The sequence below is a fragment of the Varibaculum vaginae genome (genome assembly GCF_900604285.1).
In the GTDB taxonomy this organism is placed as follows: Bacteria; Actinomycetota; Actinomycetes; order Actinomycetales; family Actinomycetaceae; genus Varibaculum; species Varibaculum vaginae.
In genome coordinates, this window is sequence record NZ_UWNY01000001.1 from 690,891 (window position 1) to 748,561 (window position 57,671).

49 protein-coding genes, 1 tRNA gene, 1 other RNA gene and 2 pseudogenes (2 of these 53 cut by a window edge) are annotated in these 57,671 nt (G+C 50.9%); 34 read left to right on the forward strand and 19 right to left on the reverse strand.

The annotated features are described in order from the left end of the window. The 3 genes in view from EFB02_RS02960 to EFB02_RS02970 are tightly spaced (at most 22 nt apart) and all read right to left on the reverse strand, a layout consistent with a single transcriptional unit that may run on beyond the window. Nucleotides 1-139, reverse strand: the start of a protein-coding gene (locus tag EFB02_RS02960; RefSeq protein ID WP_122820110.1) for an ABC transporter substrate-binding protein. It extends 1,211 nt beyond the left edge of the window; the window shows 139 of its 1,350 coding nt (coding positions 1-139); its start codon is at nt 137-139; its stop codon lies off the left edge, out of view. Nucleotides 140-161: 22 nt separating this feature from the next. Continuing rightward, nucleotides 162-1,061 (reverse strand): carbohydrate ABC transporter permease, encoded by a 900-nt coding sequence (locus tag EFB02_RS02965; protein ID WP_122820111.1) that lies wholly within the window; start codon nt 1,059-1,061, stop codon nt 162-164. Nucleotides 1,062-1,077: 16 nt separating this feature from the next. Further along, nucleotides 1,078-1,866, reverse strand: coding sequence for a carbohydrate ABC transporter permease (locus tag EFB02_RS02970; RefSeq protein ID WP_234992706.1), 789 nt, complete (start codon nt 1,864-1,866; stop codon nt 1,078-1,080). 318 nt (nt 1,867-2,184) lie between these two features. On the opposite strand from EFB02_RS02970, the gene EFB02_RS02975 reads away from it, so the two are divergent. The 3 genes from EFB02_RS02975 (at nt 2,185) to rpsI (ending at nt 4,637) form a co-directional block, all read left to right on the forward strand. Beyond that, nucleotides 2,185-3,309, forward strand: a complete 1,125-nt coding sequence (locus EFB02_RS02975) for an ROK family transcriptional regulator (RefSeq protein WP_122820113.1) — start codon at nt 2,185-2,187, stop codon at nt 3,307-3,309. A 362-nt stretch (nt 3,310-3,671) separates the two neighbouring features. Beyond that, nucleotides 3,672-4,118 carry a 50S ribosomal protein L13 gene (gene rplM / locus EFB02_RS02980; RefSeq protein WP_122820114.1) on the forward strand — a complete coding sequence of 149 codons (447 nt, stop codon included), beginning with the start codon at nt 3,672-3,674 and terminating at the stop codon, nt 4,116-4,118. A 27-nt stretch (nt 4,119-4,145) separates the two neighbouring features. Then, the gene (rpsI, locus tag EFB02_RS02985) at nt 4,146-4,637 is read left to right on the forward strand and encodes a 30S ribosomal protein S9 (protein ID WP_122820115.1); all 492 of its coding nucleotides are present in this window, start codon (nt 4,146-4,148) and stop codon (nt 4,635-4,637) included. A 116-nt stretch (nt 4,638-4,753) separates the two neighbouring features. Here the strand turns inward: rpsI and coaA are convergent, their stop codons facing one another. Both coaA and glmM read right to left on the reverse strand, forming a co-directional pair. Further along, nucleotides 4,754-5,758 (reverse strand): type I pantothenate kinase, encoded by a 1,005-nt coding sequence (gene coaA / locus EFB02_RS02990; protein WP_122820116.1) that lies wholly within the window; start codon nt 5,756-5,758, stop codon nt 4,754-4,756. A 109-nt stretch (nt 5,759-5,867) separates the two neighbouring features. After that, entirely contained in the window at nt 5,868-7,208 is a 1,341-nt protein-coding gene (glmM, locus tag EFB02_RS02995; RefSeq protein ID WP_122820117.1) for a phosphoglucosamine mutase, read from the reverse strand. 158 nt (nt 7,209-7,366) lie between these two features. On the opposite strand from glmM, the gene glmS reads away from it, so the two are divergent. The 10 genes and pseudogenes from glmS to tsaD form a co-directional block, all read left to right on the forward strand. Continuing rightward, on the forward strand, nt 7,367-9,331 hold the full coding sequence (gene glmS / locus EFB02_RS03000; RefSeq protein ID WP_122820118.1) for a glutamine--fructose-6-phosphate transaminase (isomerizing): 1,965 nt from the start codon (nt 7,367-7,369) through the stop codon (nt 9,329-9,331). A 25-nt stretch (nt 9,332-9,356) separates the two neighbouring features. Further along, nucleotides 9,357-10,979, forward strand: a complete 1,623-nt coding sequence (locus tag EFB02_RS03005; RefSeq protein WP_122820119.1) for a bifunctional ADP-dependent NAD(P)H-hydrate dehydratase/NAD(P)H-hydrate epimerase — start codon at nt 9,357-9,359, stop codon at nt 10,977-10,979. Nucleotides 10,980-10,991: 12 nt separating this feature from the next. After that, nucleotides 10,992-12,155, forward strand: coding sequence for an alanine racemase (gene alr / locus EFB02_RS03010; RefSeq protein WP_122820120.1), 1,164 nt, complete (start codon nt 10,992-10,994; stop codon nt 12,153-12,155). A gap of 8 nt (nt 12,156-12,163) precedes the next feature. Continuing rightward, complete coding sequence (gene tsaE / locus EFB02_RS03015) at nt 12,164-12,706, forward strand: tRNA (adenosine(37)-N6)-threonylcarbamoyltransferase complex ATPase subunit type 1 TsaE (protein ID WP_122820121.1); 543 nt, start codon at nt 12,164-12,166, stop codon at nt 12,704-12,706. Between the two features lie 8 nt (nt 12,707-12,714). Further along, a complete protein-coding gene (gene tsaB / locus EFB02_RS03020; protein ID WP_122820122.1) occupies nt 12,715-13,410 on the forward strand; it encodes a tRNA (adenosine(37)-N6)-threonylcarbamoyltransferase complex dimerization subunit type 1 TsaB in 696 nt (231 codons plus the stop codon). A gap of 4 nt (nt 13,411-13,414) precedes the next feature. Then, nucleotides 13,415-13,900: a ribosomal protein S18-alanine N-acetyltransferase gene (gene rimI, locus EFB02_RS03025; protein ID WP_122820123.1), complete on the forward strand. Its 486-nt coding sequence runs from the start codon at nt 13,415-13,417 to the stop codon at nt 13,898-13,900. Between the two features lie 242 nt (nt 13,901-14,142). Next, nucleotides 14,143-14,901 (forward strand): succinate dehydrogenase cytochrome b subunit, encoded by a 759-nt coding sequence (locus tag EFB02_RS03030; protein WP_234992707.1) that lies wholly within the window; start codon nt 14,143-14,145, stop codon nt 14,899-14,901. Between the two features lie 18 nt (nt 14,902-14,919). After that, on the forward strand, nt 14,920-16,905 hold the full coding sequence (locus EFB02_RS03035) for a fumarate reductase/succinate dehydrogenase flavoprotein subunit (RefSeq protein ID WP_122820125.1): 1,986 nt from the start codon (nt 14,920-14,922) through the stop codon (nt 16,903-16,905). Beyond that, nucleotides 16,902-17,663, forward strand: coding sequence for a succinate dehydrogenase/fumarate reductase iron-sulfur subunit (locus EFB02_RS03040; RefSeq protein ID WP_122820126.1), 762 nt, complete (start codon nt 16,902-16,904; stop codon nt 17,661-17,663). Before EFB02_RS03035 ends, EFB02_RS03040 begins: the two co-directional genes overlap by 4 nt. A 218-nt stretch (nt 17,664-17,881) precedes the next feature. Next, nucleotides 17,882-18,928, forward strand: a pseudogene (gene tsaD, locus EFB02_RS03045) (tRNA (adenosine(37)-N6)-threonylcarbamoyltransferase complex transferase subunit TsaD); the annotation flags it as partial. Between the two features lie 573 nt (nt 18,929-19,501). On the opposite strand, the gene EFB02_RS03050 reads toward tsaD, so the two are convergent. Continuing rightward, nucleotides 19,502-20,791, reverse strand: a complete 1,290-nt coding sequence (locus tag EFB02_RS03050) for a class I SAM-dependent methyltransferase (protein ID WP_160115362.1) — start codon at nt 20,789-20,791, stop codon at nt 19,502-19,504. Nucleotides 20,792-21,053: 262 nt separating this feature from the next. On the opposite strand from EFB02_RS03050, the gene groES reads away from it, so the two are divergent. Next, on the forward strand, nt 21,054-21,350 hold the full coding sequence (gene groES / locus EFB02_RS03055; RefSeq protein WP_122820632.1) for a co-chaperone GroES: 297 nt from the start codon (nt 21,054-21,056) through the stop codon (nt 21,348-21,350). 222 nt (nt 21,351-21,572) lie between these two features. Here groES and EFB02_RS03060 read toward each other — a convergent pair whose 3' ends face one another. After that, nucleotides 21,573-22,661 (reverse strand): transaldolase family protein, encoded by a 1,089-nt coding sequence (locus EFB02_RS03060; RefSeq protein WP_122820129.1) that lies wholly within the window; start codon nt 22,659-22,661, stop codon nt 21,573-21,575. A 125-nt stretch (nt 22,662-22,786) separates the two neighbouring features. Next, nucleotides 22,787-23,527 (reverse strand): GntR family transcriptional regulator, encoded by a 741-nt coding sequence (locus EFB02_RS03065; RefSeq protein ID WP_122820130.1) that lies wholly within the window; start codon nt 23,525-23,527, stop codon nt 22,787-22,789. Between the two features lie 314 nt (nt 23,528-23,841). Here EFB02_RS03065 and iolC point away from each other — a divergent pair, with 314 nt between their 5' ends. From iolC to iolD, 4 genes are read left to right on the forward strand one after another with little or no spacing between them, the layout of a single operon-like run. Next, nucleotides 23,842-24,822 (forward strand): 5-dehydro-2-deoxygluconokinase, encoded by a 981-nt coding sequence (gene iolC / locus EFB02_RS03070; RefSeq protein WP_122820633.1) that lies wholly within the window; start codon nt 23,842-23,844, stop codon nt 24,820-24,822. Nucleotides 24,823-24,826: 4 nt separating this feature from the next. Continuing rightward, a complete protein-coding gene (locus EFB02_RS03075; protein ID WP_122820131.1) occupies nt 24,827-25,717 on the forward strand; it encodes a Cgl0159 family (beta/alpha)8-fold protein in 891 nt (296 codons plus the stop codon). Continuing rightward, nucleotides 25,714-26,604 (forward strand): 5-deoxy-glucuronate isomerase, encoded by an 891-nt coding sequence (gene iolB / locus EFB02_RS03080; protein WP_122820132.1) that lies wholly within the window; start codon nt 25,714-25,716, stop codon nt 26,602-26,604. Before EFB02_RS03075 ends, iolB begins: the two co-directional genes overlap by 4 nt. Nucleotides 26,605-26,606: 2 nt before the next feature. Further along, entirely contained in the window at nt 26,607-28,508 is a 1,902-nt protein-coding gene (gene iolD / locus EFB02_RS03085) for a 3D-(3,5/4)-trihydroxycyclohexane-1,2-dione acylhydrolase (decyclizing) (RefSeq protein ID WP_122820133.1), read from the forward strand. Between the two features lie 181 nt (nt 28,509-28,689). On the opposite strand, the gene EFB02_RS03090 is transcribed toward iolD, so the two are convergent. Further along, a complete protein-coding gene (locus tag EFB02_RS03090) occupies nt 28,690-29,667 on the reverse strand; it encodes an aldo/keto reductase (protein WP_234992708.1) in 978 nt (325 codons plus the stop codon). Between the two features lie 246 nt (nt 29,668-29,913). Here EFB02_RS03090 and EFB02_RS03095 point away from each other — a divergent pair, with 246 nt between their 5' ends. The 6 genes from EFB02_RS03095 (at nt 29,914) to rbsK (ending at nt 36,383) form a co-directional block, all read left to right on the forward strand. Continuing rightward, entirely contained in the window at nt 29,914-31,086 is a 1,173-nt protein-coding gene (locus tag EFB02_RS03095) for an SHIRT domain-containing protein (RefSeq protein WP_122820135.1), read from the forward strand. A gap of 229 nt (nt 31,087-31,315) precedes the next feature. Then, nucleotides 31,316-32,293, forward strand: a complete 978-nt coding sequence (locus EFB02_RS03100) for a sugar-binding transcriptional regulator (RefSeq protein WP_234992709.1) — start codon at nt 31,316-31,318, stop codon at nt 32,291-32,293. A 112-nt stretch (nt 32,294-32,405) separates the two neighbouring features. Beyond that, on the forward strand, nt 32,406-33,059 hold the full coding sequence (deoC, locus tag EFB02_RS03105; RefSeq protein WP_122820136.1) for a deoxyribose-phosphate aldolase: 654 nt from the start codon (nt 32,406-32,408) through the stop codon (nt 33,057-33,059). Next, a complete protein-coding gene (gene fucP, locus EFB02_RS03110; protein WP_122820137.1) occupies nt 33,056-34,456 on the forward strand; it encodes an L-fucose:H+ symporter permease in 1,401 nt (466 codons plus the stop codon). Before deoC ends, fucP begins: the two co-directional genes overlap by 4 nt. Before the next feature lie 11 nt (nt 34,457-34,467). Beyond that, nucleotides 34,468-35,478: an aldose 1-epimerase family protein gene (locus EFB02_RS03115; protein ID WP_234992710.1), complete on the forward strand. Its 1,011-nt coding sequence runs from the start codon at nt 34,468-34,470 to the stop codon at nt 35,476-35,478. A gap of 2 nt (nt 35,479-35,480) precedes the next feature. Continuing rightward, the gene (rbsK, locus tag EFB02_RS03120) at nt 35,481-36,383 is read left to right on the forward strand and encodes a ribokinase (RefSeq protein ID WP_122820139.1); all 903 of its coding nucleotides are present in this window, start codon (nt 35,481-35,483) and stop codon (nt 36,381-36,383) included. 387 nt (nt 36,384-36,770) lie between these two features. On the opposite strand, the pseudogene EFB02_RS03125 reads toward rbsK, so the two are convergent. Then, nucleotides 36,771-37,818: pseudogene (locus tag EFB02_RS03125) on the reverse strand (NAD(P)-dependent alcohol dehydrogenase). A 125-nt stretch (nt 37,819-37,943) separates the two neighbouring features. Between EFB02_RS03125 and EFB02_RS08660 the strand changes: the two are divergent. After that, nucleotides 37,944-38,150, forward strand: a complete 207-nt coding sequence (locus EFB02_RS08660) for a hypothetical protein (RefSeq protein ID WP_147471020.1) — start codon at nt 37,944-37,946, stop codon at nt 38,148-38,150. Nucleotides 38,151-38,384: 234 nt separating this feature from the next. Here EFB02_RS08660 and EFB02_RS03130 read toward each other — a convergent pair whose 3' ends face one another. Further along, nucleotides 38,385-39,074, reverse strand: coding sequence for a DUF3800 domain-containing protein (locus tag EFB02_RS03130; protein WP_122820140.1), 690 nt, complete (start codon nt 39,072-39,074; stop codon nt 38,385-38,387). A 329-nt stretch (nt 39,075-39,403) separates the two neighbouring features. Further along, nucleotides 39,404-39,488: transfer RNA gene (locus tag EFB02_RS03135), tRNA-Ser, on the reverse strand. A gap of 337 nt (nt 39,489-39,825) precedes the next feature. Between EFB02_RS03135 and ffs the strand changes: the two genes are divergently transcribed. The 5 genes from ffs to EFB02_RS03160 all read left to right on the forward strand — a co-directional run bounded on the left by ffs (nt 39,826) and on the right by EFB02_RS03160 (nt 45,668). Beyond that, nucleotides 39,826-39,921, forward strand: an RNA gene (ffs, locus tag EFB02_RS03140) — signal recognition particle sRNA small type. Nucleotides 39,922-39,977: 56 nt separating this feature from the next. Further along, entirely contained in the window at nt 39,978-42,518 is a 2,541-nt protein-coding gene (locus EFB02_RS03145) for a DNA polymerase III subunit gamma and tau (protein WP_122820141.1), read from the forward strand. Between the two features lie 21 nt (nt 42,519-42,539). Next, on the forward strand, nt 42,540-43,136 hold the full coding sequence (recR, locus tag EFB02_RS03150) for a recombination mediator RecR (RefSeq protein WP_122820142.1): 597 nt from the start codon (nt 42,540-42,542) through the stop codon (nt 43,134-43,136). 178 nt (nt 43,137-43,314) lie between these two features. Next, nucleotides 43,315-44,622 (forward strand): aspartate kinase, encoded by a 1,308-nt coding sequence (locus tag EFB02_RS03155; protein WP_122820143.1) that lies wholly within the window; start codon nt 43,315-43,317, stop codon nt 44,620-44,622. Continuing rightward, nucleotides 44,619-45,668: an aspartate-semialdehyde dehydrogenase gene (locus EFB02_RS03160; protein ID WP_122820144.1), complete on the forward strand. Its 1,050-nt coding sequence runs from the start codon at nt 44,619-44,621 to the stop codon at nt 45,666-45,668. The genes EFB02_RS03155 and EFB02_RS03160 overlap by 4 nt, the downstream gene beginning before the upstream one ends. Here the strand turns inward: EFB02_RS03160 and EFB02_RS03165 are convergent, their stop codons facing one another. Together EFB02_RS03165 and EFB02_RS03170 are read right to left on the reverse strand one after the other, a co-directional pair. Further along, on the reverse strand, nt 45,669-46,970 hold the full coding sequence (locus EFB02_RS03165) for a variant leucine-rich repeat-containing protein (protein ID WP_122820145.1): 1,302 nt from the start codon (nt 46,968-46,970) through the stop codon (nt 45,669-45,671). It abuts the gene before it with no gap. 168 nt (nt 46,971-47,138) lie between these two features. Continuing rightward, nucleotides 47,139-47,858 (reverse strand): TetR/AcrR family transcriptional regulator, encoded by a 720-nt coding sequence (locus EFB02_RS03170; protein WP_122820146.1) that lies wholly within the window; start codon nt 47,856-47,858, stop codon nt 47,139-47,141. Between the two features lie 387 nt (nt 47,859-48,245). Here EFB02_RS03170 and efeU point away from each other — a divergent pair, with 387 nt between their 5' ends. From efeU to EFB02_RS03190, 4 genes are all read left to right on the forward strand, one after another. Beyond that, nucleotides 48,246-49,235 carry an iron uptake transporter permease EfeU gene (gene efeU / locus EFB02_RS03175; RefSeq protein ID WP_122820147.1) on the forward strand — a complete coding sequence of 330 codons (990 nt, stop codon included), beginning with the start codon at nt 48,246-48,248 and terminating at the stop codon, nt 49,233-49,235. Between the two features lie 63 nt (nt 49,236-49,298). Further along, nucleotides 49,299-50,537, forward strand: coding sequence for an iron uptake system protein EfeO (gene efeO, locus EFB02_RS03180; RefSeq protein ID WP_234992711.1), 1,239 nt, complete (start codon nt 49,299-49,301; stop codon nt 50,535-50,537). Between the two features lie 12 nt (nt 50,538-50,549). Beyond that, nucleotides 50,550-51,914 carry an iron uptake transporter deferrochelatase/peroxidase subunit gene (efeB, locus tag EFB02_RS03185; RefSeq protein WP_200831531.1) on the forward strand — a complete coding sequence of 455 codons (1,365 nt, stop codon included), beginning with the start codon at nt 50,550-50,552 and terminating at the stop codon, nt 51,912-51,914. Nucleotides 51,915-52,206: 292 nt separating this feature from the next. Further along, nucleotides 52,207-53,448 (forward strand): MFS transporter, encoded by a 1,242-nt coding sequence (locus EFB02_RS03190; RefSeq protein ID WP_122820637.1) that lies wholly within the window; start codon nt 52,207-52,209, stop codon nt 53,446-53,448. Between the two features lie 85 nt (nt 53,449-53,533). On the opposite strand, the gene EFB02_RS03195 is transcribed toward EFB02_RS03190, so the two are convergent. The 5 genes from EFB02_RS03195 to EFB02_RS03215 all read right to left on the reverse strand — a co-directional run. After that, nucleotides 53,534-54,502, reverse strand: a complete 969-nt coding sequence (locus EFB02_RS03195) for a carbohydrate kinase family protein (RefSeq protein ID WP_438947130.1) — start codon at nt 54,500-54,502, stop codon at nt 53,534-53,536. Between the two features lie 228 nt (nt 54,503-54,730). Further along, a complete protein-coding gene (locus tag EFB02_RS03200) occupies nt 54,731-55,369 on the reverse strand; it encodes a hypothetical protein (RefSeq protein WP_122820148.1) in 639 nt (212 codons plus the stop codon). 229 nt (nt 55,370-55,598) lie between these two features. Next, nucleotides 55,599-56,462, reverse strand: a complete 864-nt coding sequence (locus EFB02_RS03205; protein WP_122820149.1) for a metal ABC transporter permease — start codon at nt 56,460-56,462, stop codon at nt 55,599-55,601. Further along, nucleotides 56,459-57,625, reverse strand: coding sequence for a metal ABC transporter permease (locus EFB02_RS03210; RefSeq protein WP_122820150.1), 1,167 nt, complete (start codon nt 57,623-57,625; stop codon nt 56,459-56,461). Before EFB02_RS03210 ends, EFB02_RS03205 begins: the two co-directional genes overlap by 4 nt. Beyond that, nucleotides 57,622-57,671: the 3' portion of a metal ABC transporter ATP-binding protein gene (locus tag EFB02_RS03215; protein ID WP_122820151.1), read on the reverse strand. Its footprint extends 739 nt past the window's final position; the window shows 50 of its 789 coding nt (coding positions 740-789); the start codon falls outside the window, past its right edge; its stop codon occupies nt 57,622-57,624. Before EFB02_RS03215 ends, EFB02_RS03210 begins: the two co-directional genes overlap by 4 nt.

Genomic DNA, 57,671 nt, shown 5'->3' on the forward strand with positions numbered 1-57,671 from the left:
TTTGGTTAGGATCCCACAAACTGTAGGTAACCGTATTGCTACTTGTGCCGCTTCCCTTCGTTTCCTGGGGGGCGCACCCAGCCAGTCCTGCTGCGGCAAATATAGCTACACCGCAGGTCAATGCGATTGTTTTTTTCATTTCATTCTCCTTAGGGACGGCTCTACTTCGCCGAAGTAAGACCGATTGAATTTACTAGTTTCTTCCCGACTACCAACAGTAAGATCAGCATAGGGATAGTCTGCAGGGTTGCAGCTGCCATGAGACCTGCCCAGTCTGGTTTAGTAGAGGGGGAAGCTTGTTGAAAGGTAGCCAGAGCGACATTAAGGAGTCGAACGGCGTGTTCTTTGCCCACCAGCTGTGGCCATAAGTATTCGTTCCATGCGAAAACAGCCTGAATAATTGCAATCGTGGTGATGGGCGATTTACAGATAGGTACTACTACTCTGCTAAATATGGTCCATTGATTAGCCCCATCTAAAAGAGCGGCTTCTTCTACTTCTCGGGGAACAGATAGGAAGAATTGCCGCAAAAAGAAAATAGCGAAAGGAGAAACCAAAACGTATGGCGCTAATAAACCGCTGAAAGTATTTAGTAACCCTAGGTTTTTTACCAATACAAAGTTTGGTAGCACTATGAAGATGGGGGGAATCATCATTCCCGTGAGCAGGATTGCAAAGATTTTATCTCTTCCGGGGAAATGGAGACGTGCAAAGGCATAGGCAGCCATCGTGGAAGTCACTACTTGACCGATTACCAATATGGCGGTGAATATTAGAGAGTTTCGCAGGTAAAGCCAGAAATATATCTTTGCGCCCGATCCTCCTGCGGCTAAATCTTCTTCAGTAGTTGCAAACCCGAGGACGCGCTTGAAATTTATCCAGCTAGCGTCGGTGGGAATCAAGGAATAGTCCCCGTTAAAAATTTGGGAGTTAGGAGTTAGAGCCGTCCGGATTGCCCAGACAAAGGGAAGTAGAGTGACTATCAAAATTAATATTAAGGTAGCCCAGCCGAATATTTTTTCCGTGCTCACCTTGCGTAAGCTGCTGCTATTTTTCCTCATTTTTTATCCCCTTGGGTTATCCCAGATCCGATTCGGTAGCTTTCGTTAAACGTAGTTGGGTGAGGGTCATTACGAGGATAATGAGTAACAATATGACCGCCATTGCCGCGGCATACCCCATTTGACCTTGTTGGAAAGCTTTTTCATAGATATAGAAATAGATAACTCGCGTAGAATCTAGAGGGCCGCCTTTGGTGGCTACCGCTACAGTGTCAAAAATCTGGAAGGAACCGATCATGGACACTACTACCACCATCACCAGGATGGGACGTATCAGCGGGAGGGTTATAGAGAAAAAACTTCTGGTTGTACCAGCCCCATCTATCTCGGCGGCATCGTAAATCATTTTTGGAACTATTTGCATTCCCGCAAAAATCAGTAACGCCGTATATCCCATATTTCGCCAGGAGTTAACCAGAGCGACTGTAAAGATGGCGATATCGGGATTGCCGTAGAAAGCGATTGGTTCACTGTGGACTAAAGTTAGCAGATGGTTTACGAGACCAACATTGGGGTCGAGTAAAAACAAGGTGATGACTGCGATTGTAACGTTTGGTACTAGCCAGGGGATGAGTAAGAGTGAGCGCACCAAGCTGGATTGACTGATGCGTTGCATTAGTACAGCTATTCCCAAACCGGCTATGGTCTGAGTGGCGATGTTGACGAGGACGTAAATTACGGTAACCACTAGCGCATGGCTGAAATGCTGATCGCTCAGGAGCTTTTGGTAATTGGCAAACCCCACGAATTTCGCGGGGGAGATTAAATCCCAATCTGTAAAACTTATGGCTAGACCTCGTACCATGGGAACTAGATAAAAAATCAAAAATCCGATTACGGCAGGGGCAATGAAAAGGTATCCCGCTCTTATTTCCGCTAGGTGTAGGTGGCTGCTTTTGCCGACAGAAGCGTCAGGTCTGTTGGTAGTGTTTTTTATGCAGGGGAGTGAGTTTGAACTCACTGTAGTTCCTTGGTGTTTAGCGGCAGTCATCTTCGACCCCTTAACTAGTAAGAGTTGCGTCACAGTAATTATTACGTTAGTTTCTTTAGTAAGTCAAGCATTTTCAGTAAATGGGGGTTTACCATTGTGAATGCTCAGCGAAGAATTCAACGGCGGACCAATATGGAAGCGGCAATACGCTACCTGACTGGCTGCGTTGATACGGTAGCAAATGTTGCAAAACAGATAGGGGTAACTCGCCCGGCTGCCGAATCAATTATGGCTGACCTGGCTAAACTGGGTTGGGTAGAGAGTGCTTCGGCTCCCGAAGGAATAATTGTGATAGGTAGACCAGCTACCTATTATAAAATCTCCTCTCAAGCCGGACATGTCCTCTCTCTAGATATAGGCGCTCATCATGTTAGCGCGCTCACCGCGGATCTAAGCGGGAATATACTCGCTGAGAACACCGAAGATTTAGCGGAAAATACGCCCGCGAAAGCACGTCTAGAAGCCGCTTTATCGGTTAGTAAAAAAACGTTACAGGAAACCGAGTGCGGTAAGACTTGGATTTGCGTAACCGGGAGTCCCGGCATTCAATATCAGGGACAAGTTGCATATTTTGGTGGTAAAGGCATGCCGGGATGGCAGGGATTGCAACTAGATCGCCTGATCAGTAAGGAATTAAAAGTAAAAGTAACCACTGTGGGGGATTGTGCGTTAGGTGCCCGCGGAGAATCGTGGGTAGGGGCAGCGTCTAAATATAATGAGGTGGTTTTTATTCTGGCCGGAATTCGCACCGGCGCGGCTAGCGTGCTTGACGGAAGAGTGCGGACTGGGAGTCGCGGCGCCGCGGGACTAATTGGAGAAATTCCGCAATTGCGTTGGAAAGAACTAGAAGCTGAAAGCTTTGCTAGTGGAGTATATAGCCCAGCTAAGCCGCCCGATCGCGAAAGTCTGTTTCAACAGGCGAGAGAAGGGAATGAACTCGCACTTTCCGGAGCAAAAAAGTACGGAGAAATTCTGGGATTGGGAACTGCTAGTATGATCGCGGTTATTGACCCCGAATGCGTGGTTTTGGGGGGACAATTTTGCAAATATGCTGATCTATTTTTGCCGCAGATGAAACAAACTATCAAAGAACTATGTCCATTTGCGCCCCCGATAGCGGTGTCGACTTTGGGGCGGCGTTCCGTTGCCCTCGGAGGGATTCGTTACGCCCTAGACGGGGTGTTTGATCAAATCAATATGCACACATTAAACTCGGACTATTTTCCTGCCACCGATTTGGAAAAATTTTGGCTCTGATGAAAAGCGCTGTCTGACAATAGTTGATAAGGGTACCATCTGTGCGCTGAGGTGAGGAAAGGAGGAAACTTCGGCCAGCAGTTAATGCGTGGTTAGCGTTAAGTATGTGTGTAGTTCAACAAATGGCAGCTTTGACCCAGGTGGTGTTACTCCCGTACACTAAAGAGCGTTGTGTGTCCTGGAACAATCCAGGTGTGGGCTTGTAGCTGGCATTTTGGCAAAAACGGGACGCTAGACGGAAAGAAATAAAAAGTCGGGTGGAAAACACTACGGCGGCGTCCGCAACATTTTAGGCATTTTGCCATTGTGTTGCCGTGCCCTCGCAGAATTCACCCCCAAGGAAGAAACGAAGGCTTAAGCCCGTGCGAACTTATAATCCGAAAGCCGGTGACACCCAAGACAAGAAGTGGTATGTCATCGACGCTGAAGACGTCGTTCTCGGACGACTGGCGGCCGTTGCTGCCAAGCTGCTGCGTGGCAAGCATAAGCCGACCTATACTCCCAACGAGGATATGGGTGATCACGTGATTATCGTGAACGCCGCCAAGGTCGGACTTACCGGCAATAAACGTGAGCAGAAACGTGTCTACCGTCACTCCGGTTACCCCGGTGGCTTGAAATCTCTAACCTATGGTGACTTGCTAAGCAAGAAACCAGAGGTGGCGGTGCAAAAAGCGGTGCGTGGCATGGTTCCCCACACTCGGTTGGGACGTGTCCAAATGAAGAAGCTGCATGTATTCGCAGGTCCCGAACATGACCATGCGGCACAGCAGCCGGAACCTTACGAAATTAAGAAAATCGCCCAGTAGCCCTGAGCCAAGACCCTGAGGAGAATTGTGGCTGATACCACCGAAAATGAAGAGCTGTTGGAGGAGAACGCCCCCAGCTCTTACACCACGGAAACCAAGTCGGAGCCGACCGGCTCCGGTCAATCCGTGACCGCTCCCGGCATCGGGCTGGGACGTCGTAAAAGTGCAGTCGCGCGTGTCCGGTTGATTCCGGGAAGCGGCGAATGGAAGATCAACGGTCGTGCTTTGGAAAATTATTTCCCGAATAAGTTGCATCAGCAGCTCGTGCGATCGCCGTTTACCCTGCTAGATCTCGAGGGACGCTTTGACGTTATTGCTCGGGTATCCGGTGGCGGGATCTCCGGACAGGCCGGGGCAGTACGCTTAGGCGTGGCTCGGGCGCTGAACGAAATCGATCGGGAAGCTAACCGTCCTGCCCTAAAGAAGGCAGGATTCCTAACCCGCGATTCACGCGCTGTTGAGCGTAAGAAGCCGGGTCTTAAGAAAGCTCGTAAAGCTTCGCAGTACTCTAAGCGCTAAGCTTTCACGCTTATACGTTTGCCTGGTAAAGACAACTAAATGTTGTCTTTACCAGGCAAAACTGTATTGCGCAGACCAGGCAGATGAAATCACGTACCGGGAATACGGCAGCTAATTTAAATTTTGCGGAGGTAGACGTTTTCTAGGCGATGATGCGCATCTTTACGTAAAATTAATGTCGCCCGTCCCCTGGTTGGGCGAATCTGTTGCTCCAGGTTGGGTAGGTTTATCGAGGTCCAAATATCGAGGGCAATTTGGCGCGCCACGGAATCAGAAATTCCGGCATAAACCTGGAAATAAGAATCCGGGTTGCGGAACGCTGACTCTTTTAGGGATAAGAAACGCTCCACGAACCATTGCTCAATATCGCGTGTTTTGGCATCAACATAAATCGAAAAATCAAAGAAATCGCTTACTGCCAGGGACTTGTGATCATATAATCCGCTGCGCCCGTCATCTTGATCCAACAGTTTTTCAAGGTTGGGGAGGTCTTGATGCCCTCGATAAAACCAGGCTGGTTGCAGCACGTTGATGCCCTCAAGAATCAAAATATCAGGGCTAGCTACAGTCACATATTTATCCGGTACTACGTCATAGGTGACGTGGGAATATACCGGAGCTTTTACTTCCGGCACCCCAGCTTTTACCTGGGTAACAAAGTTAAGCAGAGCGCGGCGGTTATAGGACTCTGGGAAACCTTTCCGTGCTACCAGCCCCCGTCGTTCTAGTTCTGCATTCGGATACAAAAACCCGTCGGTAGTTACTAGCGCGACTCGGGATGTCTCTGGCCAGCGGCTAAGCAGATTTTGTAGGATGCGAGAAGTGGTTGATTTTCCGACCGCTACCGAACCAGCAACTCCAATAATGAAGGGGATTTTCCTTTTTTGGGGACGCCCAAAAAAATCCTGTTGATCTTGGGCGAGGGCGCGCGAATGCAAAACCCGGTAGCGCAACAAAGCCGAGAGGGGACGATAAACCGCATCGGCTTCCTCCAAATCAATAGGATCCCCTAAAGCAGCTAGGGAACGCAGATCAGCTTCGGTCAGGGGCATCGGCGTTTTGGCAGCCAAGGCGCGCCAGGCATCCCGATCGAACTGTTCATAAATGGATCTTGCCGACATATTGATAAGCTCCGCTGTATTAGGCTCTGCGCAAAAGCCTTGCTTGATGACGGTTTCTTCCTCGCTTCAGTGCTTCGGTTAAAAACACTGACGGAAATAGGAAATCACCCTACAAAGATAGGCGGTTCTTAACTTCTCGCGCCAGACGCTCACAAACCTCATCAGCTTGTTCCTGGGTGGCCGCCTCTACCATTACCCGCACCAGTGGTTCGGTTCCGGAGGCGCGCAGTACTACCCGTCCAGTGTCGCCCAGTTCTTCCTCGGCCTTCGTGATTTCTTCACGTAGTCCGGTATCGTCGGTACGCGTCTTGTCTACGTTGGGTACGTTAATCAGGGTTTGCGGTAAGCGTTTTACGAATTCGCAAATTTTCTCTAGAGGCTGACCAGCATCTTTAACTGCGCGGGCTATGCATAGGGCAGTGAGAATTCCATCCCCAGTGGTGGCGTGATTGGCGTTAATTACGTGACCTGACTGTTCGCCGCCCAACACGAATCCTTGTTCACGCATCTTTTCTAGGACGTAGCGGTCGCCCACCGCAGTCTGGACGGTGTTAATCCCTTTTTCCTTCATCGCCAAAATTAAACCCAGGTTAGACATGATGGTGATCACCAGGGTGTTTCCAGTTAGCTCGCCCTTTTCTTTGAAATAGGCAGCCAGCATTCCCATAATCTTGTCGCCGTCCACCAGGTTTCCTTGAGAATCTACTGCCAGACAGCGGTCGGCGTCTCCATCGAAAGCTACTCCGAAGTCACAGCCTGCGGCTACTACTTGGCTTTGTAGTTGTTGGGGGTGAGTGGAACCGCAATTGTCGTTGATATTGCGCCCATCGGGGGAAGCATTAATCACTACGGTATCTATTCCCGCCTCTTGCAGTGCCTCCGGCCCTAAATGGCTGGCTGCTCCATTTGCACAATCAACTGCAACTCGCAGCCCGGAAAGATCGCCGGCTGCTCGCACCAGGTGTTTAATGTAGAGCTTTTCGGCGCTTTCTCGTTCTTCTTCAATCTCGCCAACGCCTTCTCCGATGGGGCGGTCAGTTTCATCCCCTAGGAGTTGTTCAATCTGGTCTTCGATTGCATCAGGTAACTTATAGCCACCGTGAGCGAAAAACTTAATCCCGTTATCGGGCATAGGGTTATGTGAAGCGGAAATCATCACTCCCAGGTCAACATCGGATTTCGCGGTGAGGTAGGCCACGCAAGGAGTGGTGACCACTCCGATACGGTTTACGTCTACTCCTTCAGAGGCCAGGCCGGCGGAAATCGCATGATCTAGGAAATCACCGGACATGCGGGTGTCACGGCCGACAATTGCCCGTAGTTTCCGTCCTTTCGGCGCATCTTTGCGTACCTGTTTTGCGGCGGCCCGTCCCAGTTCTAAAGCCAATTCCGGGGTTAATTCTTTATTTGCTAGACCGCGCACTCCGTCGGTTCCAAAAAGTCTGCCCATTTTACCTGTCTTTCAACTAGCAGAATCTGACTTTCTCAGCCTACCGCACCTAGATGGTTGAGTTTTCCTCTGCGAGCCACTGTCGGCAATATTCTCCATTTGTGCTGCGTAGGCGCGCGAGATAGCAATGCGGCGGAACTCGTGAAAAAATCTATTTCATGTGTGGGATCTTAGGAATGGTCGGGCTGGCGCCCACTAAAGATGCAGAAGCAGTGATTATGGGGGGTCTGGCTCGTCTAGAGTATCGCGGCTATGATTCCGCGGGGATTGGACTTTCAACCCCGGGCGGGATAGAAATCCGCAAAAAAAGCGGCAAGCTTGCGAATTTAAGAACAAATTTGCAAGAAAATCCCCTGCCGGAGGCAATCGCGGGAATCGGACATACTCGTTGGGCCACTCACGGGGGGCCGACGGATGTCAATGCTCATCCCCATGCCTCTTCCGATGGGCAACTCGCGGTAGTACATAACGGGATTATCGAGAACGCCGATAACTTGCGTCGTATCCTTGAACAGCAGGGCTTCAGTTTTATCTCCGAAACTGATACTGAAGTAATCGCAAATTTGCTGGCAGCGTCCTATTTAGCTGACGAGGGTACGGATACCTCTCTTGGTAAGGATGCAGCTGAGGTGCCTGCTCCGGTTCTGGATAAAGCCCAAGTTTCCCCGGAGGTTGCGAGTGGGGCTCACCTGGCGGCGGCACGGCTTGCCCGGGCACTGCTGAAAACTATGGCGCAGCTAAAAGGGACATTCACTATTTTGGCGATTCATCGGGATGCCCCCGGGATTGTAGTAGCTGCGCGACGATCCTCCCCACTAGTTATTGGGGTGGGCAAAGATTGCAACTACCTAGGTTCTGATGTTTTAGCTTTCGCCGATCACACTAAGGATTGTCTGGAAATCGGGCAAGACGAATTAGTAATGGTTACTGCCAAGCAGGTACAAGTGGCAGACAGTCAAGGTCGAGCGGTTACTCCTAAGCAGTTCACCGTGGATTTTTCGGTAGACCGCACCTCTAAAGGAGGGTGGGGGACCTTTATGGAAAAAGAAATCCATGAACAACCCCAGGCAGTTACGGCCACTCTGCAGGATCGTACCGATTCGCAAGGCTATCTGACTCTAGATGAGCTGCGCATCAGTCAAGACGTACTGCGACAAGTCAACAAAATGGTGATTATCGCCTGTGGTACTTCCGCCTATGCCGGGCAGATTGCTCGTTACGCGATTGAGCATTGGTGCCGAATTCCGGTAGAAGTAGAGCTAGCCAGCGAGTTCCGTTACCGTGATCCGGTAGTTGACCAGAGTACCCTGGTGGTGGCAATCAGCCAATCCGGGGAAACTATGGACACCATTATGGCGGTGCGGCACGCCCGGGAACAGGGCGCGAAAGTGCTGGCGATTGTGAACACTCCTGGCTCTACCATTCCCCGTGAATCCGATGCGGTGCTGCTAACCCATGCTGGACCCGAAATTGCCGTGGCCTCCACCAAGGCATTCACGGCCCAGATCACTGCTTGCTACCTGTTGGGACTATATTTAGCGCAGGTGCGGGGAAATAAATTCATTGATGAAATTGCTGATTACCTGGAAAAACTAGCGGCAGTTCCCCACAAAATGCAAACCCTGCTTAATGAAATGCAGCCGGTAGTCGAGGTAGCTAAACGCTACGGGAAAGACCTGAAATCCACGATTTTCTTAGGTCGGCACGTAGGGTACCCGGTAGCGATGGAAGGGGCACTGAAACTTAAAGAAATCGCCTATGTGCACGCGGAAGGTTTTGCGGCGGGCGAGCTCAAACACGGTCCGATTGCGTTGATCGAGCCGGGGCAGTTCGTGTTTATCGTGGTGCCTACCCCGCGCCGCCCCGAGCTGCACCAAAAGGTGATTTCGAACCTGCAGGAGGTGCGGGCTCGTGGCGCGATTACCCTGGTAGTAGCGGAAGAGGGCGACGATAAAGTCGATAAATATGCCGACCATATTTTCCGGGTTCCTAGCACCCCCACCCTCTACATGCCTCTGCTGACGGTGATTCCGCTGCAGGTATTCGCGTGTGAGGTAGCTAAGAGCAAGGGGTATGACGTAGATCAGCCGCGGAACCTGGCAAAATCAGTGACGGTTGAGTAGTCAGTAGAAAGGGAAAACTGGCGGCATGATTGAGGCGTTCGAGAAACGGACAGTCCGGCAAGCTGAAGCCAAAGTGGTTGCTGAGCACCCACAAGGTTCGCTGATGAAAAAGGCAGCTGGCGAAGTCAGCGACACGACTGTTGAGTTTCTGCTTGCCAGAGGAGCCAAAGTTGAGGAAACCCGAATTTTGGGTTTAGTTGGCGGAGGCGATAACGGGGGAGACTGCCTCTATGCTCTGTCTTACCTTGCGAAACTAGGGTATTCTTGCCTCGCATTAATTCTTTCTGATAAGCCCCATAAGAAAGCATTGGCAGCGGCGGAAAAAGCAGAGGTAACTATTGAGCGGGTGGATTTATCTGGCAGTGCCCGTCAAATAGCGCGCCTGGCTGCTCGGCGCGCTCGGGCTGCTCAGGTTTGGATTGATGGCTTAGTAGGAACGGGAGTTAACGGCAAACTTCGTGAGCCATTGGCGCAAGTAGCAAAGGAAATTAGTCGCCTATATGAATCTCGGCGATTAAAGGTATTGCGGGTGGCGATCGATATCCCTTCCGGTATTTTCACCGACGATGGTCGTCTGCCCGGTCCTTTCTTTGGCGCTGACGTGACCGTAACTATGGGAGGACGCAAATCTTCCTCCTTCCTGCCTCCTGCCGCCTATCATTTTGGAAAAGTGCGGCTAGTAGACCTGGGTTTGCAGATGAAAGAGCCGCGGCTAGCCCGTTTGGAAGCAACAGATGTGGGCGCTCTTTGGCCAGTACCTGGCGTTGAAGACCATAAATATACCCGAGGGGTAGTGCAGGTAGTGGCTGGTTCCTCCTCTTTCCCCCTAACTGGAGTGATGTGCGTAGAGGGTGCAGGTCGTGCCGGAGCCGGGATGGTGCGTTATGTGGGTCCCGAGGACGCGGCTTTCGCAATTCTTTCACGCTTCCCGGAGGCGGTTTCGGGTGTCGGCAAGCATCAATGTCTGCTGGTCGGTCCTGGCATTGATCCGCAAGATAATTCGCGAGTACATGAAGTGGTAAACCAGGCCGTGCAGGCAGCTACCACCGGGATTCCTTTGGTACTAGATGCGGGTGCTATTGATCTTTATCCCCAAATCATCTCGCAGATTCCTGGTGGAAATCTTACTCATCGCGCGGTACTTACGCCGCATGCAGGCGAGGCCGCCCGTCTGCTTTCTGCTTTAGGAGCCGGAGGAGGACGTGGCGGGGTTAGCCGGGCAGAAGTGGAAGCTTCGCCAGCGGCATGGGGGCAGTATTTAGCAGATAAAACTGGGGCAACGGTGCTGCTAAAAGGAGCTGTAACCCTAATAGCGAGTGCCGAGGGAGCTATGTTTAGTCAGACGGGGGCACCTTTCTGGACGGGCACTGCTGGCTCGGGTGATGTATTGGCGGGAATAGTAGGGGCGGTGATGGCGCAACACCAGGCGCGGGCGGAGCAAACCGGGCATCAGCTGTCTCCCTCTCAGGTATCAGCAGCGGTTGCCTCCGCTGTTTGGGTTCATGCCATGGCCGCCCGGAAAGCTGCGGGACTACCGTTTACCACAGACGATCCGTCCAGGGGGGTATCTTTGGGGGCCCCGATAGTAGCTACCGATATTGCCCGCCAGATTCCGCAGGCTATTGCCTATGCTTTGGAGCAAGCATAGAGCGGTATAGTCATGAGCATGAATACTGATTTTCCGGCTCGCGCGATTATCGACCGCTCCGCACTCGGGAAAAACCTGCAAGAACTGCGAAAATGTAATCCAAATATTCAGGTGATGGCGGTTGTAAAAGCTAACGCCTACGGGCATGGGGGAGCACAGATCGCTCGCGCCGCCCTCGAGTTCGGAGTGAAATGGTTCGGGGTGGCACAGCTAGCAGAAGCCCTGCAGCTACGGCAGGCACTTAAAGATTTTCCCGCAGCACGTATTTTTACCTGGATTTTCAGTCCCGACGCAGATCTAGAAACTGCGATTAAAGCTAATCTCGATATTGCGGTTTCTAATGCTGAAACTCTTTTGCGCGTCGCCAGTGCTGCCCGAGCAGCGGGTAAAAAAGCCCGGGTTCACCTGGCGGTGGATACCGGAATGGGACGCGAGGGCGCATTGCCTAAAAACTTAGCTCCTTTGTTGTCGGCGGCGGAGATGGCAGCCGACGAGGGAACAGTGGAAGTTAGCGGGATCTGGTCACATTTGGCGCGCGGAGATGAAAATGGGGTGGGGGAACAGGCGACTGTAAAACAGCTTGCAGACTTCCAAATGGCATGTGAAGCCGCTGAACGGCGGGGATTTACTGGGCTCGTTCGCCACCTTTCGGCTTCTTCGGGACTACTTTGGCATCCCCCGGCGCATTTCGATCTGGCTCGTTATGGAATCGCCATGTACGGCCTCACCCCGAATCCATCTCGAGCCACGACCGCCAGCTTACAGCTAACGCCAATTATGAGGTTGGAAGCTGATTTGATTAGCGTAAAGAAACTTCCCGCGGGGCATCCAGTTTCCTATGGCGGTACCTGGGTTGCGCCTCACGATACCTATATCGGGATTGTGCCTCTTGGATACGCAGACGGGATTGACCGGCATGCTTCCGGAAAAATCTGGGTAGCTGCCAATGGGGAAAGATACCCACAGGTGGGGCGGATATGTATGGATCAGTTTATGGTGGATTTAGGGTGCGGCAAGGATGGGAACCCGCCGTTACCGGTGGGGGCTACCGTGCGCTTATGGGGAGATGGTTCTCAAGGTGAACCTACTGCTGATGATTGGGCTAAGGCAGCCGAAACCATAAACTATACAATTGTTACTGACCTTAATCCTCGGGTGCCGCGGGTCTATATTTAGGAGGAAACGTGCCGATTACTATTACCGTTAACTCACCTGACCAGACACGTCTAGTCGGGCAGGAATTAGCCGTTCAGCTGCGTCCCGGCGATTTAGTGATGCTTTCCGGGGGACTAGGAGCCGGGAAAACTACTTTTACTCAGGGAATTGGGATTGGCCTACAGGTCAAGGGGCGGGTGTCTTCTCCGACTTTTATTGTTGCCCGGGTACATCCTTCCCTGGTGGGGGGCGCAGATCTGATTCATGCCGATGCCTATCGGATTAAAGATTTATCGGATTTGGAAACCCTAGATCTGGATTCCACTTTAGATGAGGCGATTACAGTCGTCGAATGGGGTGAGGGTAAAACCGAGCAGTTGTCGGCTGATCGCCTGGAAATTGAGATTCACCGGGAACACGGAGGGGTAGCTACCAATATTAATGGGGTAGTAGACCTGGCGGAAATGGATGATGGTGAACGTACGATTACTATCCGTCCCCTCGGAGAGCGTTGGGAAGGAACGGAATGGGGGTCGGTGTTTTCCGCGTTTGAGGAAAAAGAAGAAAAGTAGGTAAAAACATGCGGATTCTATGTATTGATACTTCTTTGGGAGCTTCTGTTGCCCTTTGGGATAGTGAAGCCAAGACACAGGTTTTGGCTAGCCACTCCAACCAGGACTCGCGTTCTCATGCCGAACACCTCTCGGAACTGGTAAGTGAGGTCGTACAGGAGGCTTGCGGGTGCGCCCTCGCGAAAGCTGGTATCGAAGCGGTAGCGGTTGGGCGCGGCCCGGCTCCCTTTACTGGTTTACGGGCCGGGCTGGTAACTGCCCGTACTATCGGTTTTGCGCTCCAAGTTCCAGTGATTGGGATTAGTTCCTTAGACGCCCTGGCGCGAGCAGTGTTAGATCTGGTGCCACCTACTCAGGAAGTATTCGTGGCCACCGATGCACGTCGCAAAGAGGTTTACTGTGCCGAGTATCGTGCGGACGGTCCGGATGATGTTTGCTGCCTGTGGGGGCCGGAGGTGGGCCGACCGGCAGTATTTGCGAATCGGGCGGCTAAACCGGGATTGATTGTAGCCGGGGCAGGAGCAGCTCTGTATCCCCAGGAATTTGCGTTAAATCCCGGTTTCCCCACCGAAGTGGAGGCAGCGGTGTTAGGCCGGATTGCGCAGACACGTCTGGCCAGGAAATCAGTTGATGAGCTGCCAGACACAATTTCTCCTCTGTATTTACGGCGCCCAGACGTGCAGCCTCCGAGCCAAGTAAAATAGTGTTGTGAGTGGTTGCGTTCCTTTAGGGGTTGAGGACGTACCCGCCTTGCTTTCCCTGGAACAATCCTGTTTTGGGACAGAAAGTTTTAATGCCACCCAGCTGCAACAAATTTTGACTGCCCGTTACGGCCTGGCTTTAGGTATCTGGGAGGAAAAGGAGTTGGTGGGTGCGGCTCTACTGGAGGTCTTAGTCCCAGAATCCGAGTTGCACTCTTTGGCAGTGTTGCCTGCTAAACGTCGTCTAGGACTGGGATCCGTTCTCTTAAAATCTGGGTTTGCCGAGGCAAGACAGCGGGGAGCAACCGAAATGTTTCTAGAGGTGCGCAATTCCAACCAGGCGGCGATTAACCTTTACCTGCAATTCGGCTTTACGTCATTAAGTGTGCGGCGCGGCTATTATTCCCACCCCCGCGAAGATGCTTTAATCATGCGCAAGCGTTTAGCGGCTCCCTCTCCTGGCCCGGTTGGGACAGAAATAATATCCTCGTGACCACCGTAAACGGTATTTTGAAACTTTAACCTTTCCCAATTGCTGAAAAAATCCTGGGATATTTCCGCTGTCAATAAAAAATAGTTACTTTGTTGTCTTCCTTTACGGTTTCAGAGAATTCGCGCATTTCTGCAGGTAAACATAGCTTAAAAGTTAAAAATATTTTTTATATTTTCCCTTTTTATACCCGTATAGACCTAAAATCCTAACTCTGTAAAAACCTGTGGGTTAGCCTGAGAAACGTGGCCAATACAAAAGAAATTCAGAAGAGGCGAAGCTGGAACACCCTGGTCTTCGCGAAACAGTGCATGGCCGTTACCGGCATGTTCTTTGTACTGTTTGTGTTAATGCATTCCTACGGCAACCTGAAGATTCTGGCGGGGGCGGATGCCTATAATGGTTATGCCCACCACTTGCGGGTCTTTGGTGCCCCTATCCTGCCTTATGAAGGTCTGCTTTGGATCTTGCGCGTAGCGCTGCTCGCATGCGTCCTAATCCATATGATCTGCGCCTTTTATCTCTGGTATCGCGCCAGTATGGGACGAGGCAGTGAAAAGTACGTAGTCAAACAGAACGTGGTTAACAACTATGCGACCCGAACCGTACGTGTCGGATCGGTGCTGCTAGTGCTGTTTATCTTGTTCCATATTTTCCACTTCACCACTAAGTGGGTGCAGATTGGTGCAGCTGATGCCTATAGCTCTGCTACCTGTGAGGTAGATGGGGAGATGATTCCGGTTGCCCCCTGGAACATGATGGTAACCACGTTCTCACCAGCTAACTGGTGGACGCTGATAATTTACCTGGGTGCGGTGGCGATTGTGGCTCTGCACGTGGGGCACGGCGTATGGTCCGCCCTGCAAACTATGGGTTGGATTCGGGAAAACACGCATAAGGCGACCGTTTATGTCTCCGGGATTGTGGGGCTACTACTGTTCGCCATGTTCGCCATCCCCCCGCTTTATTTGGTAATCACCAACCCCGCTCCGGTGGCGTGTTAGTTAGGGAAGGATGCGAAAATGACTGAACAAGAAAAACTGGTTGATGGTCTTTACACCATTGGCGAACCGATTGCTGACCAGAAGGCACCCTTAGACGTGCCGATTGAGAAATGTTGGAAACAGCGCCAGTTCAATGCGGCGCTGGTTAACCCGGCTAACCGTCGTAAAATTAAAATTATCGTAGTTGGTACTGGTTTGGCTGGCGGCGCCGCTGCCGCTTCGCTGGGCGAAATGGGCTACCACGTTGATGCTTTCTTCTACCAAGACTCTGCTCGCCGCGCTCACTCGATTGCGGCGCAGGGCGGTATTAACGCGGCTAAGAACTATCGCAATGACAATGACTCTGACTACCGTCTGTTCTATGACACGGTCAAGGGTGGGGACTACCGGGCAAGGGAAACTAACGTTTATCGGCTCGCGGAAGTATCTGCCAATATTATTGACCAATGTGTGGCTCAGGGAGTTCCCTTTGCCCGCGAATATGGCGGTCTACTTGATAACCGTTCTTTCGGTGGGGTGCAGGTTTCCCGTACCTTCTATGCACGCGGGCAGACGGGGCAGCAGCTCCTGATTGGTGCCTACCAGGCACTTGAACGCCAGGTTAATGCGGGAACAGTAGTTTCTCACTCCCGTCATGAAATGGTGGAACTCATCGTTTCGGACGGTAGGGCACGCGGGATTGTGGCTCGCGATATGGAAACTGGAGAACTAGAAACATTCACTGCCTCGATTGTTATTTTAGCTACCGGGGGTTATGGGAACGTTTTCTTCTTGTCCACTAACGCCATGGGATGTAACGGTACTGCTGCTTGGCGTGCTCATCGTAAGGGCGCTTATTTTGCTAATCCTTGCTACACCCAGATTCACCCTACTTGTATTCCGCAGCATGGTGATCAGCAGTCAAAACTCACTTTGATGAGTGAATCCTTGCGTAATGATGGGCGTATTTGGGTTCCCAAGAAGAAAGAGGATTGCAAGAAAGACCCGCGGGAAATCCCGGAGGAAGATCGTGACTATTACTTAGAACGCATCTACCCCTCTTTCGGTAACCTGGTTCCGCGCGATATTGCTTCCCGGCAAGCCAAGAACATGTGTGACGAGGGGCGTGGGGTAGGTCCCGAGATTGACGGAGTTGCTCGCGGAGTTTACTTGGATTTCGCGGATGCTATTGAACGTATGGGCAAGGATGCGGTATCTGCTAAGTACGGCAACCTGTTTGATATGTACAAGCGGATTACCGATGACGATCCCTATGAGGTTCCGATGCGGATTTACCCGGCAGTGCACTACACCATGGGTGGGGTTTGGGTTGACTATGACCTAGAGACCACTATCCCTGGTCTCTATGTGGGCGGGGAAGCTAACTTCTCTGATCACGGTGCTAACCGCTTGGGCGCCTCCGCTTTGATGCAGGGGTTATCTGATGGTTATTTCGTTCTCCCGAACACGGTAAATGATTATCTGGCACATACTTTGGCTTGGAAAGATTTACCGCAGGATCATCCGGATGTCTTGGCTGCGAAACAGCAGGCGCAAGAGCGTATCGATCGGATTATGGCGATTGAGGGCACTCGTTCGGTGGACTCTATCCACAAAGAACTCGGTCATATTATGTGGGAGTACTGCGGGATGTCCCGTACCCGTGAAGGGCTGAAGAAAGCTATCGGCTTGATTCGGGAACTACGTAAGGAGTTCTGGACTAATGTGCGGATCCCGGGCAAGAAGACTGGCGAGATGAACCAGTCGCTAGAGCGCGCTGGTCGTTTGGCTGACTTCCTAGAGTTGGGTGAGCTGATGTGTATAGATGCGCTGCATCGGGAAGAATCCTGTGGCGGTCACTTCCGGGCAGAACACCAAACTCCGGAGGGCGAGGCAATGCGTGACGATGAAAACTTCATGTATGTAGCCGCTTGGGAATGGAAAGGCGAAGATCAGCCTCCTGTCCTGCACAAGGAGGATTTGATTTACAACAATATCGAGGTCAAGACAAGGAGCTACAAGTGAACATCACTTTGCGAATCTGGCGTCAGGCTGGCCCAGACGCCGAGGGAGCTATCCACGAATATCAGCTCCACGGAGTTAGCGAGGATTCCTCTTTCCTGGAAATGCTGGACATCCTCAACGAGGATTTATTTGCTCGCGGGGAAGAGCCGGTCGCCTTTGACTCGGACTGCCGCGAGGGAATCTGTGGTATGTGCGGCCTGGTAATTAACGGGGTTCCACATGGCAATCATTCGCCGGATCCTAAAGATAACGCCACCACGTGCCAACTGCATATGCGTTCTTTCAAAGACGGGGACACTATTACCATCGAGCCTTGGCGCTCAAAGGCGTTCCCGATCATTAAAGATCTAGTGGTTAACCGGAACGCTTTGGATCGCATTATTCAGGCGGGCGGATACATTTCGGTTAATACCGGTGCAGCTCCGGATGCCCATGCCACTCCAGTTCCCAAGAAGGATGCGGATCGGGCTTTCGAGGCCGCAGCCTGCATCGGGTGTGGGGCTTGCGTGGCAGCCTGCCCGAACGGTTCGGCGATGCTATTTACTTCTGCGAAAGTGACTCATTTGGGTCTCTTGCCGCAAGGTAAACCCGAGAACCTACGACGGGTTACTCAGATGCTTAACCGGATGGGGGCTGAAGGGTTTGGCGGATGCACCAACTTTGGGGAATGCGCAGCAGTCTGCCCCAAGCAGGTTCCGCTGGACTTTATCGCAGTATTGAACCGGCAGCTCGGCAAAGCTGTCCTCGCTGGAGTTTAAATCTGCAGCGAAAAGTGAATTAGCCGTTCTTTTGCATGGCCAAGGCGGGTTCGGAGATTATTCTCCGAGCCCGCCTTCCATATGTTTATCTAAATATTGTGATTTTGAGAGTAACACCCCAGTTTAAAGCGAGGATGTGTAGTTTTATCGAGAGGTATCATTCCAGTTCAGGAAAATATCGTTAGGTTGAGAATCCGGGGTGTGAGTAAAATAAGACTATGAGTGAACCGCTAATCATGGGAATCGAATCTACCTGCGATGAAACCGGCGTTGCGTTGGTGCGTGGGGGGAAATTACTCGCAGATCGTACTGCCACCTCCATGGATGAACATGCCCGTTACGGGGGAATTATTCCCGAGATAGCTTCCCGGGCACATCTGGAATCCTTCCTCCCTACTTTGCAGGCTGCCTGCGAAGAGGCGGGAGTGTCTATAAACGAGGTGGATGCGATTGCATGTGCGGCTGGTCCAGGATTGGTGGGCTCGCTTACGGTGGGGATATCTGCCGCGAAAGCCTTAGCGCTAGCGCTGGATAAACCGCTTTATGGGGTTAACCACGTAATCGGACACCTTGCGGTGGATGCCCTCGTAGAAGGGGAGTTTCACCCTCCCTTTATCGGCCTGATTTGTTCAGGTGGGCATTCGAACCTAGTACTGGTGCGCGATCTCGCTAGTGAAGTCACAGAGTTGGGTGGCACCTTGGATGATGCCGCCGGGGAAGCCTTCGATAAGGTAGGGCGCTTGTTGGGCACTCCCTATCCGGGAGGGCCTCACGTTGACCGGTTGGCACAGGCAGGGGACAAGCAAGCCATTCGCTTCCCTCGGGGGCTGGCGGCAGGTAAAGACAAGGAACGACACCGTTACGACTTCTCATTTTCTGGATTAAAAACTGCGGTTGCTCGTTATATTGAGGGGTTAGAGGCTGCGGGGGAAACCGTTAATCGGGAAAATATTTGTGCCGGTTTTTCCGAGGCTGTCAACGATTCTTTGACTAAGAAAGCGGTGCAGGCCGCTCAGGATTTTGAGTGTCGAGAGATTGTAGTAGGCGGCGGTTTTTCTGCGAACTCGCGTTTACGTGAGCTGCTCGCCCAGCGCGCAGAATCGGCGGGGATTACCGTGCGGATCCCTCCGATTCGTTTTTGCACGGACAATGGTGCCCAGATTGCTGCTATTGGGGAAGTACTGGTGAAGGCGGGGATGCCGCCTTCTCCTAAAGATTTTGGACCCGATTCCCAGATGGCGCTCACCCAGATTTATATGGCTCCCAGCCTGACAGATACCGGGAAAGCACAGGCTAAAAGCGCTACGATCCCAGAGAAACCGGTAGATGAGGAAAGTATTTACCAGAAGGTGAAAGAAAATATGGCGAAATCATTTGACCAGATGCGTCCGGGATTTGAAAAGGCCGCTGAGCGGATTAAACCTTTAGTTGAGCAGGGACGCGAATACGCGGAAGAGACCATGGAGAAGGCTCGTCCTTACGTTGAACAGGCAGTAGAGAAGTCACGCCCCTATGTAGAGCAGGCCGCGGAAAAAAGCCGCGAATATGCGGAAGAGACCATGGAGAAGGCTCGTCCTTACGTTGAACAGGCAGTAGAGAAGTCTCGCCCCTATGTAGAGCAGGCCGCGGAAAAAAGCCGGGAATACGCTGGACAGGCGGTGGAAAAAGGGATTGAATACGCCAAGCAGGCGCAGCAGCGATTACAGGAACGAGCGCAGGCGCAAAAGAATGCTTCTAATGAGCCCTCGGTGACAGTGGAACCACCCGATGATGTGGAGCCCCGTAGGTAGTAGCGCTAGCGGAATCATATTTTAGAGATATTCCTCGGAGCGTAAAGATTATTGAACTGCTTTGAGCACCAGGCAGCGGTGTGCGTCACCTACTCGAGTTAGTGCCACGGTTAGGGTGTGTGGTTGCCAGTCGCGATTTCGCTTGGGCATTATCTTTTTTCGCCAAGTTGCAATATCGAGGGCGACTCCACGCTTTATGACGTCCAGCCGCGTAGCCTGCTGGGATCGCAGGTAAGAGGTAAGGACTTTGGCCTTCAAGGGTAGGTTATCCACGATCTGATAGCAGTTGAGTGCGAAAGAATCTGACTTGCTGGGAAGAGAGTTTCCGGTCAGGTAGGCAATCCCGGTTGCTACTGGTGCTGCTCCTATGCGTTCGCATAGTTGTGAAAGAATTCCGGCGCGGATAATTGCAGGATCTAGCTCAAAAAAGAAATTCCCCAAGGTGGTTGCGGGGGGAACCTGCAGATGCTTTTCTCCCGGATTATGGGCAGCGGCGCAGCGGTATGTTTCTACTTGGTTGCCATGGATAATCAGCGCAGAACGCCCTGTGCCCTCGGGGGCTAATCCCGCCGAATACAAGGTGCACTCCACTAGGTCACCGTCAATGCTAACCCATTGGGCGTGATAGCCATCAGGCAAGTAGGACAAATCAATTCCCGGTGCCATTTTCACAGCTAAATTCGGTGCTTGCTTGCCCCACTCCAAAACCTTTCGCAAAGATGGAGACCAAGAATTAGGGGAGAGGACGCGTCCTTTGGCGGTGCGGCGGGCAGGATCGACGAATAGTGCAGGCAGAGTTTTGTATGAGGTGATATTTTCAGCACTTTCGCATAAAACTTTGGCGCTCGGCACTTCGCAGAGATTTATTGCTGCGCAGGTGGCAGCAGCTGGACTAATATCGACGGCTACAAAATCTTGGCAGAGGGAAGCCAGTTCCATCGAATCGGAGCCGATTCCACACCCGAGATCCATTATTCTGGTGACCCCGGCGGTCGCAAACCGTCTAGCGCGCGCCCTGGCCACTGTTTGTCGGGTTGCTTGTTCGAGTCCGTCACGAGTAAAAAGTTTAGTTAGCGCGACTTCCCCTAGTTTTTCTTGGGCTTTTTCCCGTAGTTTCCATTGGGTTTGTAGCGAGGAAACCAGGCTTACCGGGTAGTGCTTGCGAAGGTGTTTAACAATATCTGGGGATTCAACGGATGGCGGGCATGGGTATTCTCCTAGTAGCTGCCAACCTTCCTGGGTGGTAAGAGCCGCAATCATCAGGTCTTCCGCAGGGGGGAAGGAGGAGGTTAGCTGCTTTAACTGTTTAAAGCTAAGCTGCGTATTCCCTGCTATCATCAAATTTCTCCCCTTGTTTATTTTTAGTGTAACCGAGGATGTGTCAGCTAGTAGATTTCCAGTTAAGGTTACCCGCGTAGGTATTCGCGGAGGGCGTAAGCGAAAACTGGCACTCAGCTTGATTGAGTGCCAGAATACACCTAAGCTAAATAGTGCATTTGGAGTTGCAAGACTCCAGACTGAACCGGAAATCTGGCAACCCGCGACGTCAAAGATCCGGTACAAAAACCGAAAATTTTGGAAAAAGAAAGGGAGGTCTGCAGTGTCAGTCTCCATTAAGCCGTTAGAAGATCGCGTCGTGATTCAGCAGGCAGAGGCGGAGCAAAAGACCGCTTCCGGTCTGGTTATCCCCGACGCTGCCAAGGAAAAGCCGCAGGAAGGCAAAGTAATCGCAGTGGGACCGGGTCGCATTGATGATCAAGGTAACCGGGTACCGATGGATGTCGCTGAGGGCGATAGCGTGATTTATTCCAAGTACGGTGGCACCGAGGTAAAGTATGGCGGAGAAGAATACTTGATTCTATCCGCGCGTGATATTTTGGCAAAGGTCGAGCGCTAGGTACTAGAGCGCTGCTCAGGTGGGTTAAATCGCCTGGGAAAATAGCCGTAAAGTGATTGGCGGGGTCAGAAAGTCTGACCCCGCCTTTTTTATCCCTAGCATCTTTGGAGTATGCCAAACTGTTTAGCTATGGAAGCGATAAGTTGGTACAAAAAGCCGGGGGCGAAATCATTTCGCCCCCGGCTTTTAAAAACTATCTAGTTGTCATTTAGCAACGCTGAACTATTTTTCTTTCGGCGCCGGCAAAATAACGTCGCGTACTAGTTCCTGCAGATCCGTGTTGGACTTGAGGAATCCGCGGAGAGTACGTACCGTCGGACCGAAGGTGTCAAACTCTTCTTCAGTCATGCCGTCGACTTCATAGGCACGACGGAAGTCTTCCACCTTCATCAGGGTCTCCATGACTTCCTCGGATACCGGATTGTCAAAGCGCGGTTCAAACTGGTAGTCGGACTCTTGGATTCGCTTTGACCAAGCAAACGGCGGAGAAATCACTACGTCGCCACCAACCAGTTCGGTGTACTGCATGGTGTTACGGAAGGCGGCAGCTAGCATCCGGGAGCGTAGACCCCGTTTCTCGAATTCAGCAGCAGCTTTCTTGAAAGCAGCGATTCCGCCCCATTCGAGGTGACCGGGGTTGAGAACCAGTTTGTCGCGGTTAGCGCAAATCTTCAGCCAGTCATCTAGGCGGCCTACCATCAAGGTTACAACCGGTCCCATGGTGGAAACGTCTTTTCCTTCGGCTTCGCGGCGCTTGAGGCCACGTTCAATGGCTTCACCGGAGCGAACCGCTTGGGGAACCGAGAAAGACACGGTCACGTTCATGGATACGCCGCGGTAGGTTGCGTCTTCAATCGCTTCCAGGCCGGTCTTGGTGGCCGGTACCTTTACTACGATGTTAGGAGCCATTTCGGAGAATTCCACCGCCTGGTCGGCCAGGGCTTTGGCGTTGCGGTAGTTAGCCGGATCGGTCTGCACCGAGAGACGGCCATTGCGGCCATTTGAGGCTTCAAATGCCGGCACTAGCAGCTTAGCTGCCTCAACCGACATGTCTTTGACAGCTTGCCAACCGATTTCCGACTCGGTAGCGGTGGGCATATTTTCGGCAATTTTCTTAATGCGAGGAGCCCAAATGTCCAGGTGCTTGGAAATGGTGGTGTAAGCGATGGTTGGATTGCAGGTCGCGCCCACTGTGCCCCAAGAGATCGCCTGACGAAGTTCCTCTAAATCAGAGGAATCGTTCCACAGGGCGGTCTTGGAATTCTTGGCTGCATCTAGCAGGGGACCGGGGGTCATTTTAATCTCGGTCATTGAATCTCCTTAGTTATTCTTTAATTACCGTCTTCGACGCCGGTTCTCCTCCAGGATAAGGGCTAATGTCGCTGGCGTCAAGACTTTGACAGGACAATAGGGCAAAGTGTGTGTGAGCTACAGCACTAAAGGCTAATGGTGAATTTGTAGCGGGAGGCGCGGTAAACGTGGTCTCCGATTTCGATGGGGGTTCCAGATTGGTTGTAGGAAATACGGCGCATGTTCAAAATGGCTGTTCCCCGCGGTTCCTGCAGGGTTTTGGCCTCCTCGGCAGAGGCTTTACGGGCGGAAATAGTTTGTTGTGCGCTAAAAACCTCATCCCCGCGGCGTCGCATCATGTCGTAGAGCCCTCCGGAACGCAGTTCCTTGTCGCTGGGGGCTACTTCAAGCGGCAGGTAGTTAGTTAAAAGTGCTAAGGGTTCTCCGTTGGCTAGTCGTAGGCGCACCACCTTGATTATTCTTGCGTTTTTCTCGAGGCTCAATTCCTCGGCTACATCCTCGTCGGCGAGGACTTCCTCGTAGGAAATTACTTTAGTAGTAGGCTTTTGTCCGGTTTGCTTGAGGTCATCATAAAGGGAAGAAAGTTTTACTTGCCGATGAATTTCTTTAGGAGCAACAATGGTGCCGACTGCGCGTTTGCGCACTACTAAACGGAGTTCAACCAAGGATTGGAGGGCGCGGCGGGCGGTGGGGCGGGATACCCCTAGGCGTGATGCCATTGATAGTTCGTCCTCGAGTTTGGTGCCAGCCGGAATGGTTCCGTCCAGGATTAGCTTCTTAATGGGTTCGGAAATTTGGTGATATAGGGGGATTGGGGAGTCGTGGTCCAGGTCGATATCTGTTACGTAAGTTTTGGGGGTTGCCATCGTTAGCTCCTTCCAAACAGGGTGTTCAAATAATTATAGCGCTCAATGTCATATAAGCATGACAATATGTGGAATCTTTCTAAAGTTATCAAAATTCTGGAAGAGCAACGAGTGAAGCTGAATTTTGGTAGATGAAACGTTGGGTTTGTTGGCTGTCTAGGGTGCTTTTATTATTTTATGCTTCCCCCCAACTCAAATCTTTGCTAAAATGTAAGCACAAAGTGCCAAAGGTGGGCGGTGATGTCTGCGGCTGGTGCTGACAATGTAGTCACCAACAAACAAAAAGGGGGAACTCTGCTGTGAATAGTTTTAAAATGCCCGCGGTGGATGTGCTCACTATCGGGCGTTCGGGAGTGGATATCTACCCACTGCAAACCGGAGTAGGGCTAGAAAAGGTAGAACAATTCGGAAAATTCCTGGGGGGAAGCCCGATGAATGTGGCGGTAGCGGCGGCGAAGCTACGCCATTCTTCTGCGATTATTACCGGAGTGGGTACCGATCCTTTTGGTAAATTTGTACGTTCAGAGATGCGTTCTCTAGGTGTTTACGACAGCTATGTTGTTGATAATCCAAACTTTGCTACCCCGGTGACTTTCTGTGAGATTTTCCCGCCGGATGATTTTCCCCTCTACTTTTACCGCGAGCCATCTGCTCCTGATCTGCAGTTACGTAAAGAAGATATTCCTGTGGATGCGGTTAGGGATGCGAGAATATTTTGGATTTCCGTGACCGGCCTATCCGAAGAGCCCTCGCGTAGTGCTCACCACTATGCTTTAGATCAGCGCAATCTGGGAGATAAAGGCAAATGGACAATCGCTGACTTGGATTACCGGGCTACGTTCTGGAGTGACGAGGAGACGGCTCACCGGGAAGTGGAACGGATGCTAGAAAAAGTCACAGTGGCAGTCGGCAATAAAGAAGAGTGTCGTATTGCAGTCGGGGAAACCGAGCCGGATCGTGCGGCCGACGCCCTATTAGAACGGGGAGTGGAAATTGCGGTGGTAAAGCAGGGGCCACTGGGTACTCTCTGTAAGACCAAGGAGGAACGGATAGAGGTTCCAGTGACTCCGGTGAAAGTTACTAACGGTTTGGGCGCGGGTGATTCCTTCGGGGGATCCCTTTGCCATGGGTTACTCTCGGGTTGGGATTTACCGCAGGTAATTTCCGCGGCTTCCACTGCGGGGGCAATCGTGAGTTCCCGGCTGGAATGCTCCACGGCTATGCCCTCTGAACCAGAAATCTTAGATATGATTTCCCGGAATCCTCAGTCCGCCCCAATCGTCACAAAGAGGTAGCATCATGGGTAAACTAATCGCAAAATTGTCTGAGATACGTACTTTTGAACCTGAAAAGATTGCAGAAACTCTGCATAATCGGCCGCGCCCTACTTTAAAAGAAGCGTTGCAAAGCAAAGATGGCGCCCCCGGCAAATTAATGGTTATTGCCTGTGATCACCCCGCACGAGGGGCGTTAGCGGCAGGAGATGATCCTAGCGCGATGGCAGACCGGGAAGAACTGCTGGCGCGCTGTGTTGAGGCACTGTCTAGGCCAGGAGTAAACGGTTTCTTGGGAACCGCCGATATGATTGAGGATCTGGCATTGCTGGGTGCCCTCGATAATAAAGTAGTTTTCGGGTCGATGAACCGTGCCGGGCTAGCGGGGGCTACCTTCGGAATGGATGACCGTTTCAACTGCTATGATGCCCAGGGCGTAGAAGACGCCGGTTTAGCCGGGGGTAAAATGTTGACCCGGATTAACTATGAAGATGCGGGAACTGTCGCTACTTTGCAGGCCACTGCGCAAGCGATAGACGAGCTGGCCGAGCGGAAACTAATGGCAATGGTTGAGCCGTTTATTTCTCAGGGGCCTGCCGAAAAGGTCAGTAACATCCTTACTGCTGACGCCGTCATAAAGTCAATGGCGATTGCAGCCGGGTTGGGACGTACTAGCGCCTACACCTGGCTGAAACTTCCCTGTGTATCCGAGATGGAGCGCGTTATGGAAGCCGCCACCCTTCCCTCTTTGATCCTAGGGGGAGAAGTATCTAAGGATCCCGATGCCGCCATGGAGTCATGGGGTAAAGCTTTACAGCTGCCCAATGTCTTGGGGTTAGTCATCGGTCGTTCACTATTATTCCCGGCCTGCGGTGACGTGGCGCAGGCCGTAGATGAGACGGTAGGTTTGCTATGAGTGATAACGAAAATTATTTATTCCGCGATGGACAGCTAAAGAACGGCCAGTTCGAGTTGGATTTGACCCCGGAAAAAGCCGGATGGGAATTCTCGGGACTGAAAGTCTTGAATCTGCCAGCCGGAGCCAGTCAAGAGGTTAAAACCGGGAATAACGAACTGTTGGTTTTACCCTTGGAGGGTGGCTGCACGGTTACGGTAAACGGTGAAGAATTCGATATTAAAGGTCGTAAGGATATCTGGAGTGAAATCACCGATTACCTGTACGTGCCGATTGACACCACTTTTACTGTGAGCAGTGAAAAAGGTGGACGCTTTGCTTTGCCCAGCTCGCTGGCTAAGAATGCGAAACCGCTGCGGTACTGCCCCAAAGACGAAGTTATTTCCATGATTCGCGGTAAGGGAGACTGTACTCGGGAAGTCCATAACTACACCATGGGCAATCCAGTAGAGGTAGACCATATGCTGGTCACCGAGGTAATCACTCCTGGTGGTAACTGGTCTTCGTATCCTCCCCATAAACATGATGAGCATTCTGAAACCGAACGAATTCTGGAAGAGATCTATTACTACCAGGTAAAACCGGCCGCAAACGGCACTACTGGGATGGCGTTGCAACGCATTTACCCCTCTAAGGGACACACTATTGATGTATGTGCTGAGGTGCACAGCGGGGACGTAGTAGTAATGCCGCACGGTTGGCATGGCCCGTCGGTAGCTGCTCCCGGATACCACCTGTATTATTTGAATGTAATGGCTGGTCCGGCCGAGGACGCGACTTGGCTAGTGACTGTCGACCCGGACTATGTCTGGCTCACCGAAGATTGGGGTGGCGGCGACGCTGACCCCCGCCTACCCATGACCAATGCCACCATCAAGGAGGACTAAGGATGGCAAAATTTGAGACTGTTCGTCTAACTACTGCTCAGGCGACAATCCGCTTCTTAATCAACCAGTATTCTGAGCGTGACGGTAAAGAATACCGCCTCATTCCGGGTACTTTCGGGATTTTCGGACACGGAAACGTGTGTGGCATCGGGCAGGCGTTGCTGCAAAACGAACTAGATTCCACCCCCGACGGGGGCGTGATGGAATACTACATGCCTCGCAACGAGCAAGGTGCGGTACACGCGGCTGCAGCTTACGCTAAAGCCAAGAATCGTTTGCAGACACTAGCGGTTACCACCTCGATTGGGCCGGGCGCCTTGAATATGGTTACCGGTGCGGCGTTGGCTACCACTAACCGGGTGCCAGTATTACTGCTGCCCTCCGACCAGTTTGCTACCCGGTACCCCGATCCGGTGCTTCAGCAGTTGGAAGATCCGCGTTCATTGGACGTGACGGTTAATGACGCGTTCCGCTGTGTGTCGCGTTTCTTCGATCGGATTAACCGTCCGGAACAGCTAATGCCCTCCCTAATGAACGCGATGCGTGTTCTGACTGACCCGGCAGAAACCGGGGCAGTGGTATTGGCGATGCCGCAGGACGTACAGGCTGAAGCCTTCGACTGGCCCGTAGAAATGTTTGCTAAACGGGTTTGGCACGTGCGTCGTCCGGCAGTCTCGGAAACCGAGATGGCACGGGCAGCTGCGATTATTAAGTCCGCGAAGCGTCCATTGATTGTCTCTGGTGGCGGAACGATATATGCGGAAGCCTCCCAGGAGCTACGTGATTTGGCCAGCGCCACCGGGATTCCCGTTTCCGACACTCAGGCGGGTAAGGGTGCCATTAACTTCGACCATGAATGCGCTGTGGGTGGCGTGGGTTCTACCGGTGCTAATAGTGCGAACCATTTGGCGGATAAAGCTGATGTGGTTATCGGGGTGGGTACTCGTTACTCCGACTTCACTACTGCTTCCCATACCCAGTTCAAGAACCCGGACGTGCGTTTTGTGAACATTAATGTGAAGGCCTTTGATGCGGCTAAACACGCGGGTGAGATGGTGGTGGCTGATGCCAAATTGGCGCTGTCTGCTTTGAAAGAAGCACTTGCCGATTATCGAGTTGACGAGGCTTATAGCCAGGAAATCGCTAAGGAACGTCAGGATTGGTTCGAAAAGACCGCCGAGTGCTACGGCTCGCATGACCAAAAGCTACCCGCGCAAACCGAGGTTTTCGGGGCGCTTAATGACATGATGGGCGATAACGATGTGGTGATTAATGCCGCTGGGTCGATGCCAGGTGACTTGCAGTGCCTATGGCAGGCAAAGACTCCAGTGCAATACCACGTAGAGTACGCCTTTAGCTGCATGGGATACGAGATCCCAGCAGCTATGGGAGTCAAGATGGCATTACCGGATTCGGAAGTGGTTGCGATTGTCGGCGATGGTACCTACCAGATGTTGCCGATGGAATTGGCCACCGTGGTGCAGGAAAATATCAAAGTCATTTATGTTTTACTGCAAAACTATGGGTTCTCTTCGATTGGAGCGCTTTCGGAGTCGCGCGGATCTCAGCGTTTCGGTACTCGCTACCGGATGGGTGCCGGCAACCCCCATAACCAGGATGGGCAGCTATTGCCAGTAGATATCGCTAAAAATGCGGAATCTTGGGGTTTGAAAGTGTTGAAGGTACACACTATTGAAGAGTTCCGCGATGCCTACCGTCAGGCGGAGAAATCTGAGCGGGCCGTGATGATTCACATTGAAACTGACCTGTTTGGACCGAACCCGCCGAATTGTTCTTACTGGGACGTAGCTGTGGCAGAAGTTTCTCGCATCGAATCTACACAGCAGGCTCGTAAAGAATACGAGGAAGCGGTGAAGGATCAGCGTCACTACTGGAAACAGTAATTGAAGGCTCTCTTGAAAATTTGATAGTGAATGAGTTGGGTTAGCGCCCAAAACTTTCGGGGCGGGGATTTATTTCCCCGCCCCGAAAGTTTTTTGTTATTGTCCGCAATAATGCCGCTTAAAAACTCCTAGATTTTGGTTCTGTGCGCCGCTGGCGGTGCCTATAGTTCTAGGAAATTCTCTAGGCGAAAGGTTGTGATTTTTCGTCTAGAGTCGCAATCGCTGCCGTCGGAAGGCTCAAACTAGCGGAAGCCACTAGATCCTTTAGCTGCTGGGGATTACGTGCAGAGGCAATCGGAGCAGCTACACCCTTGGAGCGCAGCCAGGCGAGGGAAACTGTGGTGGGGGTAGATCCAATCTCCTCAGCCACCTTCACCAAGGCATCTACCAGTGCAAAAGATTCTGGACGGTTGTATTCAGATAAGAAATCACTGCGTTCTTTACCCGCAAGGTCTTCTGCTTTACGGTATTTCCCGGTTAAGAATCCGGAAGCCAGTGAGAAGTAACTGAACTCGGCAACTCCGAAATCCGCACAAATTGGAGAATAGTCCTTCTCGAACTGTTTACGATATAGCAGGTTGTATTGATTTTGAATCGCTACTGGTTTTGCCAAATTCGCGTCTGTGGCCACCTGGAACCATTCCCGCATCCGTTCGGGGGAAAAGTTAGACATGGCCACGTAGCGAATCTTCCCTTCTTTTACCAGGGAATCAAACGCGGCAGCCATCTCAGCTATTGGGGTTTTATTATCATCGAAATGTGCATAGTAGAGATCGATGTAATCGGTTTTTAGCCGTTTTAAGGAAGCCTCGCAAGCGGCCTTAATATTTGCCGGAGCTAGACCGGGAAAATCCGGATGCTGGCTGACCTTAGTTGCGATTACTACCTGATCACGGTGTTTGCGTTCGGTTAACCAATTTCCGATTACCCCCTCGGATTCGCCACCTTTAAGCCCTTCACCCCAGGCAGAATAAACATCGGCAGTGTCGATAAAGTTTCCGCCCGCTTCACAGTAAGCATCCATTACCGCGAAAGAATCAGCTTTATCGCTGGTCCAACCGAAAGTATTGGCTCCTAAAACCAACTCAAAAACGGAAAGCTCCGTGCCTTTTACCTGATACATTCTTCCTCCTAAAGCAATTGCGCTGTCAATTGGCATGATACTAGATGATCGCTGGTTAGGGGCGGTGGGGATAATAGGATGCGCTATAGGTGTTTTCGCGCTCAAACTAAATGAGGCACCACACCGCCCTCGCGCTCAATATATGTAAGGTACGCCGCGGGTTTGAATCCCCCAAGCAATGGCATTAGAGTTTCTAATGGTTTTTGTTTTCTGATGTTGGAGAGTTGTTTATTATGACCTCCCTCAAAAAATAATCGGTAAATCTATCAAATCTGCTTTGCTATGGCCGCTAGTTGCGTTTGCGGTTATTTTGGCGATGTTGGGGGGGATGCGGTTCCCGCGCATGCAGCTCCCACGAATGTTCCGATTACAGTTGGTAGCGACGCCTATTCTACCGATGGTTCCGGGTTGGTTACCAGTGAGAATGAGCTGCTATATGATGTGGCAAAAGGTGATGAGGAGAGTAACGCTTATCAGATTGCCTATCGCGGCACCCTGGATATGAAGGGCGTCTGGAACAGCTTCAGAGTTTTCAAGCTTGGGTGGATGCTCAGGAACGGCTTTAGTGCTACGCGTTGGAAAGCAAAGACTTTCAGCGGCGAGTGGGATATTTCTTTTACTATTTACACCGATGTGGTCAGCTCAAATCCGGACTTAGTAAATTGTGCGGTGGTGCAAGCGGAGATGGCAAAACAGAACCCTGACACCAAGTTCGGCGATATTAGGCGTTGCCAAACCGCCTCCTATGACCCGGCTACCGGGAAATTCACCGCTCATTTCGCGTTGACACATGAGGACGGAAGTAAAGTTACCGGTGCAGACCTGGACAAGGCTGATAACCAGCCGACGGAGCTGAAACTCACCACCCCTCCGCAGGCGTTTTATGTCAAGCAATCTAACTTGGTGCCGGGTAAAACCTTTTCGATGACTGACCCCACGGTTACCGGCAAGATGGCTATGGATTATTTCTACGCGGGGATGCCGCTACAGTTCAACGATATTGGTGATTCGGTGACCTTGACCATGGTAAAGAAAGAGCCGAAAAAGTTCGCGGCTGCTGACGGATTCAGCCTCCCCGCTAGCGTGATGAAGTTGCTGCCCAGCGTCGTAACTGCCGCTGAAGGTGACACCGTAACCCCGGCTGATCTCAAACAGAAGGTGGTTAAAGAATCGGTAGAGGCTAACGGAACCGAGACCGAAACCACCTGGACCTTCAAAGGCTGGTCACCTCAGCAAGCCATGATTGTCGACGCTGATGTTACCTTTACTGGTACCTGGGAGAAATTGGTTACCACCAGTAAGGTTAAACCTGCTGATTCGGAAAAAACTCCCACGCCGAAAGCTAGCCCTAGAGAAGAAATGGGAAATACCGGCGCCTCGCCCCTACTGCTGCTGTTGATTGCAGGAACCAGCAGTATTCTAGGTGCGCTGGTGCTGCTACGGCGCCGGGCGTAACGCGAGTATGAGGTTTTGGCTGTAGGGCGGGTGTATGTGGTACCGCTGCGAAGCGTTTAATGCGGCTTGTGTTGGAGCTGCTGCAGCATTTCTGATTAGCTTAACGCCTGACGATAGCTTCACCCCGAGGAGTGTAACGTTTATTTCTTGAAAACTTTGTAACTGTATTTTCTGAAAGGCCGATTTTCAGATTTCCTCAGACTAGACTCCAGACTGATTAGATAGTCTCATGGTGAAAAAAGATCGCTTGGGAATGACCCGCAGGGATCATCAATCCCTGGATGTGGCAAAGCTCTACTATAGCGGCCTATCTCAGAGTGAAATCGCTAATGTACTGCATGTTTCACGACCAAATGTTTCCAAATTGCTCACTCATGCGAAGGCGCGCGGGTTCGTGAAAATTCGAATAGATGATCCACGAGAGCAAGACAGAGAGCTCATCGATTCTTTACGGTCTGCTTTTTCACTTGACGAGGTACGTTTAGTGTCTCCACCTAGAAGACGCGACATTGATATTCGCAAGGCTCTGGGACAGGCGGGGGCAGAGCTTTTTATGGGGATGGTGCGTGATGGAGACGCCGTTGGAGTTTACTGGTCTCGAACCATTCAGGCATTGACTGCGAGCTTACAGCGGCAATCTTTACAGCGGGTCGATGTAGTCCAGGTCGGTGGCAATCTAAGGATGCCGTCCATGGATTTATCCACTCTAACCAGTTTCCGGGAGTTACGAGAATCTCTGCAGGCCAAGGTGTACATGATAGGGCATCCAATCGTGTTGGAATCGGCAGGTGCGAAGCTAGCAATTGAACGAGAAGAGAGTGTCAGTAGGGTTATGGAACTTGCGCGCCGAGCACGTATCGTGCTTTATTCGGTCGGCTCAGTTAGTTCCGTGGCAACTCTGTTGCATAGTCCGCTCATTAACGAGGACGAAAGAGAATTCTTGATCGAGCATTCGGTGGGGGAAGTATGTGCGCACTTCATCGATGAAGACGGCAGGGTCTGTCTGCCGGATCTTAACAACCGCACTTTGGGAATTTCTTTGCCGGATTTACGGCATAACGAGCAAAAGATCCTGGTAGCAGGAGGATCCGATAAGTTGCAAGCAGTCTATGCGGCATTGCTACGTGGTTATGCTAACCGGTTAGTTATAGACACGGTAACGGCACGAAAGCTACACGCCTTGACGAAAAAGAAACAAGGCAAATAGGCAAAATGGCACATATGTGCCAAAAATTCGTTCTATAGGCTGGGGCAGCAAAGTAGCGTGAGACCAGTGACAAGTCAGCCAAGACTTGCATGAAGTCGAAGGAGACGTAGACATGACCAATAAAGCAAAACTAATTGATCACACCCTGCTTGCGCCAGATGCAACAGCTGAAGCGGTAAAGAAGCTGTGCGAAGAGGCTAAAACTGCAGGATTCTGGTCGGTGTGTGTAAGCCCCAATAGGGTTTCGCTGGCGAAGCGTGAGCTTTCCGGTAGTGATATTAAAGTCTGTACAGTAATCGGATTTCCTTCTGGTGCGCATTGCACAGAGGTAAAAAAATTTGAGACTGCCCATGCCGTTGCAGACGGAGCGCAAGAGGTCGACATGGTAATAGACCTGGGGGCAGTCAAAGATGGAAATTGGCACGCAGTTCAGCTGGACATTGCTGGTGTTGTCCAAGCAGCTGGTACTGGGGTTCTAGTGAAGGTCATCTTGGAAACCTGCCTGCTCACGGATGAAGAAATCGTGAATGCATGCGAATGCGCACAAAAGGCTGGCGCAGATTTTGTAAAAACTTCTACAGGTTTTTCACAATCAGGTGCAAGTGAGCATGCAGTGGAGCTTATGCGTAAAACTGTTGGCTCGAATATGGGAGTTAAAGCATCTGGCGGGATTCGAACCGCTGCCGTCATGGACGAAATGATCGCCGCAGGAGCTAACCGTATTGGTGCCTCTGCCGGAATGAAACTGTTGGGGGGGAACGAATGAGTATAGATGTGGAAACTTTGCCAAAGCAATCATTGCCTGGGCAAAAAACACCCGAAGGACAAGTAAATAACAGCCGAGGGTTGATAAAGGATAATACGCTGCAGTTAGCCGACGGTTACCTTTCGCGAACCCCTATTTTTCAGTATCTCTTACTGTCGATTTGCTTCCCCATGTGGGGGATAGCTGCCAGCCTCAACGACATCTTGATTACACAGTTCAAGTCAATTTTTACTCTTTCTGACTTTGCTTCCGCGTTTGTGCAGTCGGCATTCTACGGTGGGTATTTTATTATTGCTATTCCTGCTTCCCAAGTAATCCGCTCCACCTCCTACAAAGTTGGAATCATGGTTGGTCTGAGTGTGTATATCATCGGCTGCTCACTGTTTTTCCCGGCTTCCCACATGGCAACGTATTCAGTATTCCTGTTTTCACTTTTTGCGATTGCAATTGGATTATCGTTCCTTGAGACGTCCTGTAACACTTACTCGTCGATGATTGGACCGAAAAAATATTCCACCCTACGACTAAATATCTCCCAAACTTTCTATCCTCTCGGATCTATCGGAGGAATTTTACTGGGCAAGTACTTGATTTTTTCCGAAGGTGCCGCGCTGCATGAGCAGATGGCAAATCTTACTGCTGCAGAGTCGCAACAGTTTGCTCGGGAAATGCTACAACGCACTCTGCATCCCTACCGGGTAATCATTCTAATCTTGTTGGTAATCCTGATTCTGGTGATGATTACGCAGTTCCCAAAGTGTAAGCCTGTGGTAAATAACGCGAAAGAGACCACGAAGGCAACCATATTCCAGACCCTAAAATACTTGGCCGGAAACCGTAGATTTAAAGCTGGTATTCTGACTCAGTTCCTTTACGTTGGCATGCAGACAGCGGTTTGGTCCTTTACGATTAGGCTCGCGCTAAATCTGGATCACTCTCTCAATGAGCGAACAGCCTCTAACTTCATGATCTTTGCGTTTATTGGGTTCTTTTTAGGAAAGTTCCTAGCAAATCTTTTGATGACCCGGTTTAATCAAGATTTAGTTCTCGTCGGCTACTCTCTTTGTGGATTGGGCGCGTTAGCGTATGTGATCTTGGTTCCTAATATGACAGCAGTTTATGCTGCGGTGTTGGTTTCGTTTTTGTTCGGGCCGTGTTGGGCAACCATCTACTCGCGCACGCTAGATTCAATCGAAGATAAACGCTATACCGAAACCGGCGGAGCGATAATCGTCATGTCGATTATTGGTGGGGCGGTTATTCCTGCAGTACAGGGGCTGGTCTCTGATCTGACTGGCTCGATGCAGATTTCTTTTGCCGTTAATCTCTTTTGTTTCGGTGCCGTATTGATGTACTTCTATTCCTCTTATAAAACTTCTCCAAAGGGTGAAATCTAATGCAATATGAAATGAATTTACCAAGATCCCTGTTTACGCAGTTAGAGACGGAAATACTGCATTCAGAGCAGTGGTCGGTAACCACGAAAACTTACTCATCCGGAGTTGCTTCACTAACTATCCGCAACTCGCTCGGATATGTTGAGGTTCTACCCTTCATGGGACAAATTATCTGGGATGCAGAGTTTTGCGGTCACAGCCTGCGCATGGAAAACATGTTTTCAGAGCCTAAACCGGCGACCTTGATTGAGGACACCTACGGCTGCTTTGCTTTCCATTCGGGGCTGCTTGCCGCTGGTTGCCCCGGCGAGGGGGATAACCATCCGTTGCATGGTGAATTTGCATGCGCTCCCATGGACTCGGCGAAATTGATTATTTCAAACAATGCCATTCGCGTAGTTTCTTGCCGCGAATACTTGAAGGGTTTTGGTGATCACTACGTAGCCAATCCCTCGGTGACTTTGCATCAGAATTCATCCATGTTCGATATTGAGCTACGGGTGCAAAACATGTCTAAGTACGCCTCTATGCCTCTGCAATATATGTGCCATATTAACTACGCGTTCGTACCAAGCGGAAAAATTACCCAAAACTTGCCTGCAGATGCGTTCAAATTACGGGAATCTGTGCCGGCGCATGTTAAACCAACTGAAAAATGGTTGAAGTTGAACGCAGATATAAAAGCCGGTAATCGGGACGCGAATTCCTTGGAAAAGGCTGAAGAGTTCGATCCGGAGATTGTGTATTTCGCTGATGGAGTAGACAAACTGACCGAAGAAGCAATTTTAGAAATGACCTGCCGGGACGGGACGGTATTTGAAACCCGTTTTAGTACCGAGAGTTTCCCAGTGATAACGCGGTGGATATTGCATAACGAAGATCAAAAAGTTGCTGCGTTTGCGCTTCCCGGGACATCACGTCCAGAAGGGCGCGAAGCGGCTCGTAAAGCTGGAACGTTAATTGAACTTGCCCCTGGGGAAGCTCGCACTTTCCAAGTAACTACCGGCATCAAGGAGAACTAGAAATGGATATTGCAGTAGTTGGCTCGAATATGGTCGATTTAATCTCCTATATCAATCGAATGCCCCATGAAGGCGAGACCGTAGAGGCTCCAGATTTTCGAATGGGTTGTGGTGGTAAGGGTGCGAACCAGGCCATAGCAGCTTCTCGGATGGGCTCGGAAGTTTTGATGGTCACCAGAGTAGGCAACGATATGTTTGCAGACAACACCATAAGAAACTTTGCTGAGAACGGTATCGACACCGAATTTGTTATGCGTACGGATGCTACCTCGGGGGTCGCCCCAATTTTTGTTGACCCCCAATCCCGTAACTCAATCATAATTGTCAAGGGAGCAAACGCATTGTTAACTCCCGAGGATGTGGAACGTGCCAAGGCACAAATTGCCGAATGTAAACTAATCGTGATGCAGCTGGAAATTCCGTTAGAAACGGTATATGCGACTATACGATTAGGCAATGAATTGGGTATTCCGATTCTGTTGAACCCAGCTCCAGCCGATCCCTCACTATCGTTAGAGCAGGTAAAAAACGTAGAGTTCATCGTGCCAAATGAGAGTGAACTATCTTTACTAACTGGGATGCCGGTAGAATCCGAAGAAGATATACGTGCCGCAGGGCAAGTGCTTACTCACTCGGGAATTCCGAATGTGATTGTCACTTTGGGTTCACGGGGCGCCTTGTGGATTAGTGAAGCCGGAGAACAGCTAATTGAAGGAACCTCTGACAGGGCAGTTGACACTACCGGGGCAGGTGACGCTTTCATTGGTTGCTTTAGTCATTGTTGGACGCAGACTGGTGACATTGCTGAGTCGATTCGCAAGGCTAATATCTATGCGGGCGATGCAGTAACTAAGCGGGGTACGCAAACTTCCTATGCTACGGCTGAAGAGCTAAACCTCCGTTAGTCCACCGTTTTCCTAGGCTCAGTGTGGTTGGCATGAACAGTGTACATGCGCAGTCGCATTAGATTAGCGCACGCAGCATCAAAGCTACGAGGGCATATTATTCGGTTCTTTGCCAGCCAGCTTGATAATGCCGTTACCCTTTCTCCACGGGGTAGGAAGGGTAACGGCATTATCGCCATCACGGTGAGTGAAAGCTGAGAGTAAGAATTCTGGGTTAAGCTGAGCGTTCCTTAGGGTGTACTGTTTATTATCCTGGTGGTTTGCACTGATTAGACTTCATATTCTGAAAAGTTTATCGCTGAGCGTCTTTGTCGTCATCAGGCAGTTTCGCACGACAATCAAGTAGTACTGAGGTATCGGTATCGAAACCAACGCGGCTGGGCACCTCTAGAAAGTAGCGGTGTCGATTACGTAGCGGTAGCGCACCTTAGCGGCTACCACGTTATCCCAGGCCTGATTGATTTGCTCGCCGGAAATAATCTCTACCTGCGGCGCGATATTTTTTTTCGGCACAAAAGTCCAGTACTTCCTGGGTGAGGGCGATACCGCCGATATTGGAGCCGGTCAGCGTTTTTTGCCTGCCCACTAAGTTACCTATGGCGAAGGACTGGCGGTTCTCCGGTAACCCCACAATCCCCACGACGCCTTCGGGTTTTACACAATCTAGCAGCTGATCGATTTCCACTCCGTCCGAAAGGGTCGATACCACCAGGTCAAACTGGGAGTGCATACTTTCCCAAGTCCCGTCCTCGGAAGTGGGGTGTAGCGCAACTGCCCCAAAGCGTTTCGCGTCCTCTTCTTTGGCGCGAGTGCGGGAAATGACGTGGGTTTCGGCTCCCAGGGCGGCGGCAATCTGTACCCCTATATGACCGAGCCCTCCCATGCCTACAATCGCAACTTTTTTGCCCGGGCCGGCTCCTAACCGTTTCAGCGGGGAATATAGGGTCACCCCGGCACACATAATCGGGGCGGCTTTTTCCAGAGGAATCGCGTCCGGTATCCGGCACACATAGTCTTGCTCCACGGTGATCCCGGTGGAATAGCCGCCGGCAGTGGGGATCCCGTCGCGCCCGATGCAGTTATAAGTCCAGATAGTCCCGCCTTCGCCATTACAGAATTGTTCGGTTCCTGCCTGGCAGGCCTCGCATTTGCCGCAGGAATCCACGAAGCAACCGACCCCTACCCGATCCCCGACAGCAAACTTATTTACTTCGGAGCCGATTTTGGTGACGATACCGGCGATTTCATGACCGGGGGTGAGGGGGTAGATGACCGCTCCCCATTCCCCGCGCCCAGTATGAATATCGGAGTGGCAGACCCCGGCGTATTTGATCTCGAAGTAGATTTCCGTGGGCCCCGGCTCGCGTCGCTCGAGGGTGACGGGGTGGAAGGGCGAGGTGGCCGAGTCCATTGCGTAGGCTTTTACCTGGGTCATTGCTGCTCCTTAAAAGAAAAAGTTATCGCTTTCAACCATAGCCCGCTGTCTCGCCTAGTGCAGGAGTGCTACCGTAAAGATTTTGTTACCGCAAAGGCACTCAAGGCTACGGAAGTGCTGTATGAGTGAGGTCATACCTCCGAAAAACATTGCTCAGCTTGGGCTATGACTGTAAGAAGTGTCCGCCGCTCGGGGGGATTACGGTCGTTCGCTCCCGGTTGCTGCTGACTACTTTGGTTGCATCTCAGATGCTTCCCGAGTTCACAGTAATAAAAGATGGTATGGGCAAGGAACTGCGCGCGGTCATGGTTCGCCGCCGTAAACAGCAGTAACTGGTAGGAACAACTAAATAGCAGTTTGGGTCGCCCCTCAAAAAGGGGCGACCCAACTTCTTGATGTCCGCTTTACTCTGCTCCATGTTTTTTGGAGGGGCTAATGCCCATTTTGGGGTGTGGACAGAATATTGGAGAGTGTTTTATAAATGTTTCGTATTCCCGAGAGCAGCGTCGTGAGGTGTTGAGGGCGTATAGACGTACGGGCTCGGTATCTACAATGGATACCGCCGTCTAAGGTAACTCCTTGATAATAACTTTATTGCGCAGTTCCGGTAGTTTCTCCAGGGTAGCGTAATGGAAAACTCTATTTGCCACGATATCGGCAGCTCTAATCAAAGGATCCTTAGCAGAGTCGCGCAAGCAAAAGTTCACCCCACTCAATAAAGGTAGAATCGGGGGATAATACTTATTCCACTGCGCATTATATGTACCGATTCTATACTCAGCCTCTAATGCCTCTCTGAGCTCATAACGACCATCGGTAGCTGTTGTGTGCTCATCCATTCGCACATCAATAACTTCTGAATAGTCCTGGGGAATAACACCTTCGCTTATTTGCGTGACAATAACGTGTTTGAGACCGATTTTAAAAGCATAGTCTAAGTAACGTTGTTTACTCTTCGGATGAGAAAAAATAGATTCAAGAATGCTTTGCTGCCTCACTACAACCGCAAACTTGCACACCTGGTTAAGGGAACGAAAAAGCCTACCTTTATGAGCGTTACTAAGCGTAGATGCTTTTAACTCACCATTTTTTGAGCGGCGAGCATTTTTACCTAAATCTCGTTCAGCTTTTAAATATTTTCTCCCCATGATGTCCCGCTGATCCTTAGAGTAAAGAAGAATACCGCCAAAAACGAAATAGTCATTATGTAAATAATCAAATACGCCCGACTCGTCAGCGTAGACAAAAATACTCACAGTTATATTCTAATAGAGCCACCCCGCTGTGGGGTGGCTCCCCCAAGGCCGGCGACCTTACAGACCGCTTAAACGTAAATTCGGTTCCTTGAGTATACAGCGCACTCTAATGCCTGCATTCATAAATTTAACACCATAACCCCGCTACGCCAAGTAGTAATCTACTCTGTCTTAATTTTGGATAATAATCTGGTATTCATCCGCAGGTACGTCTTAGTAGCTTCCACCTTAATGGGAACAATGTGCAGTTTGCCCGGAGTTGATGCGAGCTAGTCCAAACCTAAAGCACTAAACCCCTCGCCAGAGAAAACTATCGGCGAGGGCATCGGCGGAGGTAGGGGGATTCGAACCCCCGAGGGCTTGCACCCAACCCGCTTTCCAAGCGAGCGCCATAGGCCGCTAGGCGATACCTCCAAGCACAAGTTTGAGTCTACCGAAATGCCCTAGCTAATGTCGATTTAGGAAATGAGTAGTCGAACACAGCCCGCCACGAGTAGGCAACTTTGTGACTATAAAAACCTTATATTTGCCTTAAGGGGAAAGAAGGAATTGTCGTCACCACGGCCTTTAAAGCTGTTTTTCTATTTGCTTCCTAAACCGCACCTGTATTTCCTGCGGGAGAATACTAGCGTCCTCATTTTTTAATCAGTGCTTTCGTCTAATGTCTGCAGCTTTTCCTCTCGCTGTCAGGAAAATGCTGGCTGCATTTGACCTTCCGTTTCCAGATCGTGCCCTCCTAAGTTAAACTAGGGGAGATCCTTCACGCGGCGATATCATTCGAACCTCCCCAGGGCCGGAAGGCAGCAAGGATAAGGGTGCGCTATCGGGTGCGTGAAGGGTCTTTTTTATCCCAATCACTCCGCAGGTACCCCGCCATTGGCCGGGCTTTAGTACAGTAGAGCCGTGAGCATCGCACTTTATCGCCGCTATCGGCCAGACACTTTCCAAGACGTGATTGGGCAAGATCATGTGGTCAAGCCATTGATGGCGGCGCTGCGTTCGGGGCGGATAAGTCATGCATATCTTTTTTCTGGACCACGCGGGTGCGGGAAAACCACCTCAGCGCGAATTATGGCTCGCTGCTTGAACTGCGCTGAAGGCCCCACTGACACTCCTTGTGGCAAATGTGAATCCTGTAAAGATTTAGCGACCGGAGGATCCGGTTCTCTTGATGTAGTAGAAATCGATGCGGCCAGTCACAATGGGGTTGATGATGCTCGGGAGCTGCGGGAGCGGGCAGGCTTTGCGCCGGTCCGTGACCGTTTCAAGATTTTTATATTGGATGAAGCCCATATGGTTACCCAACAGGGATTTAATGCTCTGCTAAAAATCGTGGAAGAACCCCCTGAACACGTTAAGTTCATTTTTGCTACCACCGAACCTGATAAGGTAATCGGCACTATTCGTTCCCGCACCCACCACTATCCTTTCCGTCTGGTTCCGCCAGAGATTATGGAAAAATATATGGCGAAACTCTGCGAGGTGGAAAATATTGATCCAGCTCCCGGGGTGCTGCAACTGGTGATGAGGGCGGGAGCGGGCTCGGTACGTGACTCGCTTTCGGTACTAGACCAGCTAATGGCGGGTGCTGAGGACGGGAAACTGGCCTACGGAACTGCTTCTGCACTGTTGGGATACACCGACAGTTCCATTTTGGAACGCTCGGTCGATGCAGTTATTGACCGCGATGGCGCAGCGTTATTTGAGGTAATCGCGAAAATGATTGAAGGGGGACATGATCCTCGCCGCTACTTGGAAGATTTATTGCTTCGCTTGCGTGACCTGCTGGTACTCTCGGTTTCTTCTCCTGAGGATGCACAGGCAGCCCTGGCAGGTACTCCCGCAGATCAACTAGCAGTTATGCAAACCCAAGCCGCGCGATGGGGAACTGCAGGAATCTCTCGCGCGAGCGACCTTACTAATACCGCCTTGACAGAACTAACCGGAGCAACTGCCCCGCGTCTGCAAGTAGAGTTACTGGCGGCGCGGCTATTACTGCCTCCCGAAAGCCCGGTGGCAGGAGCAGACGGAGGGGGAGCTTCCTCCTCTGGTTCTCTTAGTGGGGCAGAAGCCGCCATGGCCGCCTTACATCGGCCAGCGCGTTCCAATTCTCAAAACCACGTTAGCTCTCCGGGTGCTCAGCACGTTACGCAAAGTGTTAGCGCTCCGCGACCTCCTGCTAATAAAAATTCGGGTATGAGTGCAGCTACAGTAGTGTCTTCGACGAGCGTACCTGCAGCTCCGCGAAATGGCGTGTCGGAACTTGCTGCTCCTCGTCCAAAGGTAACTTCAGATAAGCAAACCACCCCCGCGGTAGCTGCTCCTCTAGCACAGAGCCCGATGAAAAGCAGCCTGCCAAAGGAAGAACAGACATCGGCTGTATCCGCTCCAGAAAACCCGCAGACTGGCGGGGTGGAGCCGGTTGAAAAAGGGGAACAATACTGGCAGATGCTGCAGGCTTGGGGGAAGGTGAGTTTGCGGCTGCAAGAGGTCGATCCACGGCTGTGGTCAACTTGTAATCGCCACTTACAGATTGGTGGGGCACAAGATAATCGACTTACCTTGTTAACCGATAGTCCTCAAACCGTTGACTATTTAAAAAATAAACTGGCGCCCTTAGAAAAATGTCTAGCCGAGGAACTTTCAGAAAGTTGGGAGGTGCAGTTGCTTTCCGGAAGTAATGACGGTTTCGCCCCGGCTCTTAGCGAAGTGCTGTCGCAGGTAAAATTATTGTTGCCATCAGAAAAAGCATCCGAAATTGAAGATGAAGCCCCGCCAGAAGAAGAATTCTATCCTCCGGAACCAGAAGATCTGGGCGATAGCAGCGGGACGGAAAATCCTCCCTTTCCTACTGTGAATGGTGAGTTTCCAGTACCCACAGAAACTGTTGAGGATGTAGCTACTGTAAAAGCTGAAAGCATAGGTGAATCTGGAAAAACAGTTAACCAGTTAGAGGGGCGGGATAGCTCCGTGGCTGGGGATAGCTGGATTATCGACCATGCTGCACCGACTTCAGAGGAAGGAACTCCACAAAATCTTGATGCATTCAGTTCTCGGCTCCGGGAGGCACCCGAAGTCTTGGCGACCCAGCCCAAGGAAGAAATCGCAGCCCCGCGCGGCGGTGAGGACCTGGTTGCTCCGCGTGCAGCAAGTCCGCAAACACCAGTCTCGCTTCCGGTAACGCAGGGAGAGGAAACGCCGGGGGCTTCTCGCGCGGGAAATGAGTCTTTTGCTGCCCCACGTCCTCAAGAAAAGGCTCTTCCAGGGGATGAGATCGCCGTAGAATCCCCTATAGAGCCTCCATTTGAGGAAGACCTGCCGGACTTGTCCGATCCGGATGTTGAGCTCGACGACAGTGGCGGGCGCTGGGGAGTCGAGGTCGCGAAATCTTTGCTTGGTGGCAAGATAGTCGAGACGGTAGCTAACGATTCTGCCAACAACTAGAAAGAGAGCAGCGAAAAACCTATGTATGACGGTGCCCTGCAAGATTTAATTGACGCCCTGGGGCGACTGCCGGGGATTGGTCCAAAATCAGCGCAACGAATTGCTTTTTATGTGCTTTCGCGCCCTAAAGATGAAGCAAAACTTTTGGCACAAGCCTTAGTGGATGCTAAAGAAAAAATTCGATTTTGCAGCCAGTGTGGCAACATTTCCCAAGAGGAACTCTGCGCGATTTGTCGTAATCCTCAGCGAGATCAGGCGGTGATCTGTGTAGTTGAAGAGGCCAAGGATGTGGGAGCAATTGAACGTACCCGTGCTTATCGCGGTTTATATCACGTGTTGGGTGGGGCGATTGATCCAATAAATGGGATTGGTCCGGAACAGTTGCGCTTGCGTGAACTACTAAAACGTCTCAGTGGTGCTACTGTACAAGAAATTATTATTGCTACGAATCCCAATATTGAGGGCGAGGCTACGGCTACCTACCTAACCCGTACGATTTCCTCCCTAGGAGTTAAAGTGACTCGCCTGGCTTCAGGGTTGCCGGTGGGAGGCGACCTGGAATATGCGGATGAAGTTACTTTAGGGCGCGCGCTGGAGGGGCGGCGCCGCGCCAACTAACCGCTAGTTTCTGTAAATAACACCCTGGCATAGGTCCCAGATAGGTGGGTATAAGTAAAACTAAACATGTGTGTTTGCTTACTGACCAGCAAATTTGAGACGCTAAGACTTCAGTGTAGCTATCTGCCTACAATTGTTGAAGATAGTTAGACGAATAGTAGCTTTACAAGGGGAACAAATGGCGCTGATTGTACAAAAGTACGGCGGATCCTCAGTTGCCGATACCCAGTCGTTACAGCGGGTAGCGCGGCGAATTGTGCAAACCCGTCAAGCAGGGCACCAAGTGGTGGTAGTGGTTTCCGCGATGGGGGATACTACCGATGATTTGATTGATATGGCAGCCGAGCTTAATGCTAATGCCCCTGCTCGGGAAATGGATATCTTGCTCTCTGCCGGAGAGCGTATATCTATGTCTTTGCTTTCTATGGCGATATCTGCCCAGGGCGTACCGGCGATGGCGTTTACCGGGGCACAAGCCGGTATTCGTACCGATGCGAAATATGGTAAAGCTCAGATTGTGGGGATGGTTCCGGAAAGAATTGCTCGGGCAATCCGCAAGAATAACGTGGCTATCGTAGCTGGGTTCCAAGGGGTAAATGACGCCGAGGATGTTACAACCCTAGGACGCGGCGGCTCTGACACTACTGCGGTGGCTTTAGCGGCCGCACTGCATGCGGATGTTTGCGAAATCTATACTGATGTAGATGGCTTATTTACAGCGGATCCCCGGCTGGTGCCTACCGCTCGTCGTCTGCACTCTCTTGACTATGAAGAAACTTTAGAACTGGCGGCTAATGGTGCCAAGATTTTACATCTGCGGGCGGTAGAGTTTGCCCGCCGCTACCGGGTGCCGCTGCATGTACGTTCTAGCTTTTCTGATAAAAACGGCACCTGGATTGCCCGGGGTCCAGCTCCGAAATCGTTGCGGGGGGTAGTCCCTGCGGAAGCTCTCGAGGAGGAAAAAGTGGAAGCTCCAATTATTTCTGGTATCGCTCATGACCGTTCCCAGGAAAAGCTGACCGTGGTGGGACTGCCTAACCGTCCTGGCGTGGCTGCGGATCTGTTCACGGCGGTAGCCAAGGCAGGCGCCAATATTGACATGATCGTACAGAACATTTCCGAGGCGCGACCTGGACGGGCGAATATTTCCATCACTATGCCTGCCGAAGATGTTTCGGCGGTACTGGAAGAGCTCCAGCAGGAAAAGAAGGCTTTGGATTTCATTCGTGTTGACCATGACACCAATGTGGGGAAGGTTTCTCTGGTGGGGGCAGGCATGCGTAATAACCCCGGGATTTCCGCGCGTTTCTTCCAAGCGTTATCCGACGAGGGAATCAATGTGGATATCATTTCCACCTCCGAGGTGCGCATCTCCGTACTAATTAATCTGGATCACCTGGATGATGCGGTGCTGGCAATTCATAAAGCCTTTGATTTAGATTCCGAAGAAACTGAAGCTGTGGTCTATGGAGGTACTGGACGATGAATAAACAACTAACTGTAGCCCTAGTAGGCGCCACCGGTCAGGTAGGGCGGGTGATGCGTACCCTGCTAGAGGAAAGAAATTTTCCAGCAGTCAATATTCGCCTGTTTGCAACCGCGCGAAGTGCGGGTACACAGCTTTCTTTTCGTGGACAGCAAATAACCGTCGAGGATGTAGAAGGTGCCAATCTTAACGGTATTGATATTGCCATCTTTTCGGCGGGAGGCGCGGCTTCGCGCACTTACGCTCCTCGTTTCGCCGCTGCCGGGGCAGTAGTAGTAGATAATTCTTCTGCTTGGCGCAAAGACCCCGAGGTTCCCCTGGTGGTTTCGGAAGTAAATCCTGAAGATATTAAGGATCGTCCTAGGGGGATTATCGCCAACCCAAATTGCACCACCATGGCGGCAATGCCCACGGTGAAGGTACTCCATGACCTGTTTGGACTGGAAACTTTGGTGGCCTCCTCTTATCAGGCTGTCTCCGGTTCCGGCAGAGCCGGGGTTAAAGAGCTTTCTTCCCAGCTAGAAGCGAGCGTAGATCGCTGCGAAGAACTCGCTCTCGATGGGGCAGCTATCGATTTTCCGCAGCCTAAAACCTATGTGCGTCCGATTGCGTTTAACGCGGTTCCAGTGGCTGGAAACTTTGTTGATGACGGATCTCATGAAACCGATGAGGAGCAAAAGCTGCGTAATGAGTCACGGCGGATTTTGCATCTTCCCGAGCTTGCAGCCTCTTGTACTTGTGTACGGATCCCGGTGATGACCGCCCACTTGCTTTCGCTAAATGCTCGTTTTACTCGTCCGGTTGATTTAGAGCAGGCGAAAGCGGCATTAGAGCAGGCTGAGGGAGTAGAACTGGTCGACGTTCCGAATCCTTTGGATGCTGCTGGCCGCGATGGTACTTTTACCGGGCGACTGCGCATCGATCAATCAGTTCCTGGTGGGAAAGGACTAGCCTTTATATGTTGCGCTGATAATCTGCGCAAGGGGGCAGCGCTGAACGCCATCCAGATTGCGGAGCTAGTTGCCAGCGAGCTGCTGGCTGGCTAGTTAATTTGCTCTGGTTTTTGGCTGGTAGGCTTCGGCGCTGTTAATTGTAAGTTTCAGCCCGTATCCGGTTTGTAAGTTCCAACAGTCAACTCCGGATCCGGAGGATTGACAGGCATAGGCTCCAGAGGCAGCCGCGGCACCGCTAGCCAGCACTGTTTGCGAGGTTTCCCGATCCTTTACCCCTAGATCTTCAGGAGTTTTGGCACCTGCTGCCCCCAGAGTGAACCTGACGGTTGCCCCCGGATCTTGTCCAATATTTCCGGTAAAGCTAAAGGCAGTACATACCACTTCACTACCGATAGTGCATTTTATGGGGGCGTCAGGCAAAGAGAACTCACTGACTTGGTAGGCGCCGTCAGGTATCCCTTTTGCCTCTCCGGTAGCTCTGGTGGGTGCAGGAGCAATCTGGCGTCCCTCAGTTTTAACATCTAGCTGTGCTCCCGCGTTATTTTTGCCATCTTTTCCGTCTTTGGCAGTTGAGTTTCCGTTTTTGTTGTTTATTCCCCCGTTTTCTTGGGCATCGGGAATCCCGTTATTGTTGCGATCCTTATTTAGGTCAGAATCCCCGAAAATACGCGCAATTACCCCGCTCTTCCCATACCAACTCTTGGAACCGTCACCTCCGGTAAGACGGTCAGCTAGGTTTCCCCCAATCGAAAGTACCAGTCCAATAAGTATCGCTAAAATAATCACGAAAAGTTTGCTTTTCTTGGAAGCGGTTTTTTCTTCTTGGGGGGAGAACTCATCCAAATCTGCTTCATCAGCTAGCTTGAGTTTTTCCGCGTTGGTTTTTTGAGCAGCAGTGGATTCTGGAGAGAAGTAAGTGTTTCCCGAGGTTACTGCGGGTGATTTCATTTGTGGGGAGGAATCCGTAGGCTCGGGACTAGCTTTGTCCCCGGCTACGTTGATTTGCTGATTTGAATTTACAGCCGCTAATTCCTGAGTCTGTCCGGTTGTCGGTATGCGACGCGAGGGGGCGGCCAGGTTAGGAGGTAAAGCTATTTCAGGTGCTGTCTGCGCAGTTTGGGGACTTTTGGGGAGAGAAGGGGCTGTCTCCTTGGTGTCGATGGAAGTTGGCAGAGCTTTACGGCGGGCGTCCCGATCAATTCGGTTTTGGCGACGTTGCAAAGCGGCGGCTATTTCGGGATCAGAAAATTCACTTAACCATTCCAGTAATGCCGGATAGGTGGAGGGGTTTTCGGCAATTAGCGGACGTAAGGAGGGGTGATTTTGGGCTAGGAACTGCAACTCTTCCAGCGGCGTCGCAGGATCGCTTGCCCGCTCGACCGGGTCAGTGCTCATAGCGCCTCCTTTAGTTGCCCTCTAGAGATTATAGATGACTGAGAGGTGAAAATAGTTTTCTCCCCGTCGTAGCTCTGAATGTAAGAAAAGGTGGCTAAATCTTTGCTGGGAAATAGGATATGGCGTGGGAGAAAAGTCCTGTTTGCCTAGAAAAAGTCAAAAAGGGGTTTAGCTGGCGCGGTGAATGGGGCAGGCTGAAATTGCCATTCCGTCTTCGCCGCGTGCAGAAAAGGGATTTTCGTCCATGTCTAATGGACGTCCCAGAAAACGTTTCGCATTGGGTAGGGGGGCGATTTTATGATCTGCCCCCAAGGAGCGCAATACATATGCTTGTATGCAGTGAATCAAATATTCGCGACGCATCGGGTCTTTGGGTAAGGATCTGCCCGCCAGAGAGGCGTTAACCATAGAGATAGCGATCGGTAGATTTTGAGGAGGGAGCGTACCCTCGTTAATTGCTCTCCGGAGGATCTGACGTAAAATATTTTCTACGATATGTGCGTGTTGACGCAGTTCAGAACCGGTTTCATGTGATACTTGTCGGCGCAAATCCAGTCCGGGGGCTAGGTGGTAGGAGGATCCTAGGTTGAGCTGTTCGCGGATATAGATCCGCAGCATTTTTATTGGGGAGCTCACTCCCTCTAAGGCGTGGTTTAAGCGTAGTGAATATTGGCCGGTTTCATAGGTGATAAATGCCAGTAGTAGCGCTTCCTTGTCCTGGAAGTGATTGTAGACTGCAGTGCGTCCCACTCCGGCTGCTTCTGCGATTTTCGCCATGGTTAGTGACTCAAAAGTACTGGTCTGCATGAGGCGCGAAAGTGCGTCAAAAAGTTGCTGGCGGGTTTTTTTGCGATGTTCTTCCAGTGTTTCCCCGATAATCCTAGGCATAGGGGCATTCTTTCATTTGGTGACACTTTTAGTCTAGTCGTCTTGAAAAAATCGGGAGAGGAGGGGGTGGAATCTTTTTGGGAATAGTGATCAATCGGGGGAGTCAGGGAAACTTTTTGTGCCGTCGCTTCCGCTGCGGCTAGGGCTGCCGGAATTTGGATTGAAGATTTTTGGGGGTATTTGAATAGGTGAACCTATCTTATCTATGGGGAAAAATTTTTCTGAACCTTTAATGGGGTAGCGGTAAAAATGCCGTGAACAGTAGATTTAGTTAAGTTTGTGTTGATTTGCATACTTGACAGGAGGGGGTGAATTAATTAAATTCAGGTTTGCCTTAGCTAAAGGATTATAGGTTTTGACTAAATTAATTCGCGGAGTGGAGACAATATGCTGGGCGCTTTACTAATTGCGTTACGTGAAGGTTTGGAGGCTGTCTTAATAGTTTCCATTCTTTATGCCTATGTAAAGAAAGTTGAGCGTGAAGACGTCCTACCGAAACTATGGCTGGGGATAGCGGTGGGAGCGGTCGTGCCCATGAGTGTAGGTGCCTACTTGGTCTGGGGAACCTATACCCTTACTACTCAGGCACAAGAAGCCTTGGGGGGATTTCTTTCTTTGTTTGCAGTCGGCCTCATCACCTGGATGATTTTTTGGATGGCTGAACATTCCGCAGAAATGACCGCCCGGATGCAATCCCAAGTTAAACAAGCCCTTGCAAAGGGTAGTGGAGCCGGTTGGTCATTGTTTGTAATTGCCCTGATTACCGTGGGGCGAGAAGGGCTAGAAACCGCAATTTTCATTTGGCCAATGCTGAAAAATGCTAGTGATAACGAGAACGGTACCAGCCTAGTCATGGGGATGCTGCTGGGAATAGCCATTGCTATCGCACTGGGATATCTAATCTACCGAGGGGTTGCCCGCATTAACTTGCGAATATTTTTCGAGGTAACCGGTTATTTGTTGATCTTTGTAGCCGCCGGGGTTTGCTCTTACGGTTTCCACGATTTACAAGAAGCCGGGGTTATCCCCATGACTGCCCCACTTTTTGATATCACCGCTAATATTCCCACCCTGGTTTATAACGGTGGCCTCTACGACTTACTGGTAGCTATTTTCCAATTCTCGCCCAGCCCCACGTCCCTACAGTTCTTTAGCTGGTTGATTTACCTGGTGGTAGTAGCAACGTTGTTCTATTTTTACAACCGCAACAAAAAACTTGCTCTGGCAGCAAAACCGTCACCGAAAGAAGAGTCTGCAACCATCAGAGAATCCGCAAGTCGCGTGGAAAATAATAATCAGGTTTCGAGCGTGGCAGATCAGAGCACGGGAGTAGGGGCAGTAGATAACAAGACCAAAACGTCAGTTGAAGTAGGCTGAACGTTTTTCCCGGGGGCGCGCTCGCGTCCTCGACGCAAAAATGCACATTTAAGGAGACAATTAATGCATATGCGTAAAATTGCCGTTGCCTTCGTAGGTGCGGCGCTGGCAGTTACCATGACTGGTTGTGTAAAGAACGACAACAGTGCTGCTGGGGAGGGTTCTGCTGGCAGCACTAAACCCATCGAGGTGAAAATCGCTGACGACAAGTGCGAACTGTCTACGAACACCGCACCATCAGGCACCATTAAGTTCTCTCTAAATAACGAGGGTCCGGCTCGTAACGAGTTTGAAGTGTTAGCTAAAGACAAACTGCAGATTATGGGCGAAATGGAGAACCTGGCCGCTGGGGATAAACGGGACTTTACCGTGCAGCTAGAAGAAGGAACCTACTACACCGCCTGCAAGAAGAATATGGTGGGATCACTAGTGGGATTAAAAGAATTCAAAGTAACCAAGGGCGAAGGTATTAAGATCAGCGCTGATGAAAAGAAGTTACATCAGGAAGCGGTCGCTCAATACACCGCTTATGTAAAGGATCAGGCTGGTCAGTTGGTAGCGGTCACCCAAGAGTTTGTTGATGCTTACAAGGCGGGGGATAACGAAAAAGCTAAGAAGCTCTATCCGCTGGCGCGTATGCACTATGAACGCATCGAGCCCACTGCTGAGTCCTTCGGTGATTTGGATCCGAAGTTGGATGAGCGGGAAGCTGACTATCAGCAGGCCGACGATGCTGACGGCCGGGAATGGACTGGTTGGCATCGTTTAGAAAAAGATCTTTGGACCGATGACAAACTATCTGCTGCCGATCGCACCAAGTTTGCGGATCTACTGATGAAAGACACCCAGGATCTACATAAAGCGGTTTACGCTGCTGATTTCAAGCTTAAGCTAGATGATATTTCCAATGGTGCTATTGGTTTGCTAGAAGAGGTAGCCACTACCAAGATTACGGGTGAGGAAGAGATTTTCTCGCACACTGACCTCTATGATTTCCAAGCTAACTTGGAAGGTGCCCGGGTGGCTTACGGCAACGTTCAGGCCTTAGCTCAGAAGAAAGATCCGGAGTTGGCGAAGAAGATTGATGCCAAAATGAAGGATCTGGAAAACACTATTGCCTCTTATAATCGGGCTAGCGGTGATAACCAGTGGGATTTCCCGCCCTACACCGATATTGCGACTGTAGCCATCGGTTTAGAGAAAACTCCTGAGAAGTACACCAAGAAGCAGAAAGAGCTCTCCGATAAGGTAAATGCTCTGCGTGGTCCTTTGGCGAAGCTGACGGAATCTATCCTGAAATAAGGTGAATATTCATTGAGTAAAGACTCTGTTAAGCATCACTCCGAGGAGGTAACCGAAGAAGTTGCCTCCTCGGGGGAAACCCCAGAAGAAACTGCTTCTACCCGCGGGATTTCCCGGCGCAACGTCCTGATCGGTGGCGGCATTGCTGCGTTAGCCGGTATAGGTATCGGGGGGATGGGCGGCTTTGCCTACGGTAAATCCAAAGGTGAGGCCGCTGGGGAAGCGGCTGCTGATGTGATGAAGATTTCCTATCCTTTCAGGGGTAAACATCAGCCAGGAATTCTTACGCCTCAACAGCAGCAGATGATGATGGCGGCTTATGACCTGACCACTGAAAGCCGAGAATTGGTTATTCAATTGCTTAAAGACTGGTCATTGGCAGCCGAACGCATGATGGCGGGTAATCCGGTAAATGATCCGAAAGTATCCAAGCTGGCACCCCCGGATGATACGGGAGAAGCATATGATCTAGGTCCGGGCGCCCTCACAATCACCATTGGTTTTGGGGAAAGTTTCTTCCTGAAAGATGGGAAGGATCGCCTGGGGATTGCCGATAGGATGCCCAAGCCTTTAAAGGGCGGGATTCCGCGGATGGCGGCAGAGAAACTGGATCCGGATCAGTGCTACGGGGACATTGTGGTGCAGGCGTGTTCGGAAGATCCCATGATTTCTATGCATGCCATTCATAACCTCAGCCGGCTGGCGTTCGGTACCGCTACGGTTCGCTGGACGCAACTGGGATACGGGCGTACATCCTCTACCTCTACCGGACAGAAAACTCCTCGCAACCTCTTCGGTTTTAAGGATGGAACTTCTAATATTAAAAAGGAAGATTCTGACGCGGAACTAAATAAGCATCTGTGGATTCAGCCCGGTGATCCGGGCGGGAAATATTTCGCAGGGGGCAGCTATCTGTGTACCCGTAAAATCAAGCAGATGATGGAAGTTTGGGACGAGCTGGTCTTGCAAGAGCAAGAAGATACCATCGGTCGCGACAAACTAGAGGGAGCCCCGCAATCTGGGGGTACCGAGTTCACCGATCCTGACTTTGAAAAAAAGGGAGAAGACGGGGAACCCCTGATTCCTTTGGATTCGCACTTAGCGATGGTGCATCCCGATCATAACGGGGGAGCCCGGATGCTCAGACGTGGATACAACTATATGGAGGGTACTGACAGTTTGGGGCGGCTAGAAGGTGGGTTGATGTTCATCGCCTATGTTCGTAACCCGCAAACCAACTTCATACCTATCCTGAAGAGGATGTCTGGGGACGCCATGACCGAATATTTGCAGCATATTTCCACCAGTATGTGGGTAATGCCGCCCGGTCTGGGGCAGGGAGAAGACTATGTGGGGCAAAAACTCTTTGAAGCCTAAAGGCTTATCCCTGGAAAAATAGGTTTCCAGATAAAGCGGAAAACTAAAGCGGGTCTTGCTGATTATCTTCAGCAAGACCCGCAACTTTTTGTGCTGTCAGGGGTAGCCAAATGAACCCTTCTTATCGCCTTTAGAGGTCGGAAAAACATCTTAATCGCTCTTGTGATCCTGCAAAGTTCAAGGCGCAGCCTCAAAATGGGGTTCTCCTTAAGTTTTGAGATTAAGGAAATACAGTTATTTTGGGACGGTATATCGGGTGATAAAACTGATAGCTTTATATAAGGAGGTTCCCTTGACTAATTTGCTGCTGGCACTGATTTACCTGGCTTTTGTTAGCTTGGGGTTGCCTGACGCTTTGTTGGGTTCAGCCTGGCCAGCAATTTATTCGGATTTTATGGTACCAGTTTCCTACGCCGGGATGGTCTCGGTGATTATTTCCCTGGGAACCGTTGCCTCCTCGTTACTATCAGATCGTTTGATTTCCTGGTTAGGCACCGGAAAAATTACAGTCATTTCGGTGGCGCTAACTGCGGTAGCTATCTTAGGCTTCGGCTTAGCTCCCAATTTTTGGATGCTTTGTATATGCGCGATTCCCTATGGATTGGGAGCGGGCAGCATCGATGTGGCATTAAATAACTATGTAGCGCTACATTTCCGAAGTTCCCATATGAATTGGTTGCACTGTTCCTGGGGGATTGGTGCTACCATCGGTCCTTATATTATGGGCGCGGCGCTTGCAGGGGGAACTACTTGGAGAGGTGGCTACTGGTATGCCGCCTGTATACAGCTGGGAATAACCGCAATATTGTTCCTAAGCTTGCCATTGTGGAAACGTAACGAGTTAACCGACTCGGCCGCTGTCTGCATTGACCATCCTGACCAGATAGTGGAGAATTCTGAATCTGTAACTGCCCAGGAAATAGCGGAGCCGAAAGATCAGTCTACGCAACCACGATATCTGAAGCTTTCCGAAGTGGTGCAGATTCCGGGAGTGAAAGCTATGATGGTTTGCTTCTTCTGTTATTCCGCAGTGGAACACACTATCGGGCTGTGGGCAGCAACATACTTGCGGTTGTTTAAAAATATGGATGCGGCGGAAGCTGCTGCATTTGCCAGCATGGTGTTTTTAGGGATCACCCTGGGGCGTGCGATTAGCGGTTTTTTGGCTATGTGGTACTCAGACCAACAGATGATCCGTTGGGGAATAATGCTGACAGGTTTGGGGCTAATAATTATGATAATTCCTGGGCCAGCCTCATTGGCAGTGTGCGGGATAATGACGGTTGGGCTTGGGTGTTCCCCTATTTACCCGGCAATGATTCATTCCACCCCGCAGATTTTTGGGAGGGAGCGCTCGCGGGCAATTACTGGAGTACAAATGTCCTGTTTCTTTGTGGGAGTCCTTATCATGCCGCCGTTGTTTGGTGTAGTGGCTGATCATTTATCAGTGGGGTTGCTGCCAGTATATTTGAGTATAGCTTTGGGGTTAATGGCGTTTTTGCAGTATCGTCTGGGGCGAATTGCCAGTGTTTAAAACGCTCTAGAAACCATATTCTGCTTCCCGAGGTTAGCACCCCGCAGCCCTGACTGATTGATGATAGCGCTTTAGAGGGATCGGTTTAGTGGAAGCTAGGATCGCGCTTGTAAACCTTGGCTACCTCTACCTGATTAGGGGCATAGGCTCCTACCTTGCTTACGGTGATTCCCGAGGTGACAGTTGCCCGGTATAGAGCGCCCTGGATGTCGCTAAGGCGGGCATTCTGTAACCGCTGCTTGGCCTCTGCAGAGCCTAGCAGCCCCGCATCCAGAAGCCCGGAAATCAGTCCTGCCATGAAGGAATCTCCGGCTCCCACAGTATCTTTAACCTGGGTGTTTAGGGGGTCAACCGCCAGCATATCCCGGTCGTTGGCGCAGAGGGCGTAGGAAGCCCACGGTCCACGGGTTGCGACAACTAGGCCTGGGCCCATAGCTTTCCATTTGTGTAGCACCGACTCTAGGGGAGTGTCCTTGCCATAAAGCCAAGCGATATCCTCATCGCTGGCTTTGACCACATCGGCTAGGCTGATGAGTTTCTCAATTTTCGGACGCACCTGTTCGGGGGTGCCCATCAAGGAGGGACGCACATTGGGGTCATAACTGATAGTTCCCTGAATTGCCATGGCCTCCACCGCTTCAAGTACAGCAGACGCACCAGGTGTCAAAGTGGCAGCGAAACTACCGGTATGTAGGTGGCTGATGCTATCGATCTCCGGTAGGGGTGGGACTTGCCATTCCAAATCGAAAGTGTACGTTGCTTGTCCATGATTATCGATCTGGGCGTTAGCAATTGGGGTTTTCTGAGCGTTATTACTACCAGATATTACGTGAACTCCTGCGGAAACTAACTTTTCTTCTAGGGTCTTACCACGCTCGTCTTTGCCCCACCAGGAAGCCAGGGAGGTGGGGTGGCCTAAACTAGCTACTCCGCAAGCCACGTTAAAAACGCTGCCCCCAACTTTTTCTTCGATGTTTCCTGCCCGTTTAATAACGTCAATCAGGGCTTCTCCTAGGCAAAGTACGGGACGCTCAGTTGATTTCATATCGGTCATGACAATTACTCCCCACCTAGTTTCTTTGGCGTCACTTCCAGGAAAATCCCTTTAGATTCCGGCATGACTTTGAGTGCCCACAGCAGCTGGCTACACAAACACAAAAAGAATGATGGTTGTGAGCAGCTAGCAACTATTCTAAGCACGGTGATCCCGGTAACCTAACAAGTTACCGGGATCACCGTTAGCAATCATATGGACTAGGTAGCAGGGGTTTAGCTCGGATGGCTACTTTTGCAATTCGTCAGTGGTAACCATGAAGCCTTCTACGGGCAGCTGGCTGCGGACAATCAATAGATTGTTGGTGTCTGCAGGAAGGGTATATTCCCAAGTTGCCTCCGCCGGTTTATCTGTTCCGCAGGCCACTTTGGTTAGCTGTCCCTTTCGATCGAAACTGCTTTCATCGCTGTCCGGAGCAATCCACACTTCGATGGTGGTTGGTTTTACCGTCTGACAATAGAAACCAATTTTAAATTTATTCCCAGCTTTCCAATCGCCATTGTGGTTTAGATATAGGTTGTAACTCTTGATTTTATCTTTGCTAAAGTTCGCGAAAGTCGGGTCAATGTCAAATGTCTGAATTCCTTTTTTCGCGGCAAATTCTTTACCTTTTTCCTTCCACTTTTTCGCTAAAGCTTCCGCATCATCCACCTTTACCTCTTGCTGTTTTTCCTCCGGCTTTAGCACATTCTCGGTGGTGGAAATCAGCCCGATTTTCTGTTCGGGGGCTTTACTTTCCGCGCTGGCTTTCTTTTCCTTTCCGCTTCCGCTACCGTCGCCACAAGCAGACAAGCCAATAGCTAGGGCTAATGCACCCATTAAGGCAAGTAGTTTTTTCATGGTGGTCCCCTCTCCGTTGTTAGGCATGGAGCTCCCTCGCCCCACTTACCTCCACGCTAGAAAGGTATTTAGCAGATGTAATCACCCAAAAGATTGAAAAGCCTGCACTTTTAAAGTAACAAGCAGGAATTTGCTTATGAATACCCAAAAGGGTGAAAACTCCGGGAAAGCGGAAATCGCTTTCACCGGGCTTCCTGGATCGGGTAGGTTCTCTACCTGAAGGGAAGATGTTACTAGGAAGCAGTCGGGAGCAAAGTTATGCGCGTTTCTTGATACGGGCGCGCGCCAGTCCGGTCAGCAACACCACAAGGAACAAGAATCCGTCGGTAAATGCCATCATTGCTGAGGTCGCAAGGTTGAAATACCAAGCGGTAAAAAATCCGATAATGGCGCTGATTATCGAGATGATCAAAGTAAAAGCAAATACTTTCGGGAGCGAATTAGATAGTAAAATCGCAGTTGCCGCGGGTGTTACTAATAGGGCGATCACTAAAATGGCGCCTGCGGTGGAAAAGGCCACCACGATAGTTAATGCCACTAGGATCATGAATAAAGTTTCCACCGTGCGGATGGGGAACCCGATAACTTGGGCTGATTCCCGATCGAAGGTAACTAACTGCATTACCTTATAGGTAAGCAGCAAAAACAGTGCGTTTGCTACAAAAATTATCAGCAGCATCCACATTGCTCGCGGACCAAAATCATAATCACCGATTATTAGCCTTTCAGTATCTAAGGCCAGCAGGTTTAGGTCGCCGGTAAGTACTGTGTCTTCGCAAATATGTACATGTGCAAGCGCAGTCGACAGTAAGATAACTCCGCCCGAAAACAAGAGGGGGAAGATAACTCCTTGACTGGCGTCCTTAGGTAGTAAACCGGTGGATTGTAAATAGTTGGCTCCCAAAACCACTATCAGCCCAAAACCAGCAGCTAGAACCACCATTATTGGCGAATAAGTAGATCCAGAAAGTAGCGCCCCGAGTACGATTCCAGGCAGAACCGCGTGGCTCATCGCATCTACCAGCATGGATTGGCGTCGCAGTACCAAGAAGGTACCGGGTAGGGCGCAAGTTACGGAGGTCGTAATTGCCAGTAATAAGGCCGCAAATACAAAACTCATTTCAGGTTATCCTCGGGGTCTAGCTGGTATTTGGGGTTGAGTGCTCCCACAGGCTGTGGAACTTGGGGAAAGGCGGTGTCTCCCGTTTTCTCGTCCTCTGTCGAGGAATAAAACTGCAACCCAGTGTGCGTATTTTCAGCTATTACCGCCGGAGCTTTTGGCTGATCTTTCAGGGAAATAGCTTGGGTGGGGGAGTTGGAATCTGCCTGCTTTTGCTGCAAATTTCGGATATGACGGCGACGACGGTAACGGTAGGCCAGTAAAGAGCGGTGCGGGGAAAAAACTAGAGAAATAGCTAAAACCAGGGACAAGATAACCACGATTACCGGTCCGGTCGGTACCTTCCCGATGGATACTGCCAGGTAAGAGCCAAAACCGCCACTAAGCGCACCGATTGCTCCTGCCAGTAGGAATAAAACCGGTAGGTGATCAGTCCACTGCCGCGCGGCAGCTGCGGGGATAATCGCAAAAGCAACCATTAATACTACCCCTACAGATTTCACCCCGATCACGATACCTACGGTGGTACACAAGGTTACGATCGCGATCAAAAGGTTACCGGAAAAACCGGCTGCCTGGGCGCCTATGGGGTCGAAAGCGAAGAGTGTGATTTCCTTCCAGAAAACCATGACGATCAACAGTGCGGTAAAACCAAGAATGGCGACAGTGAACACATCGATTTGGCGCATAGTAGCCGCATTCCCGAATAGGTATTGTGCAATCCCCGAACGGCCTGAGAAGTGAGAAAAGGACAATAGCCTTAAGGCAACCATGCCGCCGCCGTAATAGATGGCTAGAGAAATCGCCATTGCGGCCTCTACTCCTACTTTGGATTTCTCTGCAATCAGGTTGGTAGTGGCCACAGCCAGCAACCCGGAAACGGTGGCTCCGATAGTCAAAATCAGGATTGATTGCCCATCTGCGCCTAATAATGAGGCAATTACGAACGCCCCAACGATTCCGGCAATGGAACTATGGCCGATAACGTCAGAAACCAGAGATTGTTTACGCACATAAAGTAGGGATCCCAGGGTTCCGGCGAAGAAACCTACCAGGATTGCTCCGGCGGTCATTACTCGAAAACTGTAGGTTCCCCAAAAGTCGCTTAGAGAGATTAATTCCTGAGGGAGGAGGCTAGAGAAACTGGTGAGGGCGAGATTCATGCCAGTGCTCCATCGATTCCGTAGGCGTGAGAGATGTTTTTAGAGG

Coding starts and splice junctions, on each gene's coding strand:
- EFB02_RS02965 (WP_122820111.1), bottom strand. CDS start 1,061: ATGAGGAAAAATAGCAGCAGCTTACGCAAGGTGAGCACGGAAAAAATA.
- EFB02_RS02970 (WP_234992706.1), bottom strand. CDS start 1,866: ATGGTACGAGGTCTAGCCATAAGTTTTACAGATTGGGATTTAATCTCC.
- EFB02_RS02975 (WP_122820113.1), top strand. CDS start 2,185: ATGGAAGCGGCAATACGCTACCTGACTGGCTGCGTTGATACGGTAGCA.
- coaA (WP_122820116.1), bottom strand. CDS start 5,758: ATGTCGGCAAGATCCATTTATGAACAGTTCGATCGGGATGCCTGGCGC.
- glmM (WP_122820117.1), bottom strand. CDS start 7,208: ATGGGCAGACTTTTTGGAACCGACGGAGTGCGCGGTCTAGCAAATAAA.
- glmS (WP_122820118.1), top strand. CDS start 7,367: ATGTGTGGGATCTTAGGAATGGTCGGGCTGGCGCCCACTAAAGATGCA.
- EFB02_RS03005 (WP_122820119.1), top strand. CDS start 9,357: ATGATTGAGGCGTTCGAGAAACGGACAGTCCGGCAAGCTGAAGCCAAA.
- alr (WP_122820120.1), top strand. CDS start 10,992: ATGAGCATGAATACTGATTTTCCGGCTCGCGCGATTATCGACCGCTCC.
- tsaB (WP_122820122.1), top strand. CDS start 12,715: ATGCGGATTCTATGTATTGATACTTCTTTGGGAGCTTCTGTTGCCCTT.
- EFB02_RS03035 (WP_122820125.1), top strand. CDS start 14,920: ATGACTGAACAAGAAAAACTGGTTGATGGTCTTTACACCATTGGCGAA.
- EFB02_RS03050 (WP_160115362.1), bottom strand. CDS start 20,791: ATGATAGCAGGGAATACGCAGCTTAGCTTTAAACAGTTAAAGCAGCTA.
- EFB02_RS03060 (WP_122820129.1), bottom strand. CDS start 22,661: ATGACCGAGATTAAAATGACCCCCGGTCCCCTGCTAGATGCAGCCAAG.
- EFB02_RS03065 (WP_122820130.1), bottom strand. CDS start 23,527: ATGGCAACCCCCAAAACTTACGTAACAGATATCGACCTGGACCACGAC.
- iolC (WP_122820633.1), top strand. CDS start 23,842: ATGCCCGCGGTGGATGTGCTCACTATCGGGCGTTCGGGAGTGGATATC.
- EFB02_RS03075 (WP_122820131.1), top strand. CDS start 24,827: ATGGGTAAACTAATCGCAAAATTGTCTGAGATACGTACTTTTGAACCT.
- iolB (WP_122820132.1), top strand. CDS start 25,714: ATGAGTGATAACGAAAATTATTTATTCCGCGATGGACAGCTAAAGAAC.
- iolD (WP_122820133.1), top strand. CDS start 26,607: ATGGCAAAATTTGAGACTGTTCGTCTAACTACTGCTCAGGCGACAATC.
- EFB02_RS03090 (WP_234992708.1), bottom strand. CDS start 29,667: ATGCCAATTGACAGCGCAATTGCTTTAGGAGGAAGAATGTATCAGGTA.
- EFB02_RS03095 (WP_122820135.1), top strand. CDS start 29,914: ATGGCCGCTAGTTGCGTTTGCGGTTATTTTGGCGATGTTGGGGGGGAT.
- EFB02_RS03100 (WP_234992709.1), top strand. CDS start 31,316: ATGGTGAAAAAAGATCGCTTGGGAATGACCCGCAGGGATCATCAATCC.
- deoC (WP_122820136.1), top strand. CDS start 32,406: ATGACCAATAAAGCAAAACTAATTGATCACACCCTGCTTGCGCCAGAT.
- fucP (WP_122820137.1), top strand. CDS start 33,056: ATGAGTATAGATGTGGAAACTTTGCCAAAGCAATCATTGCCTGGGCAA.
- EFB02_RS03115 (WP_234992710.1), top strand. CDS start 34,468: ATGAATTTACCAAGATCCCTGTTTACGCAGTTAGAGACGGAAATACTG.
- rbsK (WP_122820139.1), top strand. CDS start 35,481: ATGGATATTGCAGTAGTTGGCTCGAATATGGTCGATTTAATCTCCTAT.
- recR (WP_122820142.1), top strand. CDS start 42,540: ATGTATGACGGTGCCCTGCAAGATTTAATTGACGCCCTGGGGCGACTG.
- EFB02_RS03155 (WP_122820143.1), top strand. CDS start 43,315: ATGGCGCTGATTGTACAAAAGTACGGCGGATCCTCAGTTGCCGATACC.
- EFB02_RS03160 (WP_122820144.1), top strand. CDS start 44,619: ATGAATAAACAACTAACTGTAGCCCTAGTAGGCGCCACCGGTCAGGTA.
- EFB02_RS03165 (WP_122820145.1), bottom strand. CDS start 46,970: ATGAGCACTGACCCGGTCGAGCGGGCAAGCGATCCTGCGACGCCGCTG.
- EFB02_RS03170 (WP_122820146.1), bottom strand. CDS start 47,858: ATGCCTAGGATTATCGGGGAAACACTGGAAGAACATCGCAAAAAAACC.
- efeU (WP_122820147.1), top strand. CDS start 48,246: ATGCTGGGCGCTTTACTAATTGCGTTACGTGAAGGTTTGGAGGCTGTC.
- efeO (WP_234992711.1), top strand. CDS start 49,299: ATGCATATGCGTAAAATTGCCGTTGCCTTCGTAGGTGCGGCGCTGGCA.
- EFB02_RS03195 (WP_438947130.1), bottom strand. CDS start 54,502: ATGACCGATATGAAATCAACTGAGCGTCCCGTACTTTGCCTAGGAGAA.
- EFB02_RS03200 (WP_122820148.1), bottom strand. CDS start 55,369: ATGCCTAACAACGGAGAGGGGACCACCATGAAAAAACTACTTGCCTTA.
- EFB02_RS03205 (WP_122820149.1), bottom strand. CDS start 56,462: ATGAGTTTTGTATTTGCGGCCTTATTACTGGCAATTACGACCTCCGTA.
- EFB02_RS03210 (WP_122820150.1), bottom strand. CDS start 57,625: ATGAATCTCGCCCTCACCAGTTTCTCTAGCCTCCTCCCTCAGGAATTA.